The organism is Planococcus donghaensis MPA1U2 (genome assembly GCF_000189395.1).
Taxonomy (GTDB): domain Bacteria; phylum Bacillota; class Bacilli; order Bacillales_A; family Planococcaceae; genus Planococcus; species Planococcus donghaensis_B.
Genome location: NZ_AEPB01000035.1, coordinates 1 through 45,175, shown reverse-complemented (window position 1 = coordinate 45,175; position 45,175 = coordinate 1). Strand labels below are relative to the sequence as shown.

Sequence of the window (45,175 nt, the reverse complement as noted above, 5' to 3'; positions counted from 1 at the left end):
GAGNGATTTTTTGGTTTTATTTGAAAACGCTCGTACTGTGTAGTGGTTGAACTTTAGATTTTGGATCTAAGTAAGATTTTGCATTATTAATGGCTGTCGGTGCTTCACCGAAACCAACTGCAATCAATTTCACTTTTCCTTCATACGTTGCAATGTCTCCTGCAGCGTAGATTCCTGGAATGCTTGTTTCCATTTTAGAGTTGACGATGACGGAGTTTTTATCCATTTCAAGGCCCCACTCTTTTATAGCCCCTAAAGAAGTAATGTTGCCATAGTTGCAAATTACATGGTCTACTTCAAGACGTTCTTCGTTTCCTTCTTTGTCTATAAGAACAAGCTCACGGACTTGGCCGTTTTCGCCGACCAATTCTTTTACACCAAAAGGTTTTTTCACTTCTACTTTAGATGCCATTAAAACATCGATGTTCGCTTCGTGTGCAGTCATTTTCTCTCTACGATGGCTCAAGGTTACGTGCGACGCAACATTTTCAAGCATCATTGACCAGTCAACGGCTGAATCACCGCCACCTAAAACAACTACTTTTTTATCGCTAAAGACCGTTAAATCCTTCACTCCGTAATGAAGTGATGTTCCTTCAAAAGCTTCGCATCCTTCAACTGCAAGTTTACGCGGTTGGAATGCACCAACTCCTGCAGTTAACAAAATTGCTTTAGAATAATGTAGCCCTTTGTCTGTTTGAATGACAAAATAATCTTCGTGACGTTCAGCAGCAGTTACCGTTTCCTCTAAACAAATTTCAGGATCTCCGTATTTTGCTTGTTGAACTAAGTTGTCCACTAAATCTTTTGCTAATACTTTCGGAAATCCACCGATATCGTAAATGAATTTATCCGGATATAATTCAGTCAGTTGACCACCCAATTGTGGCAAACTGTCTATAATTTTCACTTTCATTTTGCGCATACCGCCGTAAAAGGAAGCAAACAAGCCCGTTGGCCCGCCGCCGATAATCGTTATATCAAAAATTTCGCGTTCTCCCATTTATAACACTCCTAATCTAATCAGTAACTATATCCTATCATATTTTACCCGGTTTCACGCCATTGGACTTATGACGGAAATTCAAAAAAATAAAAGTTTGAATACTCCGTCTTTTATCTTTAAACTAAAGCTTGGATACATACGAAAGGGTGAATGCAGTGGACTTAGGAATTAAAGAAAAAGTAGTTGTTGTGATGGCTTCTAGTAAAGGTCTCGGCAAAGCAACCGCACTCGAGTTTGCCAAAGAAGGCGCAATTGTTATTATCTCTAGTCGAAACCAACAGACACTAGATGCGACGGCAGCAGAGATTAAAGAAGCTTCTGGTAATAGCCAAGTATTCTCACACGTTTGCGATGGCTCGAAAGAACAAGATATTCTGGATTTGTTTCATTTTATAGCCGATCAATTTGGACGAATTGATATTTTAGTCAATAATACAGGCGGTCCAAAAGCTGGTGGCTTTGATGCAATTGAAGATGCCGATTGGTACCAAGCTTTTGAACAAAATTTGTTGAGCTATATTCGCGCATCCCGAGCCGTTCTTCCTTATATGAAGGAACAGCAATTCGGACGCATCATTAACGTCTCCTCTTCTTCTGTTAAAGAAGTGATTGATGGATTGATTTTGTCGAACACTTTCCGTGCAGGAATGGTTGGGTTTGCGAAGACTTTAGCGCGTGAAGTTGCAGGCGATAACATTTTGGTCAATACTGTTGGCCCTGGGCGATTTGCTACAGACCGCGTCGGTGAACTCGATCAAATTGCTGCAGACAAACAAGGCGTTGTTGTCGAGCAAATTGTGGAAAAAAGCAAAGCATCGATTCCGGCCGGACGCTACGGAGAACCGGAGGAATTTGCCAAAATCATTGTTTTTCTTGCCTCTTCGGCTAACTCTTACTTAACCGGACAATCGCTTGTTGTAGAAGGTGGATCATTAAAAGCATTGTAATGTGCCAAATGATTATACAGCCACCTCAAAAATCGATATACTAGAAAATGAACCTATTATAAAGGAGATGTTTTAACATGGCTAAAAAAGGACACATCCACATGGAAAACGGCGAAATCATCGAATTCGAACTTTTCCCTAATGAAGCACCAAACACTGTTGCAAACTTTGAGGAACTTGCAAACTCAGGTTTCTACAATGACGTAACATTCCACCGCGTAATCCCTGGCTTCGTAAGCCAAGGCGGCGACCCTACTGGTACGGGTGCAGGCGGCAGCGGCAAAACAATCAAATGTGAAACTGCAGGCAACCCACACAAACACCAAGCAGGAAGCCTTTCAATGGCGCATGCAGGTAAAGACACTGGTTCAAGCCAATTCTTTATCGTTCACGCACCACAACCGCATCTTGACGGCGTTCACACTGTTTTCGGACAAGTGACTTCAGGACTTGAAACTGCTAAAGCGATGAGCAATGGCGACAAAATGACAAAAGTTCACGTTTTTGACGAAGAATAAAAACAATTGAGCTTAGCCGGACTGGATTTTCATCCAGTCCGGCTTTTTGTTTGTTGTTTTATTCCATAATCTTGAAATACTGTCGAGTTCGAGTGGAATACTGCCCGAATGGGGTGAAATACTGTCCGATTCGAATAGAATACTGTCCAAATCACAGCAAATACTGTCCAAACGCAAAAATTCACAAAAAAAGATACGCCCAGAGGCGCATCTTTTATAATACTTTACTCAAAAATGCTTTTGTCCGCTCATGTTGCGGATTGCCGAACAATTCTTTCGGCACATTTTCTTCTACTATATAACCTCCGTCAATAAACAACACGCGATCGCCCATTTCAGCAGCAAATCCCATTTCGTGTGTCACAACGACCATGGTCATACCTTCTTGCGCTAATTGCTTCATAACATCTAGCACATCGCCTACCATCTCAGGGTCAAGGGCTGACGTTGGTTCATCAAATAGCATGATTTTCGGATCCATCGCCAGTGCACGAGCAATTGCTACACGTTGCTTTTGACCACCCGACAGTTCGCCTGGGTAAGCTTTTGCTTTTTCACGAAGTCCTACTTTATCTAACAGTTCATAAGCTTTTTTCTCAACAGATTTTCTGTCACCTTTTTTTACTTTCATCGGTGCTAAAATAATGTTTTCCAGTACCGACTTATGTGGGAATAAGTTAAATTGCTGAAACACCATTCCTACGTCTTGGCGAATTTGGTTGATGTCTATTTTCGGATCGGTAATATCCGTTCCTTCAATATAAACATGTCCTCCGGTAATTTCTTCAAGTCGGTTTAAGCAGCGGAGAAACGTACTTTTTCCCGAACCAGATGGACCAATAACACAAATAACTTCTTTTTCTTCCACGACCGTACTGATATCTTTTATAACTTCTAGCTTGCCGAATGATTTTTTTAAGTTTTCTACTCGAATCATAGTCATCGCAATACAAACTTCCTTTCTACATAATTCGCCAGCATAGATAGTAAGTAAATAACGACGAAGTATATAATTCCTAGGATTAAGTACACATTAAAAGCGTCAAACGTGGCGCTGGCCTGAATACGACCTTCTTGCGTCAAATCTGCCACTCCAATGACTGATAGCAACGATGTATCTTTTAATGAAATAATCGCTTGGTTCGTGATGGTTGGCAACATGCGTCTGAAAGCTTGAGGCAATACGATATAGCGCATGTTTTGCGTTGAATTCAAGCCAAGAGAACGTGCTGCTTCTGTTTGTCCTTTATCGATTGACTGAATACCCGCACGAATGATTTCCGAGAAATAAGCACCTGCATTGATTGCTACGGTTACAATTCCTGCAGTCGTATTGTCCAAAGAAATAAAAGCTAAAGAGTTCAAACCAAAATAGATAAAGAATAACTGGACGATAAATGGTGTTCCTCGAATGGCATCAACAAAGATTTTTGCAATCCAATTTAAAATTTTCAAAGGTGCTAGTCTAAACAGCGCAACAATTAAACCGATTAAAAATCCAAGTACAATTGCGATTGCAAATATATAGAGCGTTACTTTCAAACCTTCCATTAAATACGGAAAGGCATTAATAATTGTATCCATCTTTACATCTCCTTTGAATAAAAAAATGCAGCGCGCTTATGCGCGCTACATTTATTTTTTATTCTGCAATATACTTCGCTAAAATTTCATCGTATTTACCGCTGTCACGCAACTCTTGAAGACCTGTGTTGATTTGCTCAAGAACTTCTGCGTTTTGACCTTTTAATACAGCAATTCCGTATTGATCTCCAGTTAAACGATCTCCTACTGTTTTCAAAGAAAGTCCACTTTCAGCAATTGCATAAGCAATAACTGGGTAATCTTCTAACAATACTGCTGCATTACCGTTTGAAACTTCTTGGAACATAGATGGGCTATCTTCGAACTGTGCTACTGTGTAGCCATATTCTGCTTCGTTATCACGAGCAAATTGAGCACCCGTAGTTCCGCTCTTAACCGCTACCGTTTTACCTTCTAAATCATCTAAAGAAGTGATTTCACTGTTATCTTCTGCGACAACAAGAGACAAACCTGCATCAAAATAAGGATCAGAAAAATCAACTACTGCTTTACGCTCATCTGTAATACTCATACCAGCAATCGCGACATCTAATTGATCCGCTTGCAAAGCTGGGATAATTCCACCAAAGTCCATTGGGCTGAATTCAATTTCGAACCCTTGGTTTTCAGCAATCGCTGTGATCAAGTCAATATCGATTCCTGTATATTCGCCGTCTACTTCAAACTCGAAAGGTGGGTACGTCGTGTCGATTCCTACTTTGTAGGTTTTGGCATCACTTCCACTTTCTCCACCCTCCGTTGTATCTTCACTCTCGTCGGATCCACAAGCAGCGATCACGAGCATCATTGCCATAAGTAGTGCTAAAAGACTCCATTTTTTCATTTTAGTTCCCCCTTATTTTCTTTCATCGGCCTTACTGAATATTAATATATCATAATTTTCTCAAATTCAGAACCTTTGAATAAAAATAACTAAAATATTGTAGAATCAATCAGTACTAAAGTTCCTGTTTACTAGCGACTTCTCGTTTTTTACGTAATCGATTAAATAATCGGAAGTTGTGAACCAACGTTTTCAAAACTGCATATGTTGGAATGGCGATTAAAATTCCGATAAACCCATATAATGCACCTGCAATCATAAGAAGCAAAATAATCGTTAACGGATGGATATTTAAACGATTTCCCATAATGTTCGGCGTGACCAAATTTCCTTCAAGTTGTTGAACAACCAGTAATACAAGAATAACTTTTACTGCCATCCACATATCACCACTCGTCAATGCCACAAAAAGTGCTGGCACAATCCCAAGGAGAGGACCTAAAAACGGCACAATAATTAAGAACATCGCAAAAATTGCCAAACTTAAAGCATAGTCCAACCCGATAATCAGATATCCGATATACATTAATACCCCTACCACGCCAGCGACGAACGCTTGACCGACGATAAAGTCTGATAATGTTTGATCGACATCTTTTAATATTTTTTTACCTTCCATTTTATGCTCTTCCGGCAAATATTTAGTCAAATGAGGGATAAACTTATCATCGTCCTTCAATAGAAAGAACAAGACAAAAGGCACGACGATTAACACAACCACTACATTCATAAGCATGGTTAAAATGTCCATAACGTTATTCAGTAAACCTTCTGAAAGATTTTCTACGTAATCCAAAGTCCACATGCGAATTTCCGAGCCTGTGACTCCTCCAAATTGAAAATTAGCTATAAAAGAATTCGACTCTTCTGTTACTTCTTCCACAGTTTCGGGTGCCAAATTCACTAAACTATCCACTTGTTTAGTAATGACCGGTCCAAAAAAGTAAAGTAATAAAGAAGCAGTTAAAGCAATAATCGTAAAAATAATTCCGATTCCTACAATCTTAGGTACAAAACGTGCTAACCAATTTACAATTGGTCGTAATAAATAATAAAAAAGACCACCTAACAAGACCGGAGCGAAAATTGTTGCGATGACGATTTGTATAGGTTCTAGCACATAATCAATTTTCCCTAAAAAAAACAAAGTAATAGCTACGAGCAATATGGCTGTTGTGTATTCAAAAAATGGCTTTTTAATCCACATACTTTTTCCTCCTTTCTTTATTTATGCCTTGAATTTCGGCATATAAAAGCGAAAGCAAAAAGGTGTTTTGCTTTCGCTTTCGGTTTTCTCTTATTGATCCTTTTCAAGCTCACGCATTTCTTTATGAGTTTGTGGAAATCCATTAGCTTGCCATTCATCTCGGTAAATAGAGTCCAATTGCGACAATCCTTGTTCAGCAGAATCTTCTATCGCATCGACACTTTCTCGTTTGTCGATTTCAGCGCTGTTGTGCATATCTGTATCTGGTTCCACACGAACTATATTTTTCTTTTGGTAAGCTCGATAAACAAAAATTCCAGAAGCAGCTGCGAGTGCGCTACCAATCAATGTGTTTGTGGTTGATTTTTTCATACTAATCCCTCCTAAAAATATACGCTCACTTTTCCTTATATACCCTTTATGTACTTTTTAAACTGACTAAATAGACCTAGTCCTTTTCACTTGAATCATTACCAAGAAAGTAAGTTTGGATAAAATGTATATACAAAAAATTAAATAACTTATTATCTTTTTAATATTTTTTTGTTACAAAAAATCCTTTTTTATGGTAAAATGAGATCAAATAGGGAGGGATAAATATGAAGACTTTTTTATCTTTAATTGCAGCTGCCATCCTGATGTTCAGTGTGTTTTTAACTCCCGCCAACGCGATTGTTTTGTTTGATGACGTAAATGCCGACCATCCGTTTGCTTTTGAAATTGCTTATCTCTATGAAGAAGGCATTATCAATGGCTATCCCGATGGTACCTTCAGACCAAATGACCCTGTCACTCGTGCTCATGCCATTGCAATGATTGGCCGAGCGGTGTATTTAGACGACACAGCGCGCTCGACCGGCTTTAAAGATGTTCCTTCAAGTCATCCGTTTTCCGGCTATATTGCTTCGGCTGCTGAAAAGGAAATCATTTTTGGTTTCCCAAATAACTATTTCCGTCCTGATTGGACTGTTACACGCGGGCAAACTGCCGCTATGCTAGACAGAGCTTTCTATTTTCCTGAAGCTCCAGCCAATACGTTTAAAGATATGACAAAAAAACATTTTGCATTTGATGCCGTATCACGCCTCGCTTATTACGGGGTTGCACGCGGCTATCCAGACAATACGTTCCGACCTGACACACCAGTGACTCGCGCGCAATTTGCTGCATTTCTAGCTCGCGCAGTTGACCCGGTGTTCATCCCTGAAAAGCAGAAATTGCTCTCTACAGCCAATAAAATTTTGGCTGAACTAAAAGCAAAAGACTTTGCTGATGTCGCAACTTATGTAAGTTCTGCAGATGGACTGACCTTCTGCCCTTACAGCGGAGGATGTCTCGATAGCGGTGGGGTTACTTTTACTAAAGCACAGCTTCCAAACTTTATGACCAACTCCAATGATTATTTATGGGGGTACCAAGATGGTAGTGGCTTTGAGATCAACTTAACGCCTGCTGAATATTATGATCAGTATTTGATGAATGCGACTTATACCGATAAAGATCGGTATGGAAGAACAACTCAACCAACGGCTCATGAGTTTATCCATCAGCTCTACCCAAATGCGATGATTGTCGAATACCATAACCCAGGAACAGAACAGTACGATGGTATGGACTGGCAAAGCTTGAGCATGGTATTTGAGAAAAATACTAGCGGTAAATGGATATTAGTAGCGATTATCAATGATCGCTGGACCATTTAAGCGCTAAAATAAAAAATGCCTGGCGACTTTATGTGCCAGGCATTTTTTCGTTTTCTGTAGCTTGCAGCAACAACTGTGTTAAAGCCGCTTGAAATTTCTCGTTATCTTCAGGCTGTCTTTTTTTCGGCCCCTTCATCCTGCCGCCGCCTTGACGAATCTTCTTCGCGACATGACGACCGTGAAGCAATTGTTCAATATTTTCATCTGAATAAACGCGACCGTTTTGATCAATCGGAATTCCTTGCTTAGCAAGTACCATTGCTGCAAGTCCGTAATCTTGCGTGACCACAATGTCCCCTTTTTTCACTCGATTTACAAGAACAAAATCTACAGCATCCGCTCCTTTTGATACTGTAATGGTCTCTGCGCCTTCTCGGTACATTTCATGGGAAGTGTCGCAAATCAATATGACAGGTAAGCGATAAACCTTCGCTAACTCAATCGTTTGTGACACAACAGGACAACCGTCTGCGTCAATTAATATTTTACTCATCACGCTTTGCCCCCTCCACCATTTCATCCACCAGTTTTTCAGCTGCTCTTCTATAAAGATTACTTGTATGTACCAGTGATGCAATTAGCAAAACACGCTCTAATTCTTCTGCATCTTCCGCTTCTGCTAGTTGTTCACTAACCTCTCTTGCTTGTTGTGTTAATCCTGTTTCAAAGAAAGTTATATTGTTTTGCTGAAGGTTTAAATAGCTTTGGTAAAACTGTTCGAGATCTAGCTCTTTTTTCTCTGCTTTTTCATTAATACCATCTAATACTTTCTTAACATCATTAATTGATAAAGCGCTTTTCATTTGATAAATCAAACTAATTAACATGATATGATCTCGACTGTATTTTTTGCTTTGAATCGGATAAAACAATTTGCCTTTTGCGTAATTATTAATCATCGTTTTGGTGAGAATTTTTTCATCTGGGTGTCGTTTTGTTTCTGCAAAACTCGATTCAAACAACTGAATTACTTGATCGATATACAAATCAATTTTTGGAATGTCTTCTGGTAAGACTTGATTGTGAAAAGCCATTTCTCCGATAAGTTTATTTGCATTTTCGATATGCACTCACGCTCCCCGAGGTATTTCATACTCGCTATTTTACATCATTATCAATAATTCTCCAAGCTTGACTACACATTATAATACGAGTATCTTTATAAGTAGTTTCAATAACTACATATAGCGAGGAGCTTTTTAGATGAACACATATATTCGAGAACCATTTAATGCGTTATCCCATTTAGCAGGAGCCCTATTGTCTTTAGCAGCCTTGTTAGCAATGGTGATTAAAACAACCTATGCAGACCAACCTGCTTTACACGTAGTGGCTGTTTCCATCTTCGGCATTAGCTTAATCTTTTTATATAGTGCTTCTACCATTTACCATTCCGCTATTTCTCAGCCTTATATCATTGCGTTTTTGCGTAAACTCGATCACTCGATGATTTTTGCGTTAATCGCAGGATCTTATGCTCCTTTTTGTCTTATTGCTCTTGGGGGAACCCTTGGTTGGACTCTTTTTTCACTTGTCACAGTTTTAGGACTTAGCGGCATCTTCTTTAAAATGGTTTGGTTCCATTCCCCAAGATGGCTTTCTACTGCGATTTATATTGCGATGGGCTGGATTATCATTTTCGCAGTTGTGCCACTAACAAATAGCCTTTCTTTAACTGGCTTACTTTTGCTTGTTGCTGGTGGTGTTTCTTATACAGTTGGTGGCATTATATACGGACTCAAACCAAATTTTTTGTCTTCCAAATATTTAGGGTTTCATGAGATTTTCCACCTATTTATTCTTTTCGGCAGCCTCTGTCATTTCTTATCCGTATACTTTTATGTGCTATAAAACGAAAAAGGGTGCACAATTTCTTGTGCACCCTTTTTCTAATTTAAAATCTATAGCTATTGTTAATGAGGCTGAGACTCATGTTTTGATGAAATCCACATATAATAAAACACTACGAGAACTACGAAAACCCCTAGCATTAAGTAGAGATTTGCATAACCAGTGATTCCTGCGATTAACCCAAGCAATACTGATCCAATAGCAATCCCGCTATCATAAAAAGCAAAGAAAGTTCCAGTAGCATAACCGCTACGATGCTTGTCAGCCGCCTGTATGGCAAGGCTTTGAAAACTCGGCAATAAAGTTCCGTAACCAAGACCAATTAATGCGCCTGATAGTAGCAGCATCCACGAACTTTCGGTAAAACTTAATGTGATTAAACCTATACCAAAAATAACAATCGAAGGAATAATGACCACTTTAGGTCCTATGGTGTCAAACAACCTTCCAGTAATCGGTCGTACAATTAGCATTGCCATGGCATACACAAGAAAGAAAAAACTTGCCGTTTGGATGAGCCCTAGCGATTCCGCATAGACAGAGATAAACGCGATAACACTGGCATATGCAAATGCGATCAAAAAACCTACAGTTGCAATTGGCATCGTTTTTTTCTCTAAAAAATCGTTGATTGACAATTTATGTTTTGGTGGTTTACTGTCAGGGTCTTCCTCTACTTGAACAGCTAACGCACATAAAAATCCAATAAGAATAATAATCGCAAGGACGATAAAGATCATATGTGCTGATACATACTGTTGCAACGTTAATACAATAAAAGGACCTACCACTACGGCTAAGTTCATCGCAATACCGTAATAACCTAAACCTTCACCCCGTCGTTCTGGCGGGATAATATCTGCAGCTATCGCTCCTGCAACAGTTGTTAGCAAGCTAAACCATATGCCGTGGAAAAACCTCAACCATAAAAGTCCTGTGAAACTCCCGACAACTAGATAAAGTACAGTGCTAATGGCAAACAAAAATACGGAAATTAACAGCATTCTTTTTTTGCCGAACTTCTCCAATATCATCCCTGATAAAAAACGCATAATGATGGCAGATAACAAGAATACAGAAATAACCAATCCTGCTTCTGTAGATGTACCGTTTAATTCATTCAAAACATAAAGCGGCATATACGTTAGCAAGGCATAAAATACGACAAAAACAAAAAACGTGCTGATGGAAATATTAACAAAACTTTTTGTCCAAATTGGTCTTTTTCCAGTCATTCCCTACATCTTCTTCCTTAAAATGATTGTCCGATTTTTTTCAATAACAAGATGAGTTGATCTTGCTCTTCGTTCGAAAGGTTCGCGACCATCTCTTTTTCCACAAGCTGAATCCGCTTTTCGATTTCTGGCAAATGTTGTTCTGCAAAAAGAGACAAGTGAACATTTTTTGCCCGCTTGTCGTGACTTTCTTCCCGGAATACCCATCCGCTATCCTCTAGTCGAGTGATAGTCCTTGTAACAGTTGGGGCTTCCACATTCAAATATTGCCAAATTTCTTTTTGTGTCATCGAACCAAATTGCTTTAAACAAAAAAGAATCGACCATTGCGAACTATATAATTCAAACCCCTTTAATGTATTGTTCAATTCTTTTATTGATAATCGAGACTTTTGGTGGATTTCGTGAAATAGCAGGTTCTTCATTAAATTCATCCTTAACTATTATTTACCTAAGTAAGTATATTCGTATTTAGTCGACCGGTAAAGAAAATTGCTTCGGTTTCCGAATAAAAAAAGCCGTCTTCAAAAGAAAACGGCTCAGACTGTAGACAAAGTCTTATTAAACTGAATAGTGACGCATACTCTTCAACCGGGCTGGCCACTTCGCTTTCCGTGGACCAGCCCAGTTGAAGGCTTCTTGCTACGAACAAAGTGAGATTCTTTAGTGCGCTTCACCATAAAATTAACTTATGAAAAGGTTTTTCTCTACTCACTCCAGGATTCGGAGCACCTAGTGGCGACTCCAGCGGAAAAACGAAGTGATGAGACCCCGCAGGAGCTTGCGACGAGGAGGCTCAGCGCGGAGTCCGCGGAAAGCGTCCACTAGGTGTGGAGAATCCCACATGCATACAAAAATGAGTAAATATTCTTTTGTCTACAAGCTGCCGTCCTCAAAAGAAAACGGCTTTTCATTATCAAATTAACAATCCTTGTTTTTTAGCATCAAATAGTAATTCTTCACGGAACTTTGGATGCGCTATTGCCGCTAAACGTTTAGCGCGTTCAGAAAGGGAGACGCCGTGTAAGCGAGCAACGCCGAATTCTGTAACAATATTGTCCACATCATTTTTGCCAGTTGTTACGACAGATCCTGGTGTCAGATGAAGCTTGATTCGCGACAATGTATCGTCTTTAGCAGTTGATGGCATACAAATATAACCTTTTCCATTTTCAGCGAATCGTACACCGCGCGCAAAATCAACTTGGCCACCACTTGACGAATAATACTTTCCACCCACTGTTTCAGAAGCACATTGTCCAAACAAATCAACTTCTGTTGTTGAGTTGATCGAAACAATATTTTTTTCTTTCGCAATTTCTCGTGGATCGTTCACAACACTCACTGGCAAGAATTCTACTACCGGATTATTGTTGATAAAGTCATATAAGTTTTTAGACCCAAAAGCGAAAGTGGCGACAATTTTCCCAGGATTCGTAAACTTCCGTGTCCCGTCTACCGCTCCAGCAGCTACTAAGCCTGCGACGCCATCTGGCAACATTTCTGTATGAATACCTAAATGCCGATGATCTTTCAACATGCTAATAACTGCATTAGGTACAGAACCGATTCCGATTTGCAACGTGTCCCCATCTTGAATGTCTTGAATAATGTTAGATGCGATCAATAAATCCCGATCGCATACTTCTGGAATGGTTTCTTCTGAAAGAGGAATATGATGCTCTACATATCCTGAAATTTGGCTGATATGAACTTGGTTACGGCCAAATGTCCGCGGCATATTTTTGTTTACTTCTAAAAGAAACGGCACTTTCCCAATAAATTCAGCAATATAATCAGCCTGTGTACCTAAAGTAAAATATCCATGCTCATCTATTGGCGATGCGACCGTCATAATCATCGACATTTTCGTTGTTTTTTGGAGCAAACGAGGCACTTCATGAAAATTATTAGGAACTAAATCTATTTTTGCTTGTTGATATACTTTACGCGTGGCCCCACTTAGAAAATACGAAACATGTTTTAATTGCTCGATTTCTCCTTGAATATATGACCGTGATCGTAAAGCCAACATTTGATGGATTTTTACGCCATCTAGTTGCTCAGCGTTTTCTTCTAATATATCTAGTAATCGGATTGGTTCTCCGTTGGCAATCGGAATAATCAAATCTGCATTTTTATCGATTAAGTTTACAACTTCTTGCGGCGTTAAGTGCTTGCCCATCTTATAACCCCCTGCTTTTTTCACTCTATTCTAACTTTACCATATATTCTGCAAGGTCTTTTATTACTTAAATTTATAAACTATTTTGTTTTCACATAAAAAAACCGTCAGTTTTTCTGACGGTTCCGACTTTTAAAAGCGTATCCAATGCCGGCTAAGCCAAACAATGCCATAATCGCCCATAAAATCACAAGAGTGATAGAGCCTACCCCATTAGACCCTTGCATAACAGCAGTAAGCTGCAATGCCAAGAAAGACAGGCTGACTAGAGCAATTGCGCCAAAATAAATGATTCTCGTTTTAAAACTAAAATCTTTCATTTTTTAAAACTCCTTTGGTGTTCGTTAATGTCCCTGTAATCCGAGGTTGCAATAATTTAATCGCTTACTTCTATTATTCACTTTTTCCAAGTACTTCAAACACAGACGCCTTTACTGCTGGACTTTACTTGATGACAAACTTTGTCCGACTATAACCTTCTTTTGATTTTTCCACTTGTAATATCGCAGGAATTGCAGCTTTTAGTTCTTGTACATGGGAGATAACACCGATCATTCGTCCAGATTTTTGTAAATCAATCAAGGTTTCAATCGATTTGTTGAGTGATTCTTCATCGAGCGATCCGAACCCTTCATCGATAAACATTGTATCGATTGAGACATTTCCTTGAAAGCTTTGAATCACGTCTGCCATACCAAGTGCTAAGCAGAGTGAAGCATTAAACTTCTCTCCCCCAGACATCGTTTTAACATCTCGCGTCTGTCCAGTATACGCATCATAAACATCTAACCCAAGACCACTTTGTTTGCCGCGTGCTTCTTGACGGTCGCTGCGAATCAAATAAAATTGACCATTTGATAAATTTTTCAATCGTTCGTTAGCAGATAAGATAATTTGTTCCAAATACTCGATTTGCAAATAGCGTTCAAACGAAATTTTCAAGCCGTTTTGTCCCCGTATCATATTATACAAATCTGCAATTCGATTGAGGTTTTGCTCTGCTTCCAGCGATTTTTCAATCACACTTTGAATACTGTCGATTAACTCCTTACCGTTCTTTTCGTAATCTCGTGACCGGTTTTTCTCTGCAAAAGCATTTTCGTAATCTGCTTTAAGTTCAGCTAACTCAACTTCTGCTTGACTTAAGTCTTTCAAATTTTTGTCCGCTAGCAATTCTTTTAGTTCGGTTACTTGTTGCGTTAGCGTATGGTGGCGTTGATTAAATTCTTCAATTTCTTTTTTCAACGCAACAAATGCGGTTTCTGTCATTTTTGCTTGTTGATAAGCTTGTTCAGATTCAAATGACGACTTTTCAAGCGCTTGAACAAACTGTTGCTGAGCATTTGCTCTCTTTTCTTCTACTTCTTTAGCTGTATTCGTAGCATGACGAACAGACACTTCCGCACTAGCCACTTGTTCTTTCGCTTTCTGATAGCGTTCTTGAGCCGATTTCCAGTTTTGCTCATACTGTTGTTTTTGTGAGATGACTTGTTGCAATTGTTGTTTCAATACAGATAGTTCACGTAGTTCTTCTGGAACTGCGGCTAATTCATTTTCAAAAACTGCTGCAGCTGTTTGATAAGAAGAATTATGTTGCTGGACTTCTGCAGCCAGCTTTTGTTTGTTTTGCTCTAGTTGCTCAATTTTCTCAGAACAAGAAACGGCTTGCTCTTTCCATTTTCGCAACTCCACCTTACGAGCTTGCTGTTCTTTTATTTTTTCAGTTAACTGATATTTTCTTTGCTCTAGCTCGGTTGAAACTTCTTTTAGTGTTTCGACTTCTAGGTTTAGTTCCGCTAATTCGCGCGCTTTGTTTTGTAATTGCTCTTCTAGCGCACTCAGTTTCGCTGACACGTTGCGGTATTCTCCATCCACTTGGTTAAAGTCAGCTTTCAGCATTTCTACTTGCTCTTTTGTCACAACTTGCGCTGAGTCAGCCAAGTTTGCCCCAGGGTGTTCGGTACTTCCGCAGACAGGACACGCTTCTCCAGCATGCAATTGACCGGCCAAAACATGCGCTTGGTTGGCAAACCACTGCGTTTCTACTTGTCGATATGCAGCGGTTATTTCTTCAAACTTCACCTTCTTGTCTTCTTGTATCGCTTGCAATTGATGCTTTTGCTCTTTCAATAAAACATAGTCGGTTGTTACCCGATATTGTTCTGTTACGACGGTTAACTCTTGTTGCATCTCATCAGATGCGTCCAGAAGTTTTTCTATTTCCATGATTTTTTGATCCAGTTGTTGTTTTTCATTTTTTTGTTCACTGAATTCTTTCTCTGCCTGCTTTAACCGATCTTCTGATTGTTTTGAGGTTGTTTCGAGCTGTGCTAACTGTTGTTTTTCCTCAGTTAACTCTTGTATCGTTGGCAATAATTTTTGCAAGTACAGAAGCTGCACGCTCAATTTGTCACGCTCATCTTGAAGGTCCTGTTGCACATGAAACGTCTTTTCTGCTACTTCTTTTGTCTGTTGTGCTTGTTCTTGGTGATAAATTGCATCTTTCAGCAATTTATTTTTTTCGACTTCATTGCTGCTTAACTCATGAACTACGCTTTCGATAGTCGCTATATAACTCGCTCTTTCAGCTGATTGCAAAGCCTTTTCCTTTTCTGCATATTCCGCTTGACGTTGCACAAGCTGTTCGAGTTGATCATTTTTTGTATCAAGCTCATGAAAACGGTCATTCCATTTTTTTGCTTCGTGATAAGCGGTCATTTTGTCAGCATGAAGCTGATAAGCCTTTTCGTACTTTTTCTCATCTACGCTAATTTTCTCTTTGTAATAAGCCGTCTCTTTTTGGAGGCCGTCTAGCACTTGATTGATATTTTTATGTTCGCGACCTAACACTTCAAAAAGTTCCGATTGGCGTTCTGGCAAGGACGTGCTAATCTGCTGGAGATGAATATTCAACTTGTGATGCTCACGGTCAAATATTTTTTCTGCCGCATCCTTTTTTTGCTTTAGTCGTTCACTGATCAGTTTATAGGGTTCTGTTTTAAATATTTTCCGAAGAATCTCTTCTTTATTGTCCGTTTCTGAAGTTAAAAGTTTACGAAACTCACCTTGTGGCAACATAACAATTTGGCTAAACTGATTTTGTGTCAAACCAACAATCTCTTCAATGCGCCGATTGATTTCCGAGACAATTTGACGTTCTACAGCTGGTTTTTCGCCTTCTTCTGTTCGCTCAAAAAATTCATAGCGCTCTCCAGTCGGACTTTTATTGCCTTTTTTCACATGGCTCATTTGGCGCAACACACGGTATTTTTTATCGTGAATTTCGAATTCCATTTCGACAGCCGTATGTGTTGTGTCATTCGCGAAATCACTTCTTAATATACGTGATTCGCTTCGATCAGAGCCACTGGCAGAACCGTACAAAGCAAAGCAGATGCCATCAAAAATTGTGGTTTTACCTGAACCCGTACTCCCTGAAATAACAAACAGCTGATTTCCTTGCAAATTAGCAAAATCAATTTCTTCAGTGTTTTTATAAGGGCCGAATGCGGTCATTTTCAACTTTAACGGTCTCATGACTTCACCTCTTCTTTTACAGCCGGTTCTTCACGCAAAAATTCACCAAGGACATCTTTAAAAGTGTCGACCGTTTCTTTAGTTGCCTTTTCACCTTTTACTTCTTCGTAAAAAGCATGGAATAAAGACAAAGAATCCATTTTGCGGCGTGATCCCGTCTCACTTTGCAACATAGTACCCGAGAAATTTTGTCGTCCAACATGCATAGCATTTGGATACACGGATCGGACTTTTTCCATCGGAAATAGCACAGGTGTCTCGTCCAACAACGTGACAAACACATAATCATCACTAATTTCATGGGTCAAAATTTCATCTATAGTTCCTTCAACTGTGCGCATATTACGCTTTGGCGTAAACAAGCGCTTTTCTACAGTGACTTCCCCTTGTGCATCTAACTCAACAATGTGAAAGCCTTTTTTATGATGCTCTTCAGAAATTGAATATTTTAAAGGAGACCCCGAATAACGAATGGTTTCATTCAACACGAAATGGGCTTTATGCAAATGACCTAACGCTGTGTAATGAAAGCCTTCAAAATGGTGGGCATCTACATGTTCCGCTCCTCCAATGGATAATGGTCGTTCGGAATCACTTGTATTTTCTTCTTGCTCACCATGAGGCGTTACAAATGCATGACCAACAAACACATGACGTGCATGTGGGTTGTATGCAGACTTTATATTTTCTGTAATAGCCTTCATCGCATCGTTGTGTGTGCGAATCGTATCATCGTCGAATTCATAACGGACCATCGAAGGATCGGCATACGGAATCAAATGAAAATGAACTTCCCCAAACTGATCATTTAAAACAACCGCTTGATGATTTTTATGAACATGACCAGCGATATGAATTCCATTACCTTTCATTAGACGGCTGCCGAAATTTAGTCTTCCAGGACTGTCATGATTTCCTACTACTGAAAGAACTGGCGTTTTTAACTCCAACACAATTTCTGCCAATAACTCATCAAGCAAATTGACAGCGTCTGTAGGAGGAACTGCACGGTCATAAAGATCGCCAGCAATAATGATAGCATCAGGTTTTTCTTCTTTAATTGCATCTAAAAATTGCTCTAGCACAAATTGCTGGTCTTCTGTCATGTAAATACCTTGTACAAGCTTGCCTAAATGCCAGTCGGCAGTATGAAAAAATTTCATCTAATTACCCCTTTCGGTTGTTACAAAAGAATATATGTTCGTTCCATTATACACGAGATAGACTGCTTGTTTTAATCGGTCTTTTGTTCTATAATAAGAACAAATGTTCTTATTATGAGGAGGGTTAATCATGAAAGCACAAATTCAAAAGGCTTTTAAGTACCAGCAACTAATCGATATGATGTACATCGCAAAGGATGGCAGTATTAGCAAACGTCGCGTTAAAATTTTATCGATGACAGGAGATTCGTTTCAAGCTTACTGCTTTCTTCGTCGCAAGAAACGTACTTTCAAAATGGATAATGTGCTTTCAGTGATGCCCGTTATCCATAAAGAGCGCCAGATCATATAAGCACGATTCTATCATTATGATACACTTGAAGAAATATCTTTTGGAGGGTGACATGATGCGATTAACCGTTTATCTTGCTGGAGAAATTCATAGTGCGTGGCGCGAAGAAATTAAGAAAAAATCGGCTGCTTTGGATTTGCCTATCGATTTTGTGGGTCCAATGGAAATTCATGAACGTTCGGATAACATCGGCGAAGACATTCTTGGGGAACAGCCTGATGCGATTGCTAAAGATCATGCAGCTTCAAGCTTTAATAATTTGCGTACCGGCGTTTTGATGCATAAAGCCGATTTGGTTATCGCGTTATTTGGGGAACAATACAAACAATGGAATACCGCTATGGATGCTAGTACAGCACTTGCTGTAGGCAAGCCGGTCATTATCATTCGTCCAGAAAAACTACACCATCCGTTAAAAGAATTATCTCGAAAAGCGAGTGTAACTGTAGAAACATGTGACCAAGCCATTAAAGCTTTATCTTATATTCTAGAACAATAAAAAAAAGCCCCTCGGGGCTTTTCTTATTGGTACCAACTTCCGACTATTGGGTAGTCGAAATATTCGTTGTTAAGTGCTTTGATAATTCCCATGATCGGCACAATAACACCCATCAGTCCAAAGACGATAAGCATTGGAATACCGATTAAGAAAATAACTAGCCAGCTGGAAATAAAGATCAATGCTCCGATTACTAGTTGGAACAATAATGCTTGAATTGACAGCTTTTTAAGTTCTTTGTCTTCTGAAATGAGAAACACAATAACCGGGACAAGAAATGGTGCAAAAAACGCACTAGCATGGACAAGTACTTTCAAACCTGTGTTCTCCATCTTTTAAACCTCCAGTCAATTCTTTCTTATTCTTTATATACGATTGACTGTACTGAAAGTTTCACTTTGTATTAATTAATCCGTAAAACAACTTTGCCGAATTGATTGCCTGAGGCTAAATGATCAAACGCTTCTTGCGCTTTATCCAATGAATAGATTTTATCTACGATTGGCCGCACATTATGAGTTTCCATATGCTTTAACATAGCTCGTAACTCTTCTCGACTTCCCATAGTTGAACCAAACAATTTGTATTGTCCGTAAAAGAATTTACGAAGATTGAAATCTACAATATCGTCTGTAGTGGCTCCAAAAATAACGATTCGCCCACCTTTTTTCAAAACATCCAGTGAACGATTAAACGTCGCCTCTCCGACACTGTCGATGACCAAATCAATCGTTTCTCCTTCAAGCTCTTTCACCCAATCACTGTCTGTCGGAATGGCCATATCGGCTCCGATTTTCTTAGCGTATTCACGCTTTTCTTCACTTCGTGAAGTGACAATTACACGAGCTCCACAGTTTTTCGCAAATTGAATAAGGAACGTTGCAACCCCGCTTCCTGCTCCCGGTATAAACAAGGTTTCTCCTTTTTTCAATTGACCTTTTGTATACAAAGCTCGATACCCAGTCAGTGCAGGTAAAGCCAAACTCCCAGCTTCTTCCCAACTCATATGAGCTGGTTTTTTCTCTAATTGTTCAACAGAAATTGCAATTTTTTCTGCAAATGTGCCATGGTCAGGCAATCCTAAAATATCAAATTCGGCAGGTGGTGCTTCGCTATTTTTGTACCAACGCAAAGCTGGGTTAATAATCACTTCGTCTCCATAAGCAAAGTCGACTACATCTTCTCCAACTGTATCGATTACACCCGCTCCATCTGATCCAATGACAAGCGCTTCTGGATTATCTCCATAACGTTTGATCAAGCCTAAGTCTCTGCGGTTGATGCCTGCCGCTTTTAAAGACACGACTACTTCTCCCGATTTCGCTTTTGGCTCTTCTATCTCTTTTAACTTCCACTCACCGGATTCCATTACGAATGCTTTCATTTAGTTCATCCTTCCTTAAAATAATCACTAAATAACTCCAATTGTTTTTTGCTAATAATATCCTGTGAAAATAGCGGTACGTATACTAACTTTTGAGTAGAAAATGTGTCTTCTATTTGTTGCATGTATTTCTTTTCATGCTTTTTCCGTTCCATTAAAAACTCTCCATCTGCTTCGTCTGGCAACACTTTGTTAATGATGAGCGTTTTGACGTGAAGATGATAATTATGCAATAAATCCAGTGCTTTTTTTGTTTCTAAAATAGGAAGTCGTTCTGGATTTAGCACAAAGATAAACCCAGTTTCTTTCTCATTAAGTAACAGATCGCGCGCTTTGGAGAATCGCTCTTGACGCTCTCTTAACACATCGTATATCGGATCTTCTCTTGGCTCTCCATCATTTAATAGTTGGGAGTAGTTTTCATTGGTTTTGCGACGTTTCTCAAGCAATCCATCAATCCAAACACCCATTAGTTCCGGCAATGTTAACAACCGAATGGTATGACCGGTTGGCGCCGTGTCGAACACTAACTTATCGAAATTTTGACGTTCTTCTAAAATGATGTGAATCAGCTTATCAAATAACGCCGCTTCGTCTGCACCTGGAGAAGCTTTTGCCGTATCTAGTTGACGGTTTACTTCTTCCATCATGCTCGAATGAACGGTTCCTTTAATATTGGCTTTTACCGTTTTAATATAATTATCTGTTTCAATCTCCGGATCAATTTCAAGTGCATACAAATTATTAGCAATTTCTTTTGTTTTACCACCGATTTGTTCGTTGAAAATATCTCCTACATTATGAGCAGGATCTGTTGAAATCAATAACGTTTTATATCCTTCTTTGGCAGATCTCCAAGCAATCGCTGCAGCTGATGTCGATTTCCCTACACCGCCTTTTCCACCTACGAAAATAATGCTTTTAGTTAGTACATCCATATTTTCTCCTCATTCCTAACAAAACTAACAGCAACGAATACCGGTCAATGGGGATTTATCCATGCCCATGCGCAAATGCCAATCGTGAAATTCTTCTATCATATACGGATACAATTCCAGCGTGTAATAATACACAGGATTCGGAATTCCCAACATCTCCGAGTACAGCATGAGCAAAAAGAGATCATCTTCATCTCGTAGTTCACGTGCAATTTCAGTGCGATGTGGCAATTCAAGGACAGCCTCATAAAAAGCGATCAATTGTTTTAATTTATCGAACACCAACATATCGACACCTCTTTCTAATATAAATGGAAGGGATCACAATTTTCATGATCCCTTACCCATTTTTATATTTTATTCTTCCCCTGAGAAATCAGGGTCTGTTTTGTTCAACAATGCTTGGACTGCAGTTAAAATGATCCAGAGCGTAAAGACAAAAATGATTGCTCCGAATATGAATAGCAACATACTTGGCTGTTTGGCATACCATGCCCATTGCAAGAACACTTGCTGGAACATGGCCCAAAGCGTCATAAACATCAAGAAAATCATCGGAACGATAGTGATGATGTAATTTCGCCCGAGTTTTTTCAGCCAAATGGAGATTAGTAATAAACTGATACCCGCTAACAACTGATTGGCTGTTCCGAACAATGGCCATAACAAGTATCCACCTGAACCAAAACCATTTGGTCCTTCAGGAAGTAACACAAGTGCAGCACTTGCACCGACCGCAATGGTTGTTGCCACATGTTTTTTCTCAAGAGACGGAATTTTGTATTCGACTCCAAGTTCTGAAATAATATAACGCATTAATCGAACTGACGTATCCAAAGTAGTCGCTGCAAACGATACAACAATAATCGAAACAATGGTCGAAGCAACATCTGCTGGAATCATCAATCCTTGCGCTAGCCCTGTAGCCCCTTCGATAAAAGCACCTAACCCTGCTCCGTTAGAAGCTTGGAAACTACTATAAGTGGCAAAGAATGACTCGCGATCAGGGAATAACGTAATAACAGCAATAATCGAAATTAATGCCAAGACTCCTTCTCCGACAGCCCCTAAATACCCAACAAAACGAGCATCGGTTTCTTTATCTAATTGTTTTGAAGTTGTTCCCGACGAAACAAGTCCGTGGAATCCGGAAATCGCACCACAAGCAATTGTGATGAACAATAACGGGAACCAAGAAATATCGGCATCTGGATTTGTCATAGGTGCCGTTATCTCTGGGTTTGTAAATAACAACCCAAGATATAAAATACCCAGCCCTACAATCAATTGATGTGAGTTGATAAAGTCACGCGGTTGAAGTAACTTCCAAACCGGCAACGTAGAAGCGATGTAAACATAGACCATCAAAACGATGATCCAAATAAAGAACGCCGTTGAAATAGGATCAAGTCCAAATATTCCTGTTCCGTTTTCTCCACCCATATATTGAACAAGGTCAATTTGCAGGAAACTCACTTGGCTCGCAACAATGGCAGTTATGTACATAATCGCTAAAGCAAATACTGAAGGAATAAGCATTTTCTTGTTTTTCTTATACACAGCATGACCAATCCACATTGCTAAAGGAATCTGGATAAACACCGGTACTACACTAGCAGGATAAGAAATGAATAGCTTAGCAATAACCCAAGCAAATACGGCATTAACCATTAATACTAAAATTAAAATAATAAACAGGAACAATACTTTTCCTCGTTGCCCAATCAAACGGTGAGCAAGTGTTCCCACTGACTGTCCTTTGTTTCGAACAGATAGCACCAATGTTCCAAAATCATGAACCCCCGCTGCAAATACTGTTCCAAGTACTACCCATAACACTGCCGGCAACCATCCCCAATACACAGCAATGGCTGGACCTAAAATAGGGGCAGCTCCAGCGACTGACGTAAAATGATGACCCCATAAGACAAACTTATTGGTAGGCACAAAATCGACGCCATCTTTAAAGCGATGGGCAGGTGTAACGTAATTCGGATCTAGCTTAAAGATTCTCTCTGCTATAAATTTGGAATAAAAGCGGTAACCCAGTATAAAGATAAAAATCCCAATAGCAGCTAATGCAATCGCATTCATTTTTCCAACCCCTTTTTGTCATCTTAAACAAGCGCATGAAAGCGCTTGTATGTTCATCATAGTTGACTGTCAAAAGAATGTAAATGTTCTGACAAATATTTCTTTTTACTTCCAAAGAAATTTATCGCCTAGCTAATTTCACTAGCTAAAAAAACTGTTACTTACAAGTTACTACTGGTTTTTTGTTTTTCTTCATATAGCTTTAATTTTGTATATATTGTTTCCAAAATCGGAACAGGAACGGCCATTTTTTTAGCTTGAGTAAGTAAATAACCTTGTAAATGTTCAAATTCAGTAGGCTGCTGTTTTTCCATATCTCGCTGCATAGATGACTTCATCTCTGGGGCCATGCTATTTATTCGTTTTAACTGAATTTCAGCAATTCCTTGTTGAATGGGCGCATCTATTTTTTCCATTACTGCGACTAGCTCTTCTAGAAATGCTTTTATGGTACGCTGACCTGATTCGAGGTCTCTGATTGGTCCTATAGGCGCCTCCATCATAGAAGTAATGCCTGACATAGCCGTTATAAACAAATATTTATGCCACATGTCTTGGTTGATGTTATCACTCTTAACAAATTCTGCTTTTGTTCCACTAAAGCATCGTTCTAACTTTTCAATACGCTCCGTTTTTTCACCCGTACGTTCTCCGTAAACCAATTGATTGATTGGACTTGTTTGAACGATTGCACCATCTTCTGAAAGAGTCGTTTCTACAAAGCACAATCCACCAAGTACTCGCTCTTCTCCGAATGCCTCAATCAAAAGTTCAAGGTGAGCGATTCCATTTAACAACGGCAAAATCATCGTTTGTGGTCCGACGAAAGGTTGAATATCCTTTATCGCATGTTCCAGATGATACGATTTGGTTGAAACCAATATGACATCAAATGGATGACCGTTATCGTCTTTTGTCAGTAACTTTGGGGTTACGTGAAGATCACCATTTTTGCTCCTAATTTCCAACCCGGTTTGCTGGAGCTTTTCTTTTCTTTGTTCTCTTACTAAAAAAGTGACGTCTTCTCCTTTTTCGAGTAACCGCCCTCCGAAATATCCACCAATTGCACCAGCACCCACTACTAAAATTTTCATCAGTTCACTCCTCTATACGATATCCTGTCGCCAAATTCACTTAATCGTTTCATACGAACATTCTTTTTTATGATGTGATTATTTTAATTGTGAAAATGCGTCATGGCCGCAGTACTAATTTCCCAATCGTTTTTCTTCCCTGCAATGAATAATGTGCTTTTGCAGCGTCCGCTAATGGATACACGCCACCAATCGTTAAGACCAATTCCCCACTCTTCATGTAAGCGAGCAATTCATTAAAGCTGTGGTGGATCAATTCCGGATCTCGCATAATTTGGGGCAGGAAAAAACCAATAACCGACTGATTTTTCCGCATTAACTGTCCCGGATTAAAAGAAGACTGTTCTCCACTAGCCGCGCCAAAGACAATAATTCGACCAAATGGAGCCAAGCATTTTAATGTTTTATTGAATACTTCACCACCGACCATTTCTAGTGCCAAATCTACTCCTCTACCACCGGTAATATTTTTTACTTTGTCGACCCATCCTTCTTCTGTGTAGTTAACTAAATGAGTTGCCCCCATTTTCTGTGCATGAAACAGTTTCTCTTCGGTACTCGCCGTCGCAATAATTGTTTCCGCTCCAAAAATCCGAGCCAATTGTAAGGCAATTGCCCCAACCCCACCTGCAGCTGCATGAATTAAGACGGTCTCTCCTTTTTGAATGCGTCCCATCGTTTTTAATATGTGATAAGCACTCAACCCTTGTAATGGCAGTGCTACAGCTTGATCAAAGTCGACTCCTTCCGGAATTTTGTTTAAAACACTTTCATCAACTGCAGCAAATTCTGCATATCCTGCAGAACCGATTAATGCAACCACACGATCTCCTGCTTTGAAATTCTCTACATCTTTTCCGCTTGCGACAATTACTCCTGCCACTTCTGAGCCTGGAATATAAGGCAGTTCAGTTTGCACAACATATTTCCCTTCACGCCTAGCTGTATCTGCATAATTAATGCCAATCGCTTTTACTTCCACAATTACTTCTGTATCAGCAAAATCTGGTTTTTCAACCTCTACGAGTTGCAAGACTTCTGGTCCACCAAACTCTTCAAATTTTATAGCCTTCATTAATACTCCCCCTAAGAAATATACTGATTTGCCTCTAATACGTTTTTGGCAATTTGCCGTTTCACTTGATCTAGCCCACTTTTTTGCAATCGACTCAATTCATTTGTTATAACTGCCGTGTGACGTGTCAATTGATTTTCTGAAGAAGCAGCCTGCAGTATTTTACGTGCACTCATTTCTACTTCAAGCAAAACATCGCCCGTCATTGCTTGTGCCATTAAAATTTTTTGTGTATGTTGCTCTTGTGTTTCAGATCCAACCGCTTTTGCTGTTCTCATGACAGCGGATTCCAATGAATATAATGCGATACCGATATTTGCCAATGCCATTAAAATTTCTTGTTCTTCCATTAGTTCTGCACTATAGGTTTCATAACAAATTCCGATGCAAAAAAGAAAGACTCGCCGAATTGCATGAATCGCTTCTATTTCATTAGCAAGGACGTCATCGGTTAAGGGCTTTGGCGCTGCCAATTCTTCTACCACAGATGCCATTAGTTTTTGTAATGGCACTTTCCCTTTAGCTGTCTGTTTCAGTAAATTCCCGACGATGAGTAATCTATTCACTTCGTTAGTGCCTTCGAAGATTCGATTGATCCGCGAATCTCGATATAGTTGTTCAATTTTGTATTCTTTTATAAATCCATAGCCACCGTGCAATTGAAGTGCTTCGTCCACTATAAAATCTAATGTTTCTGAACCATGTACTTTGCAAACTGCGCATTCCACTGCATACTCCATTAACTGCTTCGCAATTTCAGGATGATCTTGCGAATCATAAAGATCGCCTAATGCGCTTTCAAGATAGCCAGCAGTACGGTATTGCAACGATTCGGAAGCATAAATTTGAAGGGCCATATTAGCTAATTTTTCTTGTGTCGCTGAAAATTCGGCAATTGCTTTTCCGAATTGACGACGCTCACTCGTATATTTTAATGTAAGCTCTAAACCATATTTTGCAGCACCCATACAGGCAGACCCTAAATTATAGCGACCTAAATTTAAAACGTTTAATGCAATGATATGCCCTTTGCCAATCTCCCCAAGTAGGTTTTCTACAGGTACTTCACAGTCTTCAAAAATCACGGCACGCGTTGAGGAACCTTTAATGCCCATTTTCTGTTCTTCTGGACCAAGCGATAAACCTGGATGGTCTTTTTCAACGATAAATGCTGTAAAAGCCGTTCCATTTACTTTTGCATAAACGATGAATGTATCTGCAAATTCCGCGTTGGTAATAAACATTTTTGTTCCATTTATTATGTAGTGAGTCTTTTCCTCATTGAGTTTCGCTGTTGTTTTTGCAGACAAAGCATCTGAACCTGCACCTGGTTCTGTCAGGCAATACGCTCCGATAAATTCCCCTGAAGCAAGTTTTGGCAAATACGTTTCTTTTTGTTGCGGGGTGCCAAAATAAGTAATTGGTAAAGTTGCGATGCACGTATGATTGGAATGTGCCACTCCATAGCTCCCGGCTGAGCCAAGTGATTCACCCACTAATCCTTTACTAATTTTATCGAGACCAAGTCCGCCATAATTTTCAGGAACACTATGACCGAGTAATCCTAGTTCTCCCGCTTTTTCAAACAAAGTTTGAACCACTCCGAAATTTTGTTTTTCAATCTCTTCATTATTTGGCCGTACTTCTTTTTCTAAAAAGCGTTTTGCTGTTTTTGCAATCAATCGGTGTTCTTCCGTAAAATCTTCTGGAGTGAAAAAGTTACCAGATGCTTGGTATAAAAAAGCTGCACCAGTATAGGCAGAAGTTTTAGTTTCCACTATGGCTTTCCTCCACAACTAAATATTTTTCCAATTTTTTACGTTTATTATCTGGCAACTTTTCACTTTTTTGTGTCTCAAAATTAAAATGCACCGCACTTGCTTCACCTTTTGCTATCAATTCGCCACTCTCTGCATCTTTAATTTCGTGCACAAGTTGGAAACTTGAATTTCCAATATGACTCACTTCTGTCAGAACGATTAATTGTTGATTGTAATGTCCTTGTTTTACAAAGTCGCATTTAATGGATGCCAAAATGATATTCCAATTATTAATATCACCACCAAACCCTAATTCCGCAAAAAAATCAGTGCGTGCTTCTTCTAAGTAAATAAAGTAACTAATATTGCTTATGTGACCCAACGCATCTGTTTCACAAAACCTTGCTTTCACCGGGACTTCAAACGCCATCTTTCTTCCTCCTCTCTGCATCAAGCAATGCCATGAAGAATTAAATCACTATATATTTGAGCTAATTGATCCGCCGAAACCTTACCTGACGGGTTAAACCATTGATAACTCCAATTTGTAACCCCTAAAATAGCAAAAGCGACCAGTTCGGGTTCAAGTCCATCACGAAACTCCTGTTGAGCAACTCCTTCACTTATAATCTCCTCTAAGTTTTTCCTGAAGCTCTCACGTTTCTTTTTTACCTTTACCGCATTGTCTTTGTCTAAGTGACGCATTTCCCGAAAAAACACTTTGCCGCTTGGCCCATGATTTGCAATATCTGCAATTAGTAATGCGATCAGTTGTTCAAGTTTCATACGACTGCTGGGATATTCTTGACGAATAGCTCTTTGTCTCTCTAGTAATTTGTCGATATAACCAATATGAATATCCATTAACAACTGTTCTTTACTTCCGAAATAATAGTAAAAAGTCCCTTTTGTCACCCCTAATTCTCCGACAATATCTTGAATGGAGGTTTCGGTAAAACCTTTTTTCTCAAACAAAAGAATGCTCGTTTGTTTAATTTTGTTTTTCATCATTGTTCGCCGCCATTCGTTTTCCTATAGACTAAAGAACATGCATACCACCATCTACGATAACAACATCCCCCGTTATGTAATCCGATGCCTTTGATGCTAAAAACAAAGCAGTTCCTTTTAAATCTTCTTCTGTTCCAAATCGATTTAAAGGTGTTTTAGCGAGTAAACCTTCTTGGCCTTTTTCCATCACGGCTTTGGACATTTTAGTTGGAAAGAAACCGGGCGCTATCGCATTGACATTAATATTATGCTGTCCCCATTTTGCAGCTAAATCTTTCGTGAACGTGATAACTGCACCTTTGCTGGTATTGTAGCCGATAGTGTCCATCAACGTTGGGTCAATCCCACCCAATCCAGCAACCGATGCAATATTAATGATTTTTCCACTGTTTTGTTCAATCATGGTTTTTCCAACTTCGCGGCTCATTAGGAATGTACCTGTCACATTTACATCCATTACTTTTTTCCACGCATCTAGTGGCATATTAATAACAGGGGCTCCCCAAGTTGCACCAGAATTATTTACTAAAATATCAATTGACCCAAACTTTTCGAGCGTTTTTTGAATCACATTTTCTACATCCCGTTCATTCGTCACGTCACAAGCTACCGCTAATGTTTTTACACCCATTTGCTCGAGTTTGTTTGTCGTTTCTTGACAGGCTTCCAGCTTTCGAGAACAAACGACAATATTGGCACCTGCTTCAGCAAAAGCTTCTGCCATCATTGCGCCAAGACCTCTGCCTCCCCCTGTAATAATCGCGGTCTTTCCTTCTAACTTAAATAAATTCATGACGGTCATCTTTTGTCCTCCTTATAGGCAACTCACTTTATACTGACTAGTCGGTATGTTCAGAATACTTAAACTTCATGTTAGCCCTTTCAATTTTTTATTGCAAGAAGCAGATGACAAAAAAAACAAGCGGATTTATTACCTGAGTAATAAATCCGCTTGCTTCTTACTTATCATCATCTTTGTTTTTTTGTTGATCGTCCTCTTTGGCTGCATTATCCGCTTTTTTAAAATCTTCACTGTAGTGTACTTCTTGTGCTGAGGTTAAATCCAAATCTTTATCTGTCAACTTTTCATGCGGTTCTTTTTCGTTACTCATTTTCACCAATCCCTTTCAGATTTAATCTCTATACTTCTTTACTGCCTTTTTTCCCGCTCAGTTCATCGTTAAACATGTCGTTTTTTAAAAGGGTTGAAATTTGATAGAGATCTACATTTCCACCGGACAAAACCACCGCAATTTTTTCATTTGGCTTTCCAACTTTACCGACCATTACAGCTGCTAGAGCCGTCGCACCTGAGGGTTCTACCAATTGCTTAGTGCGTTCTAGGAGAAATTGAAATGCTTTTTTTATTTCTTCTTCTGTAACTAAGACCAATTCGTCTAAATGCTCTTGTAGGATAGGAAATGTTACATCTCCCGGCTGTGTGGTACGTAGTCCATCTGCCAAGGTTGACGTTCCAGAAATCGCCGTGATCCTTCTGTTTTGAAGCGAAAGATACGTATCATTGGCACTTTCCGGCTCTACCCCCACGACGTGAACTTCTGGTTTCGAATTTTTGACCGCGCATAAAATCCCACTCATCAACCCACCTCCCCCGACTGGTACAACAATTACATCGACATTAGGCAACTGCTCTAAAATTTCTAATGCGATTGTTCCTTGTCCCGCAATTACCGCCGGATCGTCATAAGGGGGAATATACACACCGTTTCTTTCTTTGGCGCGTTGCTTAGCTCTTGGTATCCGTTCATCAGAGGTCAGTCCGCAATACTCGATTTCTGCTCCATAATCTTTAATGGCTTCTATTTTAGCGCGACTCGCATCCTCTGGCACTACAATTACTGCGGATACGCCTAACTGACCAGCAATGTAAGCAACCGCCTGCCCATGATTTCCAGATGAAGCAGCTGTGACAAAGCTTGCACCTGCTGCAACTGCTTGCATCACAGCGTTTGTTGCTCCTCTTATTTTAAATGAACCCGTTTTTTGGAGATGCTCGGCTTTTAAAAACACTTCCCTTTCACAATGCTTATTTAATTGCGAAGAAGTAATAATTGGGGTTACGTGAATGCGATTTTGTATTTTTTCATGTGCTTTTTTTACGTCGTTTAAAAGTACCATTCTATCTACTCCTTTAACTTTTAATATGTTCATATCTTATCACGTCTAACTAGATTAAATTAATTATTCTAATAACTAAAGCGAGTATTAAAGCCCCTTTCTTTCCTGTAAACTAAATTGTATGAGTTGAATTGTATGAGTTGAAAGGGGTGGAGCAATTGTTAAAACGACTGGTAGTCACCGGTTATAAACAACATGAACTTGGCATATTCGACGAAAAAAACCCAGGCATTCGCTTTATAAAGAAAGCATTAGAGAACCGGTTTCGCGCTTTACTTGATGAAGGGTTAGAATGGGTTATTGTAAGCGGACAGCTCGGAGTCGAAACTTGGGCTGCTGAAGTAGTTCTTGATATGAAAGAAGAATTTCCTCAATTGAAATATGCTGTATTGACACCATTCCTCGAACAGGAAAAAAGGTGGAACGAAACCAAACAGGAAAATTACCAGATGATAATCGATCAAGCTGACTTTCACCGAAGCTTAACAAGCAAACCTTACGAAGCTCCTTGGCAGTTTATCGAGAAAAACAAATTTTTTTTACGCAACTCTGATGGCATCTTGATTCTTTACGATGAAGAAACAGATGGTTCACCTAAGTTCATCAAAAAAGAAGCTGAACGTTACGCTGAAAAATGTGACTATCAAGTATTGACCATAACCGGGGATGATTTACGGGTTGTGACAGAAGAAGAACAAATGAATGATTGGGACCATTAATAACGCATATCCCCCTATCCTTAGTTGACTACGCAGCTTCTTTTAGGTAACCTTAACAACTATGTTAAAAAACTATTACCAGGGGGAACTATGAAAAAAGCTTCGAAAGTCTTTTACATTACATTTGCGCTAATCATCTTAACTGTCGCGTTTGGGGTCATTGCACCTGAAACATTCGAATCTGCTACCGGCAGTATTCGCAACTATATTAATACAGCATTCGGTTGGTATTATTTAATGATTATGGGAATTTTGATGATTTTTGTAGGTATCATCATTGTCAGTCCTTACGGGAAAATCCGACTTGGGAAAGACTCAGATCGCCCAGAATTTTCAACATTTAGCTGGATTTCTATGCTATTTTCTGCAGGAATGGGAATTGGTCTTGTTTTCTATGGTGCTTCCGAGCCGTTATCTCATTTTGCTGTTCAACCACCTACAGCAGAACCCGGCACCGATGCAGCGTTTAAAGAATCATTGCAGCGGACCTATTTTCATTGGGGCATACACATCTGGACGATGTACGGAATGGTCGCTTTATCTTTAGCATTTTTCCAATTTAGAAAAGGAGAACCTGCCTTAATTTCTTCAACATTAAAGCCGATTTTCGGAGACAAAATGAATGGACCATTAGGGACGCTCGTTGATGTGCTCGCTGTTTTTGCTACAGTATTTGGTGTGGCAACTTCACTTGGCTTTGGCGCTGCTCAAATTAATGGAGGAATCGCTTATCTGTTCGGTGCACCACAAGAATACTGGGTGCAAATGATCATCATCGGCGTCGTTACTATTTTGTTCATCATCTCTGCATGGTCTGGACTAAACAAAGGCATTAAATATTTATCTAATGTTAATATGATTGTCGCTGTCGTTTTACTGGTATTGGTTTTAATACTCGGACCAACTCTTTTAATTTTGAATATGTTCACTGAAACTTTTGGAGAGTATATCCAAAACTTAATCAGCATGAGTTTTAAATCTGCCCCACTAGATGCGGGAAATCGCAGTTGGTTAGACGGCTGGACAATTTTCTATTGGGCATGGTGGATTTCATGGGCTCCTTTTGTCAGCATGTTTATCGCCCGCATTTCAAAAGGTCGTACGATTCGCGAATTTCTTACTGGCGTAGTAATTGCGCCAACAGTATTCGGCTCAATCTGGTTTGCGACTTTTGGAACAACTGCTATCAATATTCAAAAAAGTGGCATCGACTTGACCGCTTTTCCAACCGAACAGACCTTATTTGCAATGTTCAATGAACTGCCTTTTGGATTTGTCATGTCGATTATCGCAATTTTGCTCGTTAGCACATTCTTTATCACATCAGCTGATTCAGCCACTTTCGTGTTAGGCATGCAATCAACTCGCGGCTCATTATTGCCTAGCAACCAAATCAAGATTTTATGGGGAATTGCGCAATCAATGATTGCTGCTATCTTATTATCGGTAGGTGGTTTGACAGCTGTCCAAAATACAATCATTATTGCGGCATTGCCATTTTCATTCGTCATCATTCTTATGCTTTTTGCTTTAGTTAAAGCATTGAACTTAGAGTTAAAAATGATGAAAAAATAAAAAAACCGGCCTCAGAAAAAATTCTGAGGCCGGTTTTTCTTATGGCCAAATTCAGAAGAGTTGGGGTATAGAACAACTAATGAGTATACTCGGAGGTGTTTTGTATATGCATACAGAAACTATTCGAGAGCCATTAGACGCCTTATTTGAAAATGAGCTGTGCTTTTTAAGTTTCTAAAGTTCTCCGGTGATGAGAAATTTGATACGCATGGTGACGAAAATTTAATATCCGGTCCTCTGAGCATTCAATTCCCGCTGTCATAATTGTTGGATCAAAGACAATATTTTCTGCTTCTTCTGTAGCTTCTGTAATCGTTAAAGTTCCTAAAGTTAGTTTTTCTCGTTCTTTTGGCCACTCTTTTGTCGGGTCATCAGTGGGATCTTCTGGCTGCCCCACTATAATATCCAATCGGAATTTTACAGGTCCTGTTGCGATACGTTCTTCGATTTCCTGTTCAAAAGAACCTGTAGATAAGGAAACTGTATCCAGTGGAGACAAGCTGTCTACTCCTTCTTCGGGTCCCCAAAGATATTTAATCGGCTGCCGCTGATTCTTCTCATTAATAAAATAAAAAACATGAATTGCATAATATTGACCTGTAGCAAAACTAGAAGGAGCCTGCATTTTCCGGATATTAGTAAGCATCGCTCCACTTTCAGGATAGTCCGCTAATAAACTCCCCAGTTCTTTTAAGCTAGGTTTTCCTTTTTTAAACGATTTTACTACACCGAGCATCTCACTAAAGATCTCAGGGGTTTTGGCAAAGAAGATTGGTGAGGTGACACCAACGATATTTGTCACTTCCCCATTTGCTAAAAGGAATTGAACCGCCATTCCTTTAACTGGAGACATTGCATCGGTCCATTTGGGATCTGGAGAAAAATGCGAAAAACGCACCAATGCTTCACTTTCTCCACTTTGAAAGTGAGGTGCTTTAGTTAAATGTTTGGCTGAACCTGTAGCGGTAAAATGAGCACGATAACTCGTCCCTCTCGCATGAGCTCGACGGTAACCCGCTGGTACATCAAACACCTTTTCAATTTGATCAATCGTTGTTTTTGCCAACTTTTCCATTTCATCACCTCTTATGGTCTTTCATACCCCTTTTCTACCTATTAAACGTCTCTACAAGTAAAGTTTAACCTAAAAAAAGACGACCCTTAGAGGTCGCCTTTTACTTATTATTGTCTGAATTCACCGTCGTTAATGTTGTATAGGTAACTCCAGTTGTCTGCTTTGTACAATTGATGGAAAGTAAGTCGGTCTCCTGTACCTAAAACTACTTCTTCATCAACAATCGCTACTACCATTGCAGTCCCTGTGTTATCCAAGTTCAAGTAAACATCTCCAATAGAAGGACGAATTGCACTCTTTTCACGTAATGCTTCTTCTAATTGAGCATCTTGTTCCAACTGATCAGCTGAAACTTTTGATTTATCAAGATAGATAATATCATTGCTGCCTGTTGCTTCTCCAGGAGACATAACAAGAAACTCTTTTGCTTTCACAGTGTTTTGACGCGTCGTAATGACATTGTTTCCTTCAACAGACTCTACTTTTTCGAACTCATTCAATGAATAATGATCCATGTAATCCGGGTCCGGTTTTGTAATTAAGATATACCCGCCTTCTTCAGCTGGTTGATTCTCAAGTAACGTATACCGAGATCCGAAGAACAAGAAAGAGTCCATGTGTTTCGGTTTATAAAGTGTAATTTCTTCCGCCTTGCAGTCTACTTGCTCCATATCTTTTACCCGGAACATCAATACCGACTTTTTAGCCAGTGGTTTTACAGAGTACACCTTGTGTAACTCATTTTGATAATAAACAAATTGTCCTTTTCTTACTTGAAGTAATTTCATCATTAACCCTCCGATACTATCATTGCCATGGCTTTATTCTAGAGGAAAAATCGATAGAAGTCCATGCAGGCACTCGAATTGTTTGGTATGCTACTTATCATCAAACTATTTACGAGGGAGGTGCGCTAAATGAATAACGAAAATCGAGATGAATACATCATCAAAAAATACCAGCAAGATGAACAAATTATGGTCCAGCTTTTTGTTCAATGGTGTATAAATTACGATTTAGATCCAGCTGAACTTTATCAGCGTGCATACCCAGGTCAACTTCTAAGCCCCGTTTTGACTGATGCAATCGAGCAGTCCGACACAGAGGAATTAGCTATTGACCATCATACCTTATTAGACGTTTTGCAGCTTTTTGGCAATGATGATTTGGCTTTTGTTGTCTCAGAAGAAATTGAAAAGCTTTAAAAAAGGAAAGATCTAGTGCAAACACACTCGATCTTTTATTTTGTTCGTTTTCTTAACTCTTTTGCCTTTTGTTCAATATGACTAGTCCGTAAGTTCTCATATCGATTAGATGCGATATTGCTGTAAATTTCATCAAATTTAGAAGTTTCTTTCACAGATTCTGTTTCCGGTTCAACTACTTCTGGTTCTTCTGAACGTTCAACTTGTTCTGCTTCGTTTTTGTTCTCTGTCATTATCAAGCACTCCTTCTCTAGCTTTGTTCAACCTATTTAGCAAAAGAAGCCGGCATTACTACTGCCGTCACTTCACCTGTTGCACAAAGTGTATCTCCCGCGTACACCTCTGTTGTTACTTTAAATTTCTTCGGATGGATTTCTTCAATTTTCCCCACTGCCTTAAGTTCAATACCTTGAGGTGTCGGCTTTAAATAATCAACATGCAAAGAAGCCGTAACAAAACGCGGTGGTGCTTCCCCACTACCTGGTTCAAAACCATTTTTCCGGTGAAGTGCTAAAGAAGCTGATCCGGTTCCATGACAATCTACTAACGAAGCAAGTATGCCACCATACACAAATCCTGGAATAGCTGTGTGTTCTTCTTGTGGCTTATACATCGTCACTGTTTCTTCCCCATTCCAAACTGTCCGAAATTGATGCCCTTCCTTATTAAGTCGACCACAACCATAACACCACGCGAAGTCTTCCGCATACTCATCTTGTATAGCGACGACCGAATGTTCTCCCATGACTGATTCCCCTTTTGTGAAATTCAATAATCTAAACGCAAATTCGTGTAAATAATAGCTTATACAAACAGATTACACTAAATAATCTGATAGTTCAAAAGCCAAAGAAAAAGGCATGATCCTTTTCATCAGATCATGCCTTTTTCTTTTACCATCTCTCGAAAATCCTGAGAGATTTTTTGCACGCGGAAAATCTTATTAAATTCTTTCTACAAACTGAAAATCTCTGACGAATACGAAACTCTCGTCATTGCAGTTTAGTTACGCTGACTGTCATTTGCCAATAAGGCAGTTAGGTTCACATTTACTTCTCAGTGAATTTGTTAGTTCTGCAGTCAGGCTTTCAATTGCACTTCCACAAAAAACTTACATCTTACTGTTTGAAACACTTTCCGGATAGAAACCTGATAAACGATGGTTCCTGACAAGAGTGAATATCGTCAGTAAAGCAAATTTCCCGCCAAGGCTGTGCAGTTTCTCGTTAAAAGGCGATTCTGAATCGAATCCAGTCGTGTCTTTCAACGGTAATTCCGCCTTGTATTTGTATAGTACCCACCTTGATACTAGATTGAAACCTATTTTTTAAATCTTTTTTATATTCTTAACTATTTTTTTTACATTTCTGTACTTGCCGATTATACTAATAATTAGTTCGTTATCCGTAATACATAGAGGAGAGATTTATTTGGTTAAAAGTTTGCCCGCCCGCTCAGCTGTTCCTGTTGAAGAAACATGGGATTTATCTAGTCTAATTAGTAGTTCTCCTGACTTCAACCAACAATTAGAAGACTTAGCACAACAAGCAGAAGCTATAAATAAAAAGTTTCAAGGTACAATTGTAGATCCAGAATCAATCACTTTGGTCTTAACAGCGTATATGAGATTTATGGAAAAAATGGTTTTGTTGAGCACTCATGCAAATTTAACCGCAAGTACAGATCAAACCAATGATGAAGCTCAATTACAAGCGAGCAAATTTGGCGCTACTGCTGCTAAAATCGGAAGTCAACTGTCTTTTATCACGAGTGAACTTCTTGCTCTACCAACCGAAACACTCGAGCAAGCGATGGAACAATCAACGGAATTCAGTGTATTCTTAAAAAAATTATTGCGTAAGAAACCTTACCAATTGCATCCAGAAGCTGAAAAAAGCTTAGCCGCTTATTCTTCTACTTTTAGCGCACCTTATGGACTTTACAATACAACAAAAATGGGTGATATCGATTTCGAAGACTTTGAAGTAAACGGTCAGAAGTACCCTTTAAGCTATGGCTCTTTTGAAGGCGACTGGGAAGCTGAAACAAATACTGAACTCAGACGTGCTGCATTTGATGCTTTTTCTAAAAAACTAAAAGAGTATCAACAAACAACTGCTAAAACTTATGACATGCAATTACAGAACGAAAAAACTACTGCCGATTTGCGTGGGTATGACAGTATTTTTGACTACCTGTTGTTTAATCAAGAAGTAGATCGTACTCTCTACGATCGCCAAATTGATTTGATCACAACTGAACTCGCTCCACACATGCGCAAATACGCGAAATTACTGCAAAAGGTTCATGGTCTTGAGCAAATGACATTTGCTGATTTAAAAATTTCGTTAGATCCAAGCTATGAACCTGAGATTACGGTAGCTGAATCCAAACAGTATATTGATGATGCGCTTTCTATTATGGGACCTGATTACCTGGAAATGATCGATCGTTCTTATTCTGAAAGATGGATTGACTTTGCACAAAACAAAGGAAAATCAACAGGTGCTTTTTGTTCTAGCCCTTATGGCGATCATCCCTATATTTTAATTTCTTGGACAGGTCGTATGAATGAGGTCTTTGTATTAGCTCACGAACTTGGCCATGCTGGCCATTTCTATCATGCGCATCAAGAACAAAACATTTTTAATGGCAGACCATCTCTTTACTTTATCGAAGCACCTTCGACAATGAATGAAATGCTCGTTGCCAATCATTTATTGAAAAACTCGGAGGATCCGAAGTTTAAACGCTGGGTCATTTCATCAATTGTTGCTAGAACTTATTATCATAACTTTGTTACTCATTTGCTTGAAGCCGCTTATCAACGTAAAGTATACGAGCGCATTGATGCAGGACAAAGTGTAAATGCTGGAATATTAAACTCGATCAAACGTAAAGTATTAGAAGATTTCTGGGGAAACACTGTCGAAATAAATGAAGGTGCAGAGTTAACGTGGATGCGCCAACCGCATTATTACATGGGCTTGTATCCATATACGTACAGTGCTGGTTTAACTATCTCCACACAAGTATCTAAACGTATTTTAAAAGAAGGACAACCTGCTGTAAACGAATGGCTAGAAGTTCTAAAAGCTGGAGGCACTAAAGATCCGGTAGAACTCGCACAAATGGCCGGCGTTGACATCACGACCGAACAACCGCTTCGCGACACGATCGCTTACATTGGCGAACTAATCGATGAACTGGTTAAACTAACAGAAGAAATCGAAGCGGAATAGAAAAGCGCAAGCGGCTGTGTAGCTCTGCCGGGCATAAGACAGATTGGCGAAGCGGCGTTCTTTGCCGCACAGCTAAGATGGCTTATGACCCAAAGAGCTAGCCGCTGGAGCCTGGACAATAAGAAAAGCGCAAGCGGCTGTGTAGTCCCGACAGGCTTAAGGCAGAACACGCAGGAAATCCTGATTTCCGTAGTGGGCTGCCTTAAGACCCCGAGGGACTAGCCGCTGGAGCCTGGACAATAAGAAAAGCGCAAGCGGCTGTGTAGCTCTGCCGGGCATAAGACAGATTGGCGAAGCGGCGTTCTTTGCCGCACAGCCAAGACGGCTTATGACCCAAAGAGCTAGCCGCTGGAGCCTGGACAATAGAAAAACCGGACGCAATTCCTACACGCGTCCGGTTTTTTCACGTTGTTTTTTCCGCAACAATAACTGTTCTATCAAAATGGCAATAATGGTTCCAGTAATTAATCCGTTTGACAATGTCGCCGACACAACCGAAGGCAAGTTGGCCATGCTTTCTGGAGAAACAAACATAATACCAACTCCGCTCATCAGCCCGAAAGCCGCCACTTTATAAGAGTGTAGCCTGTCTTTTTCATTTTCCAATTCAACAAAAGCCATCTCGACCATTTTGGTGAATACTGCAAAGATAACAGCATACGCTACAGGAGCCGGTAGAGACGCAAGAATTGCCATGAGTGTTGGAAAAAAACTAATCAGCACTACAAGGATGCCTCCAAAAATAAAGGGTCTAAGCATAGGTGTTCTAGTGGCGCTGACAAATCCAGCCGCTCCTGAAATTGGCACAGGCCCGATAGAAGAAAACAATCCTGCCACAATATGATTAATACCAGAAGCTGCTGATGCTTGTTTAACTCGATCAGGTGCATCAATCGAAAAAGAATTTTTCAATACACTTTCCATAACACGAATCGATGCCATCATATTGGCAAGTAGTAAAATTGTTAAAAACAAGGCCGTTACGAACATGCCACTATCCCAAATTAACGGTCCAAAAACGAGCATCTCTGGTAGAGATATTAACGAACCTGTACCCTCTGCAGTTTCTGGTAATTTGCCAAAAACCCAGAAAATGAACCACCCTGTAGCAATTGCAAACAACACCGAATAACGACTAATCCAAGGCAGTTCATGGTTCATGAAAAAGAACGTTAATACGATTACAATTATACTCCCTAGCAGGACCAGTCCATCTACGGGATCACCTTTTGTTACGATGCCTAGTAAACCTGCGATAATCGACTCACTGATTTGAAGGACCAATAACAAAAGGTAAACAAACGTGATGGTCGGTGTAAATAAAACCTTTAGTTTATCGACGAGTCCTGAATAAGCAAATACGATAAACAAAACGCCACTGTACAATAAACCGCTTTGCAAGGCTTGAAGAGATTCTTCCATAGTTCCATACATAATACCAACTAACCCAGCATAAACAATAAATATCCCCCACCATAAACCGGCTGGTCCTTCGTTAATTGGCATACGGTGTCCGATAAAGGCTTGCACTAAGCAAGCAATTCCTAAAACAAACATCGTGCGCTGTAAGAAGAGGGCAGTTTCTGTCGTATCCATGCCAAAAATACTGGCAATTGCGATGGGTGCTGCGATGGAAGAAGCAATTAAGAAAACCGCCCATTGTACTCCGCCGAAGATATTCTTCATAAACAGTGCCTCCATCTCTTCATTTTCCTCATTGTTTCCAGTATACACCTAGTGAAAGAACCAAAAAAGAAACCTGACGGCTGTCAGGTCTCTTTTTTCTTACGTAATTTCTTTTCGTTTGCGGAGTCTACAGCTTTTTGTGGCTCTAAGATTTCTTCTTCTGTCTTATCTCCATCAAAGCCGTCTTTATAGACAACTGGGTAACCTTGTTCTTCTAAACTTTTCACTTGCTTACGCGAAGCTCTAACTAATAACCGTACAATCAGTACGGACAATATGAATATAATTACCACAGAAATAATCCCAGGGATGTATTCCGATTTGTCATCAGGAAAATATAGAAAATCCATTGTGTTAATTCCCACCTTTAAACCTCAAGTTTCATCTTATTATACATGATTCAAGCTATTGTTTAATTGAGGAACGTGAACATTTCATGGCAGATGGTTTTCAATAGTCAATCACTTTACGAATAGAAAAAGCCGATTTTTGTAGAAACCGGCTTTTTCAAACTATAGATGATTTTCAGAAACAACGGTAAATCGTCTGTTTTGATGCTCTCCACTTTCGATTTCATCAACAAGTGCAATGGCATAATCAGCATAACTAATGTAACTCTTGCCTTTACTATTAACGATAAATCCATCGTTGCCTTTTTGATAACGACCTGTACGGTGACCTTTCGGATCAAAAAATGCCGCTGGTGTTAAATATGTCCAATGAATCCCTTCTGCTTTTTCTAAATTAGCCAAATTTTGCGCTTGGCTACTAGCTATCGATTTAAATGCTTCAGGAAACTCTGGAGTTTCCGCTAGCCGCGTCGTTCTTGCTTCGTCTACAAACAAACTGCCAGCAGCCCCAACTACAATCAATCGAGTGTTTGGTGTTTCTTTAAGTGCATTGATTAAAATTTTACCGGCTTCAATATGCTGCTCTGCTTTTTCAGGTGGGACACCAAATGCATTAACTACTACATCGAATGGAGATAGATCTTCCGCAGTTAAACTAAAAACATCCTTTTCTATAATCGGGACGTTTAGATGTTCGGCTTTTTGTGAATCTCTAACAATTGCAGTTACTTCATGACGTCTTCTTAATGCTTCTTTTAAAATCAAGTTCCCCGCTTTGCCTGTGGCCCCGATAATCCCTATTTTCATCTTATTCTCCTCCAGTCTTTTTTCTCTAGACAGACAATAAAACAATCAGCTTTCTCTTAAGTAATTAGACAGTAGCGATTTCTTGAAGTTTCTTAGCATTTACTTAAAGAATAGAATGAACCTATTTGGTATACAAACTATCTGCTTATATCTGCACATCAAATGTGATAAGTTTTGCCGATTACTGCAAACTCAACTTCACCAGTATAAGTCGATTTTGCAGAGGTTAAAATTTCATTTAACTCTCCATATTGCGGAAGGTGAGTTAGCAGCAATTGCTTGGCACCAGCCTGTTCTGCAAGTTTCCCTGCTTGGCTACCACTCATGTGTCCCCCAATAATACCAATATACTTTTCGTATAGATTTGACTCTGCGACTAAAAGGTCCGCATCCCGAGAAAAATCGATCAATTCATCTTTCCAAGCGGTATCTGCAGTAAATACAGCGGTTCTCCCGTTCGCAGTAAACCTCATAGCTAGACAATAGACAGGATGAATCGTTTCGCAAAATGTAACTTTCCACGGTCCGAGTTCGAGTGTTTCCGAAGCTTGTATCGCACGACCTTCTGTAACCCCTTTATAAGAAAGCTTGTTAAACTCTTCTAAATCTTTGTCATGCGCATAGATGTATAGTGGCGTATTCCACTCTTTCAATTGCATACCAACCATGGCTGCGTGTTGCAACACACCGATATCCGCTACGTGATCTGGATGATAATGACTGATGATTACCGCGTCTAACTCACGCAGTTCCGTATAATTTTGAACAGCTCCTAATACACCACTGCCACAATCTACTAAACACCGAAAACCATCTTGTTCGATTAAAAATGCGGAAGTCGCTTCATTTTTGTTGGGATAACCTCCCCAAATACCTATCGGAATAACCTTCAAAAAAACCACTCCTCACTTCACTTTTCTTTAGTATAACTGATTGGGGAGACGTTTTTTTGTTTAAGCTCCAATCCACCGTGGTATGCATAGTAATAAGAAATTAATTGGAGGGATTACATTGACTTTGAAAATGACAGTCGAAAACGCACTTCAAGCCAAATCGGAAATTGAGAAATTAGAAACACAAGGCTATACCCACGATGATATCTACATTTTTGCGCATGATAAAAAACGTGGCAAAGATATTACAAAAGCGTTGGACACAGAAGAAGTAGGCATGAAAGAACAAGGCTTTTTAGACAGTATGAAAAACATGACTGTTTCACGAGGCGACGAATTACGCGCTAAAATGGCAGCAGCTGGTTTATCGACACAAGAAGCAGCAGAGTACGAAGAAGAGCTTGATAAAGGCAAATTAGTTATTATCGCAAACAAAGATTTAAACTAGTTATCGATTCAAGCATCGTCAGTCTTAACTGGCGATGTTTTTTGTGTACTTTTTTCTATTTCCTTGTTATTTTAATTTGTTTATTACATACACTTTACTCTTAAAATCACAAAAACACTTTCATTATTATTGGGCTTTCAATTGTAGAGCTTTCCTACTTTTGTTATATTTAAATAGGAATTTTTCAATTTTTAAAAAACTTATCCATGCACTAACATCATCTAGGAGGAACATCATGAAAAGTTTAAGAATGGGTAGTGCCTTTGTTGGCATCATCGTCGGAGCCGGATTTGCTTCTGGCCAAGAAATTCTCCAATACTTTACAAGCTTCGGCTATATGGGAACCGTTGCAGCAATTCTTGCAACCGCTTTATTTGCCTATCTAGGAATGAGTTTAACTCGACTTGGAAGTCGGATGAAAACAACATCACATAAAGAAGCTATTTTTGGAATCAGTGGGAAAATAATTGGTTCTATCGTGGATTATATTATTATTTTAACTTTATTCGGAGTAGGCGTTGTGATGATCGCGGGCGCAGGTTCAATTTTCTCACAGCAATTCAATTTACCCGCTCCACTTGGCAGTACAGTCATGGCGATTTTAGTTGCTTTAACGATTATGTTAAATGTAAAAAAAGTGATTGCCATTATCGGTAGCATCACGCCATTTTTAATCATCGCCGTTATTGGACTAGCTGCTTATAGTTTACTAACGATGGACACCACATTCGCCTCATTAGACCCAATTGCTAACGATCAAGATTCTGCTTTGCCAAACTGGTTCTTATCTGCCATCAACTATGTATCGTTTAACATTGCTGTTGGAGCATCAATGGCGATCGTTATGGGAGGAACTGAAAAAGACGAAAAAGTTGCCGCACGCGGTGGTCTCATTGGCGGACTCATTCTAGGTGGACTAATCATATTAAGTCACTTAGCAATTTTCTCACAAGTGGATGGTGTCGGTAGTTCAGCAATGCCATTGCTTCTAATCGCCGATAACCTATCGCCGATTCTCGGCATCTTTATGTCCTTTATTCTTTTCGGTATGATTTACAACACCGCAGTTAGCATGCTCTTTTCATTCTCAACACGCTTTGTAGTGATGGGCACAACAAAATCCCGAATTTTCATTACTGCCGTTGTGCTTGTCGCCTATATTCTGAGCTTTTTAGGTTTCAAAAACCTGGTTAGTTTGTTTTATCCAACCATTGGTTATCTCGGTCTGTTTCTCGTCGGAGCTTTAATCGTTGCCGACATCCGAAAGCCACATAAAAAGAACCTTTCCTAACTAAATATCTTCCCAAGTCGTCAAAGCCTGATCTACTGCTTTGACGGCTTTTTTATGGTACGGTAAAAAGAAAAGCGGAGGCAGCCATGTAGATTCGACGGGCATAAGACGCATCGGCGAAACGGCATGTTTTCAGCCGTACAGTCGGTGTGACTTATGACCCCGAGAATCTGGCTGCCGGAGCTAGACAATAAGAAAAGCGAAGGCGCCCGTTTAGCTCCGACAGGCTTAAGGCGGACTAGCAGAACAAGGAAGGAGTCTAGTGTATGAATCAATTTATCAAAACACCTCAACAACAATTACTCATCGATCAAATCCGTTCTTTACAGCCGGTTTTCCAATCTCGTGAACCGGAACTGGATAAGCGTGGCTCTTTCCCTTTTGACAACATCAACGATTTGAAAAAAATGAATTATCATACCTTGACCCTTCCCATAGAAAACGGTGGACAAGGCTTCGGTCTATACGAATACGTCTTAGCCCAAGAAGCGATAGCGGAAGGTTCTGGAGCAACCGCTCTGTCAATTGGATGGCATGTTGGCATTGTGTTGGAGTACGCTGAAAATCACCATTGGCTGAAAGAACCTGTAGATTGGCTAATGACGGAAATCGCTAATGGCGCATTTATTAATACCGCTGCAACAGAAGCAAACGCTGGTAGTCCTGCTAGAGGCGCATTGCCTCGCACCACTGCTGTTAGTGATGGGGATTTCTATATTGTTACTGGGCAAAAAACCTACACTTCCATGGCACCTGCACTCGATTATATTTTTGTCACGGCCACTACGGAAAGTGATGAAGTTATCACAGTTGTGATTCCCCGGCAGTTGGATGGGGTATCCATAGATGAAACGTGGGACATGTTAGCGATGAGAGGCACTGCAAGCCATACATTGATCCTCGATCACGTCCGCATTCCTAAAACACATATACTAAAACGTTCAGGAACTTCAGCATCCACTAAAGGTTGGCTACTTCATATTCCTGCCTGTTATATCGGCATTGCTGCCGCTGCAAGAGCTTATGCAGTGGAGTTTGCAGCAAACTATACGCCAGCATCACTTGGAAAACCCATTGCACAGACACCGGCCATCCAACAAACGATCGGTGAAATGGAACTCCAGTTGGCTACCGCACGGCATCTGTTATATGGCACTGTAGAACGTTACAATTTAACAGACAACAAAGCCGGAATGGATGAAGCGTTAAATATAACAAAAATAGCCGTGACCCATGCCGCTATGGAAATCGTAGACAAAGCGATGAAAATTGTCGGATCTCGTGCACTTTCTGAAGGCAATCCGATGCACCGCCATTACCTTAATGTTCGGGCTGGCCTTTACAATCCACCTATGGAAGATATGGTTAAAAGCCAAATGGCCGTAAAAGCCATCCAGCAGTTTACTCAACAATTGGAAACAGAGGTGAAATAAGTGACGAACACAATCATTTGGATTGATGATACCGAAATACACACTTCTAATTTTAAAGAAGAAACGAATAAACAGACCAATGCTCACCAGCACAACCGAAAAATCGCCTTCAACTTTAACGTTGCAAGCGAAGAGTATCATCACATTGCTACACTTTTGTATAAAATGAATTTCCGAATCCGTATACCTTCTCTAAATGCAGAATTTAACGCCTCCATTACGGATTACTCCACATCGATTACTGATTTGTACAAACCCAATCAAGTAGCTGACTATCATTTGGAGTTGACTGAAGTAAACTAGTTCTAAATAAAAAAATCCAGAT

49 protein-coding genes are annotated in these 45,175 nt (G+C 39.7%); 14 read left to right on the top strand and 35 right to left on the bottom strand.

Going from position 1 to position 45,175, the window contains the following annotated elements:
• Nucleotides 1-16 precede the first annotated feature (16 nt).
• Nucleotides 17-1,003 carry an NAD(P)/FAD-dependent oxidoreductase gene (locus GPDM_RS10730; RefSeq protein ID WP_008431296.1) on the bottom strand — a complete coding sequence of 329 codons (987 nt, stop codon included), beginning with the start codon at nt 1,001-1,003 and terminating at the stop codon, nt 17-19.
• A gap of 158 nt (nt 1,004-1,161) precedes the next feature.
• Between GPDM_RS10730 and GPDM_RS10725 the strand changes: the two genes are divergently transcribed.
• Entirely contained in the window at nt 1,162-1,953 is a 792-nt protein-coding gene (locus GPDM_RS10725; protein ID WP_008431295.1) for an SDR family oxidoreductase, read from the top strand.
• Between the two features lie 77 nt (nt 1,954-2,030).
• Nucleotides 2,031-2,471, top strand: coding sequence for a peptidylprolyl isomerase (locus GPDM_RS10720; RefSeq protein ID WP_008431293.1), 441 nt, complete (start codon nt 2,031-2,033; stop codon nt 2,469-2,471).
• A 214-nt stretch (nt 2,472-2,685) separates the two neighbouring features.
• Here GPDM_RS10720 and GPDM_RS10715 read toward each other — a convergent pair whose 3' ends face one another.
• The 5 genes from GPDM_RS10715 to GPDM_RS10695 all read right to left on the bottom strand — a co-directional run bounded on the left by GPDM_RS10715 (nt 2,686) and on the right by GPDM_RS10695 (nt 6,478).
• Nucleotides 2,686-3,414 carry an amino acid ABC transporter ATP-binding protein gene (locus GPDM_RS10715; protein ID WP_008431292.1) on the bottom strand — a complete coding sequence of 243 codons (729 nt, stop codon included), beginning with the start codon at nt 3,412-3,414 and terminating at the stop codon, nt 2,686-2,688.
• Entirely contained in the window at nt 3,411-4,055 is a 645-nt protein-coding gene (locus tag GPDM_RS10710; protein ID WP_008431290.1) for an amino acid ABC transporter permease, read from the bottom strand. Before GPDM_RS10710 ends, GPDM_RS10715 begins: the two co-directional genes overlap by 4 nt.
• A gap of 58 nt (nt 4,056-4,113) precedes the next feature.
• Complete coding sequence (locus GPDM_RS10705; RefSeq protein ID WP_008431288.1) at nt 4,114-4,899, bottom strand: transporter substrate-binding domain-containing protein; 786 nt, start codon at nt 4,897-4,899, stop codon at nt 4,114-4,116.
• Nucleotides 4,900-5,014: 115 nt separating this feature from the next.
• Nucleotides 5,015-6,106: an AI-2E family transporter gene (locus tag GPDM_RS10700; protein WP_008431286.1), complete on the bottom strand. Its 1,092-nt coding sequence runs from the start codon at nt 6,104-6,106 to the stop codon at nt 5,015-5,017.
• A gap of 90 nt (nt 6,107-6,196) precedes the next feature.
• Nucleotides 6,197-6,478 carry a hypothetical protein gene (locus GPDM_RS10695; RefSeq protein ID WP_008431285.1) on the bottom strand — a complete coding sequence of 94 codons (282 nt, stop codon included), beginning with the start codon at nt 6,476-6,478 and terminating at the stop codon, nt 6,197-6,199.
• Between the two features lie 227 nt (nt 6,479-6,705).
• Here GPDM_RS10695 and GPDM_RS10690 point away from each other — a divergent pair, with 227 nt between their 5' ends.
• Nucleotides 6,706-7,809 carry an S-layer homology domain-containing protein gene (locus GPDM_RS10690; protein WP_008431284.1) on the top strand — a complete coding sequence of 368 codons (1,104 nt, stop codon included), beginning with the start codon at nt 6,706-6,708 and terminating at the stop codon, nt 7,807-7,809.
• Nucleotides 7,810-7,837: 28 nt separating this feature from the next.
• Here the strand turns inward: GPDM_RS10690 and GPDM_RS10685 are convergent, their stop codons facing one another.
• Together GPDM_RS10685 and GPDM_RS10680 are read right to left on the bottom strand one after the other, a co-directional pair.
• Nucleotides 7,838-8,302, bottom strand: coding sequence for a YaiI/YqxD family protein (locus tag GPDM_RS10685; RefSeq protein WP_008431282.1), 465 nt, complete (start codon nt 8,300-8,302; stop codon nt 7,838-7,840).
• Complete coding sequence (locus GPDM_RS10680) at nt 8,295-8,879, bottom strand: DUF1836 domain-containing protein (protein WP_008431281.1); 585 nt, start codon at nt 8,877-8,879, stop codon at nt 8,295-8,297. Before GPDM_RS10680 ends, GPDM_RS10685 begins: the two co-directional genes overlap by 8 nt.
• A gap of 133 nt (nt 8,880-9,012) precedes the next feature.
• Here GPDM_RS10680 and trhA point away from each other — a divergent pair, with 133 nt between their 5' ends.
• The gene (gene trhA / locus GPDM_RS10675) at nt 9,013-9,660 is read left to right on the top strand and encodes a PAQR family membrane homeostasis protein TrhA (protein WP_008431280.1); all 648 of its coding nucleotides are present in this window, start codon (nt 9,013-9,015) and stop codon (nt 9,658-9,660) included.
• A gap of 62 nt (nt 9,661-9,722) precedes the next feature.
• Here trhA and GPDM_RS10670 read toward each other — a convergent pair whose 3' ends face one another.
• From GPDM_RS10670 to GPDM_RS10645, 6 genes are all read right to left on the bottom strand, one after another.
• Nucleotides 9,723-10,895: an MFS transporter gene (locus GPDM_RS10670; RefSeq protein ID WP_008431279.1), complete on the bottom strand. Its 1,173-nt coding sequence runs from the start codon at nt 10,893-10,895 to the stop codon at nt 9,723-9,725.
• A gap of 17 nt (nt 10,896-10,912) precedes the next feature.
• Nucleotides 10,913-11,320 carry a MarR family winged helix-turn-helix transcriptional regulator gene (locus GPDM_RS10665; protein ID WP_008431278.1) on the bottom strand — a complete coding sequence of 136 codons (408 nt, stop codon included), beginning with the start codon at nt 11,318-11,320 and terminating at the stop codon, nt 10,913-10,915.
• 491 nt (nt 11,321-11,811) lie between these two features.
• Entirely contained in the window at nt 11,812-13,080 is a 1,269-nt protein-coding gene (locus GPDM_RS10660) for an acetyl-CoA hydrolase/transferase family protein (RefSeq protein WP_008431277.1), read from the bottom strand.
• Nucleotides 13,081-13,187: 107 nt separating this feature from the next.
• The gene (locus GPDM_RS10655; protein ID WP_008431276.1) at nt 13,188-13,400 is read right to left on the bottom strand and encodes a hypothetical protein; all 213 of its coding nucleotides are present in this window, start codon (nt 13,398-13,400) and stop codon (nt 13,188-13,190) included.
• A 124-nt stretch (nt 13,401-13,524) separates the two neighbouring features.
• A complete protein-coding gene (locus tag GPDM_RS10650) occupies nt 13,525-16,617 on the bottom strand; it encodes an AAA family ATPase (RefSeq protein WP_008431275.1) in 3,093 nt (1,030 codons plus the stop codon).
• Nucleotides 16,614-17,780: an exonuclease SbcCD subunit D gene (locus tag GPDM_RS10645; RefSeq protein ID WP_008431273.1), complete on the bottom strand. Its 1,167-nt coding sequence runs from the start codon at nt 17,778-17,780 to the stop codon at nt 16,614-16,616. The genes GPDM_RS10650 and GPDM_RS10645 overlap by 4 nt, the downstream gene beginning before the upstream one ends.
• Nucleotides 17,781-17,910: 130 nt before the next feature.
• On the opposite strand from GPDM_RS10645, the gene GPDM_RS10640 reads away from it, so the two are divergent.
• Both GPDM_RS10640 and GPDM_RS10635 read left to right on the top strand, forming a co-directional pair.
• Nucleotides 17,911-18,132, top strand: a complete 222-nt coding sequence (locus GPDM_RS10640; RefSeq protein ID WP_008431271.1) for a transcriptional regulator — start codon at nt 17,911-17,913, stop codon at nt 18,130-18,132.
• A 55-nt stretch (nt 18,133-18,187) separates the two neighbouring features.
• A complete protein-coding gene (locus GPDM_RS10635; RefSeq protein WP_008431269.1) occupies nt 18,188-18,631 on the top strand; it encodes a YtoQ family protein in 444 nt (147 codons plus the stop codon).
• 23 nt (nt 18,632-18,654) lie between these two features.
• Here the strand turns inward: GPDM_RS10635 and GPDM_RS10630 are convergent, their stop codons facing one another.
• The 13 genes from GPDM_RS10630 to GPDM_RS10575 all read right to left on the bottom strand — a co-directional run bounded on the left by GPDM_RS10630 (nt 18,655) and on the right by GPDM_RS10575 (nt 30,126).
• Nucleotides 18,655-18,963: a DUF4870 domain-containing protein gene (locus tag GPDM_RS10630; protein WP_008431267.1), complete on the bottom strand. Its 309-nt coding sequence runs from the start codon at nt 18,961-18,963 to the stop codon at nt 18,655-18,657.
• A 71-nt stretch (nt 18,964-19,034) separates the two neighbouring features.
• Nucleotides 19,035-20,015, bottom strand: coding sequence for a zinc-binding dehydrogenase (locus GPDM_RS10625; protein WP_008431266.1), 981 nt, complete (start codon nt 20,013-20,015; stop codon nt 19,035-19,037).
• Nucleotides 20,016-20,020: 5 nt separating this feature from the next.
• A complete protein-coding gene (locus tag GPDM_RS10620; protein ID WP_008431262.1) occupies nt 20,021-20,953 on the bottom strand; it encodes an ArsA family ATPase in 933 nt (310 codons plus the stop codon).
• Nucleotides 20,954-20,977: 24 nt separating this feature from the next.
• Nucleotides 20,978-21,241 carry a cory-CC-star protein gene (locus GPDM_RS10615; protein ID WP_006829350.1) on the bottom strand — a complete coding sequence of 88 codons (264 nt, stop codon included), beginning with the start codon at nt 21,239-21,241 and terminating at the stop codon, nt 20,978-20,980.
• Nucleotides 21,242-21,310: 69 nt separating this feature from the next.
• The gene (locus GPDM_RS10610) at nt 21,311-23,047 is read right to left on the bottom strand and encodes a carbon starvation CstA family protein (RefSeq protein ID WP_008431256.1); all 1,737 of its coding nucleotides are present in this window, start codon (nt 23,045-23,047) and stop codon (nt 21,311-21,313) included.
• Nucleotides 23,048-23,208: 161 nt separating this feature from the next.
• Nucleotides 23,209-24,141 carry a ketopantoate reductase family protein gene (locus GPDM_RS10605; protein ID WP_008431254.1) on the bottom strand — a complete coding sequence of 311 codons (933 nt, stop codon included), beginning with the start codon at nt 24,139-24,141 and terminating at the stop codon, nt 23,209-23,211.
• A 100-nt stretch (nt 24,142-24,241) separates the two neighbouring features.
• Nucleotides 24,242-25,216 carry a quinone oxidoreductase family protein gene (locus GPDM_RS10600; protein WP_008431252.1) on the bottom strand — a complete coding sequence of 325 codons (975 nt, stop codon included), beginning with the start codon at nt 25,214-25,216 and terminating at the stop codon, nt 24,242-24,244.
• Nucleotides 25,217-25,227: 11 nt separating this feature from the next.
• Nucleotides 25,228-26,994: an acyl-CoA dehydrogenase family protein gene (locus GPDM_RS10595; protein ID WP_008431251.1), complete on the bottom strand. Its 1,767-nt coding sequence runs from the start codon at nt 26,992-26,994 to the stop codon at nt 25,228-25,230.
• A complete protein-coding gene (locus GPDM_RS10590) occupies nt 26,984-27,406 on the bottom strand; it encodes an acyl-CoA thioesterase (protein WP_008431250.1) in 423 nt (140 codons plus the stop codon). Before GPDM_RS10590 ends, GPDM_RS10595 begins: the two co-directional genes overlap by 11 nt.
• 20 nt (nt 27,407-27,426) lie before the next feature.
• The gene (locus GPDM_RS10585) at nt 27,427-27,984 is read right to left on the bottom strand and encodes a TetR/AcrR family transcriptional regulator (RefSeq protein WP_008431249.1); all 558 of its coding nucleotides are present in this window, start codon (nt 27,982-27,984) and stop codon (nt 27,427-27,429) included.
• Between the two features lie 31 nt (nt 27,985-28,015).
• Nucleotides 28,016-28,789 carry an SDR family oxidoreductase gene (locus GPDM_RS10580; protein WP_008431248.1) on the bottom strand — a complete coding sequence of 258 codons (774 nt, stop codon included), beginning with the start codon at nt 28,787-28,789 and terminating at the stop codon, nt 28,016-28,018.
• A gap of 157 nt (nt 28,790-28,946) precedes the next feature.
• On the bottom strand, nt 28,947-29,099 hold the full coding sequence (locus GPDM_RS16490; protein WP_008431247.1) for a YfhE family protein: 153 nt from the start codon (nt 29,097-29,099) through the stop codon (nt 28,947-28,949).
• A gap of 28 nt (nt 29,100-29,127) precedes the next feature.
• Complete coding sequence (locus GPDM_RS10575; protein ID WP_008431246.1) at nt 29,128-30,126, bottom strand: threonine ammonia-lyase; 999 nt, start codon at nt 30,124-30,126, stop codon at nt 29,128-29,130.
• 158 nt (nt 30,127-30,284) lie between these two features.
• Here GPDM_RS10575 and GPDM_RS10570 point away from each other — a divergent pair, with 158 nt between their 5' ends.
• Both GPDM_RS10570 and GPDM_RS10565 read left to right on the top strand, forming a co-directional pair.
• Nucleotides 30,285-30,845: an SLOG family protein gene (locus tag GPDM_RS10570; protein ID WP_008431245.1), complete on the top strand. Its 561-nt coding sequence runs from the start codon at nt 30,285-30,287 to the stop codon at nt 30,843-30,845.
• Between the two features lie 90 nt (nt 30,846-30,935).
• Entirely contained in the window at nt 30,936-32,420 is a 1,485-nt protein-coding gene (locus GPDM_RS10565; protein WP_008431244.1) for a glycine betaine uptake BCCT transporter, read from the top strand.
• Nucleotides 32,421-32,586: 166 nt separating this feature from the next.
• Here GPDM_RS10565 and GPDM_RS10560 read toward each other — a convergent pair whose 3' ends face one another.
• Together GPDM_RS10560 and GPDM_RS10555 are read right to left on the bottom strand one after the other, a co-directional pair.
• Nucleotides 32,587-33,495, bottom strand: a complete 909-nt coding sequence (locus GPDM_RS10560; protein ID WP_008431243.1) for a catalase family peroxidase — start codon at nt 33,493-33,495, stop codon at nt 32,587-32,589.
• Between the two features lie 107 nt (nt 33,496-33,602).
• The gene (locus GPDM_RS10555; RefSeq protein ID WP_008431242.1) at nt 33,603-34,283 is read right to left on the bottom strand and encodes a hypothetical protein; all 681 of its coding nucleotides are present in this window, start codon (nt 34,281-34,283) and stop codon (nt 33,603-33,605) included.
• 129 nt (nt 34,284-34,412) lie between these two features.
• Between GPDM_RS10555 and GPDM_RS10550 the strand changes: the two genes are divergently transcribed.
• Entirely contained in the window at nt 34,413-34,700 is a 288-nt protein-coding gene (locus GPDM_RS10550) for a hypothetical protein (RefSeq protein ID WP_008431241.1), read from the top strand.
• Nucleotides 34,701-34,735: 35 nt separating this feature from the next.
• Here the strand turns inward: GPDM_RS10550 and GPDM_RS10545 are convergent, their stop codons facing one another.
• Together GPDM_RS10545 and GPDM_RS10540 are read right to left on the bottom strand one after the other, a co-directional pair.
• Nucleotides 34,736-34,933 carry a hypothetical protein gene (locus GPDM_RS10545; RefSeq protein ID WP_008431240.1) on the bottom strand — a complete coding sequence of 66 codons (198 nt, stop codon included), beginning with the start codon at nt 34,931-34,933 and terminating at the stop codon, nt 34,736-34,738.
• Between the two features lie 32 nt (nt 34,934-34,965).
• Nucleotides 34,966-35,445: a PaaI family thioesterase gene (locus tag GPDM_RS10540; protein ID WP_008431239.1), complete on the bottom strand. Its 480-nt coding sequence runs from the start codon at nt 35,443-35,445 to the stop codon at nt 34,966-34,968.
• A gap of 685 nt (nt 35,446-36,130) precedes the next feature.
• Here GPDM_RS10540 and pepF point away from each other — a divergent pair.
• A complete protein-coding gene (gene pepF, locus GPDM_RS10535) occupies nt 36,131-37,942 on the top strand; it encodes an oligoendopeptidase F (RefSeq protein WP_008431238.1) in 1,812 nt (603 codons plus the stop codon).
• Nucleotides 37,943-38,326: 384 nt separating this feature from the next.
• On the opposite strand, the gene GPDM_RS10530 is transcribed toward pepF, so the two are convergent.
• The 4 genes from GPDM_RS10530 to GPDM_RS10515 form a co-directional block, all read right to left on the bottom strand.
• The gene (locus GPDM_RS10530; protein WP_008431236.1) at nt 38,327-39,628 is read right to left on the bottom strand and encodes a purine/pyrimidine permease; all 1,302 of its coding nucleotides are present in this window, start codon (nt 39,626-39,628) and stop codon (nt 38,327-38,329) included.
• An 83-nt stretch (nt 39,629-39,711) separates the two neighbouring features.
• Nucleotides 39,712-39,978, bottom strand: coding sequence for a hypothetical protein (locus GPDM_RS10525; RefSeq protein WP_008431235.1), 267 nt, complete (start codon nt 39,976-39,978; stop codon nt 39,712-39,714).
• A 162-nt stretch (nt 39,979-40,140) separates the two neighbouring features.
• Complete coding sequence (locus tag GPDM_RS10520) at nt 40,141-40,785, bottom strand: NAD(P)-dependent oxidoreductase (protein WP_008431233.1); 645 nt, start codon at nt 40,783-40,785, stop codon at nt 40,141-40,143.
• Nucleotides 40,786-40,943: 158 nt separating this feature from the next.
• Nucleotides 40,944-41,678, bottom strand: coding sequence for an MBL fold metallo-hydrolase (locus GPDM_RS10515; RefSeq protein WP_008431231.1), 735 nt, complete (start codon nt 41,676-41,678; stop codon nt 40,944-40,946).
• Nucleotides 41,679-41,796: 118 nt separating this feature from the next.
• On the opposite strand from GPDM_RS10515, the gene GPDM_RS10510 reads away from it, so the two are divergent.
• The 4 genes from GPDM_RS10510 to GPDM_RS10495 all read left to right on the top strand — a co-directional run bounded on the left by GPDM_RS10510 (nt 41,797) and on the right by GPDM_RS10495 (nt 45,153).
• Nucleotides 41,797-42,126: a YflT domain-containing protein gene (locus GPDM_RS10510; RefSeq protein WP_008431229.1), complete on the top strand. Its 330-nt coding sequence runs from the start codon at nt 41,797-41,799 to the stop codon at nt 42,124-42,126.
• A 235-nt stretch (nt 42,127-42,361) separates the two neighbouring features.
• The gene (locus tag GPDM_RS10505) at nt 42,362-43,417 is read left to right on the top strand and encodes a YkvI family membrane protein (RefSeq protein ID WP_008431227.1); all 1,056 of its coding nucleotides are present in this window, start codon (nt 42,362-42,364) and stop codon (nt 43,415-43,417) included.
• A gap of 266 nt (nt 43,418-43,683) precedes the next feature.
• The gene (locus GPDM_RS10500) at nt 43,684-44,850 is read left to right on the top strand and encodes an acyl-CoA dehydrogenase family protein (protein WP_008431226.1); all 1,167 of its coding nucleotides are present in this window, start codon (nt 43,684-43,686) and stop codon (nt 44,848-44,850) included.
• A complete protein-coding gene (locus GPDM_RS10495) occupies nt 44,851-45,153 on the top strand; it encodes a DUF3219 family protein (RefSeq protein WP_008431224.1) in 303 nt (100 codons plus the stop codon).
• Nucleotides 45,154-45,175: the final 22 nt, after the last annotated feature.

Coding starts and splice junctions, on each gene's coding strand:
- GPDM_RS10715 (WP_008431292.1), bottom strand. CDS start 3,414: ATGACTATGATTCGAGTAGAAAACTTAAAAAAATCATTCGGCAAGCTA.
- GPDM_RS10710 (WP_008431290.1), bottom strand. CDS start 4,055: ATGGATACAATTATTAATGCCTTTCCGTATTTAATGGAAGGTTTGAAA.
- GPDM_RS10590 (WP_008431250.1), bottom strand. CDS start 27,406: ATGGCGTTTGAAGTCCCGGTGAAAGCAAGGTTTTGTGAAACAGATGCG.
- GPDM_RS10555 (WP_008431242.1), bottom strand. CDS start 34,283: ATGAAATTACTTCAAGTAAGAAAAGGACAATTTGTTTATTATCAAAAT.
- GPDM_RS10700 (WP_008431286.1), bottom strand. CDS start 6,106: ATGTGGATTAAAAAGCCATTTTTTGAATACACAACAGCCATATTGCTC.
- GPDM_RS10645 (WP_008431273.1), bottom strand. CDS start 17,780: ATGAAATTTTTTCATACTGCCGACTGGCATTTAGGCAAGCTTGTACAA.
- GPDM_RS10650 (WP_008431275.1), bottom strand. CDS start 16,617: ATGAGACCGTTAAAGTTGAAAATGACCGCATTCGGCCCTTATAAAAAC.
- GPDM_RS10690 (WP_008431284.1), top strand. CDS start 6,706: ATGAAGACTTTTTTATCTTTAATTGCAGCTGCCATCCTGATGTTCAGT.
- GPDM_RS10615 (WP_006829350.1), bottom strand. CDS start 21,241: ATGTTGGTGTTCGATAAATTAAAACAATTGATCGCTTTTTATGAGGCT.
- GPDM_RS10610 (WP_008431256.1), bottom strand. CDS start 23,047: ATGAATGCGATTGCATTAGCTGCTATTGGGATTTTTATCTTTATACTG.
- GPDM_RS10730 (WP_008431296.1), bottom strand. CDS start 1,003: ATGGGAGAACGCGAAATTTTTGATATAACGATTATCGGCGGCGGGCCA.
- GPDM_RS10625 (WP_008431266.1), bottom strand. CDS start 20,015: ATGAAAGCATTCGTAATGGAATCCGGTGAGTGGAAGTTAAAAGAGATA.
- GPDM_RS10705 (WP_008431288.1), bottom strand. CDS start 4,899: ATGAAAAAATGGAGTCTTTTAGCACTACTTATGGCAATGATGCTCGTG.
- GPDM_RS10720 (WP_008431293.1), top strand. CDS start 2,031: ATGGCTAAAAAAGGACACATCCACATGGAAAACGGCGAAATCATCGAA.
- GPDM_RS16490 (WP_008431247.1), bottom strand. CDS start 29,099: ATGAGTAACGAAAAAGAACCGCATGAAAAGTTGACAGATAAAGATTTG.
- GPDM_RS10635 (WP_008431269.1), top strand. CDS start 18,188: ATGCGATTAACCGTTTATCTTGCTGGAGAAATTCATAGTGCGTGGCGC.
- GPDM_RS10500 (WP_008431226.1), top strand. CDS start 43,684: ATGAATCAATTTATCAAAACACCTCAACAACAATTACTCATCGATCAA.
- GPDM_RS10660 (WP_008431277.1), bottom strand. CDS start 13,080: ATGGGCAAGCACTTAACGCCGCAAGAAGTTGTAAACTTAATCGATAAA.
- GPDM_RS10525 (WP_008431235.1), bottom strand. CDS start 39,978: ATGGATTTTCTATATTTTCCTGATGACAAATCGGAATACATCCCTGGG.
- GPDM_RS10545 (WP_008431240.1), bottom strand. CDS start 34,933: ATGACAGAGAACAAAAACGAAGCAGAACAAGTTGAACGTTCAGAAGAA.
- GPDM_RS10575 (WP_008431246.1), bottom strand. CDS start 30,126: ATGGTACTTTTAAACGACGTAAAAAAAGCACATGAAAAAATACAAAAT.
- GPDM_RS10585 (WP_008431249.1), bottom strand. CDS start 27,984: ATGAAAAACAAAATTAAACAAACGAGCATTCTTTTGTTTGAGAAAAAA.
- GPDM_RS10630 (WP_008431267.1), bottom strand. CDS start 18,963: ATGGAGAACACAGGTTTGAAAGTACTTGTCCATGCTAGTGCGTTTTTT.
- GPDM_RS10565 (WP_008431244.1), top strand. CDS start 30,936: ATGAAAAAAGCTTCGAAAGTCTTTTACATTACATTTGCGCTAATCATC.
- GPDM_RS10560 (WP_008431243.1), bottom strand. CDS start 33,495: ATGGAAAAGTTGGCAAAAACAACGATTGATCAAATTGAAAAGGTGTTT.
- GPDM_RS10670 (WP_008431279.1), bottom strand. CDS start 10,895: ATGACTGGAAAAAGACCAATTTGGACAAAAAGTTTTGTTAATATTTCC.
- GPDM_RS10520 (WP_008431233.1), bottom strand. CDS start 40,785: ATGAAAATAGGGATTATCGGGGCCACAGGCAAAGCGGGGAACTTGATT.
- GPDM_RS10600 (WP_008431252.1), bottom strand. CDS start 25,216: ATGAAGGCTATAAAATTTGAAGAGTTTGGTGGACCAGAAGTCTTGCAA.
- GPDM_RS10685 (WP_008431282.1), bottom strand. CDS start 8,302: ATGAGTAAAATATTAATTGACGCAGACGGTTGTCCTGTTGTGTCACAA.
- trhA (WP_008431280.1), top strand. CDS start 9,013: ATGAACACATATATTCGAGAACCATTTAATGCGTTATCCCATTTAGCA.
- GPDM_RS10665 (WP_008431278.1), bottom strand. CDS start 11,320: ATGAAGAACCTGCTATTTCACGAAATCCACCAAAAGTCTCGATTATCA.
- GPDM_RS10655 (WP_008431276.1), bottom strand. CDS start 13,400: ATGAAAGATTTTAGTTTTAAAACGAGAATCATTTATTTTGGCGCAATT.
- GPDM_RS10540 (WP_008431239.1), bottom strand. CDS start 35,445: ATGGGAGAACATTCGGTCGTCGCTATACAAGATGAGTATGCGGAAGAC.
- GPDM_RS10605 (WP_008431254.1), bottom strand. CDS start 24,141: ATGAAAATTTTAGTAGTGGGTGCTGGTGCAATTGGTGGATATTTCGGA.
- GPDM_RS10695 (WP_008431285.1), bottom strand. CDS start 6,478: ATGAAAAAATCAACCACAAACACATTGATTGGTAGCGCACTCGCAGCT.
- GPDM_RS10530 (WP_008431236.1), bottom strand. CDS start 39,628: ATGAAGAATATCTTCGGCGGAGTACAATGGGCGGTTTTCTTAATTGCT.
- GPDM_RS10550 (WP_008431241.1), top strand. CDS start 34,413: ATGAATAACGAAAATCGAGATGAATACATCATCAAAAAATACCAGCAA.
- GPDM_RS10505 (WP_008431227.1), top strand. CDS start 42,362: ATGAAAAGTTTAAGAATGGGTAGTGCCTTTGTTGGCATCATCGTCGGA.
- GPDM_RS10640 (WP_008431271.1), top strand. CDS start 17,911: ATGAAAGCACAAATTCAAAAGGCTTTTAAGTACCAGCAACTAATCGAT.
- GPDM_RS10620 (WP_008431262.1), bottom strand. CDS start 20,953: ATGGATGTACTAACTAAAAGCATTATTTTCGTAGGTGGAAAAGGCGGT.
- GPDM_RS10580 (WP_008431248.1), bottom strand. CDS start 28,789: ATGACCGTCATGAATTTATTTAAGTTAGAAGGAAAGACCGCGATTATT.